Origin of the sequence: Pseudomonas sp. NFACC24-1, assembly GCF_900115235.1 — a bacterium.
GTDB lineage: Bacteria > Pseudomonadota > Gammaproteobacteria > Pseudomonadales > Pseudomonadaceae > Aquipseudomonas > Aquipseudomonas fluorescens_AA.
The window spans coordinates 114,905-172,315 of record NZ_FOVS01000008.1 but is presented as its reverse complement, the minus strand read 5'-3'; the positions used below and the strand labels follow the sequence as shown (position 1 = coordinate 172,315).

General features: G+C 61.6%; 53 protein-coding genes and 1 pseudogene (2 of these 54 only partly in view). 22 read left to right on the top strand and 32 right to left on the bottom strand.

The features are described 5' to 3' along the window. Positions 1-105, bottom strand: partial view of an alginate export family protein gene (locus tag BM317_RS10410; RefSeq protein WP_092474241.1) — the 5' end (the start) only. The gene continues 1,233 nt to the left of window position 1, outside the view; 105 of the gene's 1,338 nt are visible here — the first part of the coding sequence; the start codon lies at positions 103-105; its stop codon lies off the left edge, out of view. Between the two features lie 115 nt (positions 106-220). Continuing rightward, a complete protein-coding gene (locus BM317_RS10405) occupies positions 221-1,483 on the bottom strand; it encodes a serine hydrolase domain-containing protein (RefSeq protein WP_092474239.1) in 1,263 nt (420 codons plus the stop codon). Between the two features lie 316 nt (positions 1,484-1,799). On the opposite strand from BM317_RS10405, the gene BM317_RS10400 reads away from it, so the two are divergent. Then, entirely contained in the window at positions 1,800-2,903 is a 1,104-nt protein-coding gene (locus BM317_RS10400; protein ID WP_092165589.1) for a sigma-54 interaction domain-containing protein, read from the top strand. A 180-nt stretch (positions 2,904-3,083) separates the two neighbouring features. Here BM317_RS10400 and BM317_RS10395 read toward each other — a convergent pair whose 3' ends face one another. From BM317_RS10395 to msuE, 8 genes are all read right to left on the bottom strand, one after another. Next, positions 3,084-3,845, bottom strand: coding sequence for an ABC transporter ATP-binding protein (locus tag BM317_RS10395; RefSeq protein ID WP_092165588.1), 762 nt, complete (start codon positions 3,843-3,845; stop codon positions 3,084-3,086). A gap of 56 nt (positions 3,846-3,901) precedes the next feature. Beyond that, positions 3,902-5,227, bottom strand: a complete 1,326-nt coding sequence (locus tag BM317_RS10390; RefSeq protein ID WP_092165587.1) for an ABC transporter substrate-binding protein — start codon at positions 5,225-5,227, stop codon at positions 3,902-3,904. A gap of 72 nt (positions 5,228-5,299) precedes the next feature. Beyond that, positions 5,300-6,367, bottom strand: a complete 1,068-nt coding sequence (locus tag BM317_RS10385; protein ID WP_092474237.1) for a branched-chain amino acid ABC transporter permease — start codon at positions 6,365-6,367, stop codon at positions 5,300-5,302. 11 nt (positions 6,368-6,378) lie between these two features. Next, positions 6,379-7,260 (bottom strand): branched-chain amino acid ABC transporter permease, encoded by an 882-nt coding sequence (locus BM317_RS10380; RefSeq protein WP_092165585.1) that lies wholly within the window; start codon positions 7,258-7,260, stop codon positions 6,379-6,381. A 67-nt stretch (positions 7,261-7,327) separates the two neighbouring features. Then, entirely contained in the window at positions 7,328-8,110 is a 783-nt protein-coding gene (locus BM317_RS10375; RefSeq protein WP_092474235.1) for an ABC transporter ATP-binding protein, read from the bottom strand. Between the two features lie 13 nt (positions 8,111-8,123). Continuing rightward, entirely contained in the window at positions 8,124-9,284 is a 1,161-nt protein-coding gene (locus BM317_RS10370) for an AMP-binding protein (RefSeq protein WP_092474233.1), read from the bottom strand. Between the two features lie 14 nt (positions 9,285-9,298). After that, a complete protein-coding gene (gene sfnG, locus BM317_RS10365) occupies positions 9,299-10,396 on the bottom strand; it encodes a dimethylsulfone monooxygenase SfnG (protein ID WP_092474231.1) in 1,098 nt (365 codons plus the stop codon). Between the two features lie 39 nt (positions 10,397-10,435). Then, positions 10,436-10,999 (bottom strand): FMN reductase, encoded by a 564-nt coding sequence (gene msuE / locus BM317_RS10360; RefSeq protein ID WP_092474229.1) that lies wholly within the window; start codon positions 10,997-10,999, stop codon positions 10,436-10,438. Positions 11,000-11,376: 377 nt separating this feature from the next. On the opposite strand from msuE, the gene BM317_RS10355 reads away from it, so the two are divergent. Both BM317_RS10355 and BM317_RS10350 read left to right on the top strand, forming a co-directional pair. Then, entirely contained in the window at positions 11,377-12,621 is a 1,245-nt protein-coding gene (locus tag BM317_RS10355) for an acyl-CoA dehydrogenase family protein (RefSeq protein WP_092165578.1), read from the top strand. 293 nt (positions 12,622-12,914) lie between these two features. Beyond that, the gene (locus tag BM317_RS10350) at positions 12,915-13,640 is read left to right on the top strand and encodes a CPBP family intramembrane glutamic endopeptidase (protein WP_256574114.1); all 726 of its coding nucleotides are present in this window, start codon (positions 12,915-12,917) and stop codon (positions 13,638-13,640) included. Positions 13,641-13,673: 33 nt separating this feature from the next. Here BM317_RS10350 and BM317_RS10345 read toward each other — a convergent pair whose 3' ends face one another. Beyond that, complete coding sequence (locus tag BM317_RS10345; RefSeq protein WP_092165574.1) at positions 13,674-14,300, bottom strand: hypothetical protein; 627 nt, start codon at positions 14,298-14,300, stop codon at positions 13,674-13,676. A 113-nt stretch (positions 14,301-14,413) separates the two neighbouring features. Between BM317_RS10345 and BM317_RS10340 the strand changes: the two genes are divergently transcribed. After that, positions 14,414-14,791: a hypothetical protein gene (locus BM317_RS10340; RefSeq protein ID WP_092165572.1), complete on the top strand. Its 378-nt coding sequence runs from the start codon at positions 14,414-14,416 to the stop codon at positions 14,789-14,791. A gap of 154 nt (positions 14,792-14,945) precedes the next feature. On the opposite strand, the gene BM317_RS10335 is transcribed toward BM317_RS10340, so the two are convergent. The 4 genes from BM317_RS10335 to BM317_RS10315 form a co-directional block, all read right to left on the bottom strand. Further along, entirely contained in the window at positions 14,946-15,641 is a 696-nt protein-coding gene (locus BM317_RS10335) for a tRNA (adenine(22)-N(1))-methyltransferase (protein ID WP_092165570.1), read from the bottom strand. 15 nt (positions 15,642-15,656) lie between these two features. Then, complete coding sequence (locus tag BM317_RS10330) at positions 15,657-16,583, bottom strand: Gfo/Idh/MocA family protein (protein ID WP_092474225.1); 927 nt, start codon at positions 16,581-16,583, stop codon at positions 15,657-15,659. A 118-nt stretch (positions 16,584-16,701) separates the two neighbouring features. Beyond that, positions 16,702-17,496: a DeoR/GlpR family DNA-binding transcription regulator gene (locus BM317_RS10325; RefSeq protein ID WP_092165566.1), complete on the bottom strand. Its 795-nt coding sequence runs from the start codon at positions 17,494-17,496 to the stop codon at positions 16,702-16,704. 499 nt (positions 17,497-17,995) lie between these two features. Beyond that, positions 17,996-18,748: an SDR family oxidoreductase gene (locus tag BM317_RS10315; protein ID WP_092165564.1), complete on the bottom strand. Its 753-nt coding sequence runs from the start codon at positions 18,746-18,748 to the stop codon at positions 17,996-17,998. Positions 18,749-18,872: 124 nt separating this feature from the next. On the opposite strand from BM317_RS10315, the gene BM317_RS10310 reads away from it, so the two are divergent. After that, positions 18,873-19,781 (top strand): LysR family transcriptional regulator, encoded by a 909-nt coding sequence (locus BM317_RS10310; RefSeq protein ID WP_092165651.1) that lies wholly within the window; start codon positions 18,873-18,875, stop codon positions 19,779-19,781. Positions 19,782-19,962: 181 nt separating this feature from the next. Here BM317_RS10310 and BM317_RS10305 read toward each other — a convergent pair whose 3' ends face one another. Then, positions 19,963-20,304: a YajG family lipoprotein gene (locus tag BM317_RS10305; protein WP_092474221.1), complete on the bottom strand. Its 342-nt coding sequence runs from the start codon at positions 20,302-20,304 to the stop codon at positions 19,963-19,965. 153 nt (positions 20,305-20,457) lie between these two features. On the opposite strand from BM317_RS10305, the gene BM317_RS10300 reads away from it, so the two are divergent. Continuing rightward, positions 20,458-20,697 (top strand): hypothetical protein, encoded by a 240-nt coding sequence (locus tag BM317_RS10300; RefSeq protein WP_092165560.1) that lies wholly within the window; start codon positions 20,458-20,460, stop codon positions 20,695-20,697. 30 nt (positions 20,698-20,727) lie between these two features. Here the strand turns inward: BM317_RS10300 and BM317_RS10295 are convergent, their stop codons facing one another. The 4 genes from BM317_RS10295 to BM317_RS10280 all read right to left on the bottom strand — a co-directional run bounded on the left by BM317_RS10295 (position 20,728) and on the right by BM317_RS10280 (position 24,669). Further along, the gene (locus BM317_RS10295; protein ID WP_092474219.1) at positions 20,728-21,663 is read right to left on the bottom strand and encodes a hypothetical protein; all 936 of its coding nucleotides are present in this window, start codon (positions 21,661-21,663) and stop codon (positions 20,728-20,730) included. 115 nt (positions 21,664-21,778) lie between these two features. After that, complete coding sequence (locus BM317_RS10290; protein ID WP_092474217.1) at positions 21,779-22,273, bottom strand: DUF2269 family protein; 495 nt, start codon at positions 22,271-22,273, stop codon at positions 21,779-21,781. 2 nt (positions 22,274-22,275) lie between these two features. After that, entirely contained in the window at positions 22,276-23,403 is a 1,128-nt protein-coding gene (locus tag BM317_RS10285; protein WP_092165554.1) for a saccharopine dehydrogenase family protein, read from the bottom strand. A 78-nt stretch (positions 23,404-23,481) separates the two neighbouring features. Next, complete coding sequence (locus BM317_RS10280) at positions 23,482-24,669, bottom strand: XylR family transcriptional regulator (protein WP_092165552.1); 1,188 nt, start codon at positions 24,667-24,669, stop codon at positions 23,482-23,484. Between the two features lie 155 nt (positions 24,670-24,824). Between BM317_RS10280 and xylA the strand changes: the two genes are divergently transcribed. From xylA to BM317_RS10245, 7 genes are all read left to right on the top strand, one after another. Beyond that, a complete protein-coding gene (gene xylA, locus BM317_RS10275) occupies positions 24,825-26,141 on the top strand; it encodes a xylose isomerase (protein WP_092474215.1) in 1,317 nt (438 codons plus the stop codon). Positions 26,142-26,346: 205 nt separating this feature from the next. Then, complete coding sequence (gene xylF / locus BM317_RS10270) at positions 26,347-27,348, top strand: D-xylose ABC transporter substrate-binding protein (RefSeq protein ID WP_092165548.1); 1,002 nt, start codon at positions 26,347-26,349, stop codon at positions 27,346-27,348. 120 nt (positions 27,349-27,468) lie between these two features. Next, positions 27,469-29,025, top strand: a complete 1,557-nt coding sequence (xylG, locus tag BM317_RS10265) for a D-xylose ABC transporter ATP-binding protein (RefSeq protein WP_092474213.1) — start codon at positions 27,469-27,471, stop codon at positions 29,023-29,025. Beyond that, a complete protein-coding gene (locus BM317_RS10260) occupies positions 29,026-30,162 on the top strand; it encodes a sugar ABC transporter permease (RefSeq protein WP_092165544.1) in 1,137 nt (378 codons plus the stop codon). Positions 30,163-30,401: 239 nt separating this feature from the next. Beyond that, a complete protein-coding gene (locus tag BM317_RS10255; RefSeq protein ID WP_092474211.1) occupies positions 30,402-31,331 on the top strand; it encodes a hypothetical protein in 930 nt (309 codons plus the stop codon). Between the two features lie 106 nt (positions 31,332-31,437). Further along, positions 31,438-32,577: an epoxide hydrolase family protein gene (locus BM317_RS10250; RefSeq protein WP_092165540.1), complete on the top strand. Its 1,140-nt coding sequence runs from the start codon at positions 31,438-31,440 to the stop codon at positions 32,575-32,577. 693 nt (positions 32,578-33,270) lie between these two features. Then, positions 33,271-33,546, top strand: a complete 276-nt coding sequence (locus BM317_RS10245; RefSeq protein ID WP_092165539.1) for a fructose-bisphosphate aldolase — start codon at positions 33,271-33,273, stop codon at positions 33,544-33,546. Positions 33,547-33,659: 113 nt separating this feature from the next. Here BM317_RS10245 and BM317_RS10240 read toward each other — a convergent pair whose 3' ends face one another. Further along, complete coding sequence (locus BM317_RS10240; protein ID WP_092165538.1) at positions 33,660-35,216, bottom strand: carbohydrate porin; 1,557 nt, start codon at positions 35,214-35,216, stop codon at positions 33,660-33,662. A 170-nt stretch (positions 35,217-35,386) separates the two neighbouring features. Between BM317_RS10240 and BM317_RS10235 the strand changes: the two genes are divergently transcribed. The 6 genes from BM317_RS10235 to BM317_RS10210 all read left to right on the top strand — a co-directional run bounded on the left by BM317_RS10235 (position 35,387) and on the right by BM317_RS10210 (position 42,222). After that, entirely contained in the window at positions 35,387-36,661 is a 1,275-nt protein-coding gene (locus BM317_RS10235) for an ABC transporter substrate-binding protein (protein ID WP_092165537.1), read from the top strand. A 21-nt stretch (positions 36,662-36,682) separates the two neighbouring features. Then, complete coding sequence (locus BM317_RS10230; RefSeq protein WP_092474209.1) at positions 36,683-37,645, top strand: carbohydrate ABC transporter permease; 963 nt, start codon at positions 36,683-36,685, stop codon at positions 37,643-37,645. After that, positions 37,642-38,484, top strand: coding sequence for a carbohydrate ABC transporter permease (locus BM317_RS10225; RefSeq protein WP_092165535.1), 843 nt, complete (start codon positions 37,642-37,644; stop codon positions 38,482-38,484). Before BM317_RS10230 ends, BM317_RS10225 begins: the two co-directional genes overlap by 4 nt. 31 nt (positions 38,485-38,515) lie before the next feature. Then, positions 38,516-39,655, top strand: coding sequence for an ABC transporter ATP-binding protein (locus BM317_RS10220; RefSeq protein WP_092474207.1), 1,140 nt, complete (start codon positions 38,516-38,518; stop codon positions 39,653-39,655). Beyond that, positions 39,652-41,154, top strand: coding sequence for a glycoside hydrolase family 32 protein (locus BM317_RS10215; protein ID WP_170842264.1), 1,503 nt, complete (start codon positions 39,652-39,654; stop codon positions 41,152-41,154). The genes BM317_RS10220 and BM317_RS10215 overlap by 4 nt, the downstream gene beginning before the upstream one ends. 75 nt (positions 41,155-41,229) lie before the next feature. After that, positions 41,230-42,222, top strand: a complete 993-nt coding sequence (locus BM317_RS10210; RefSeq protein WP_092165532.1) for a LacI family DNA-binding transcriptional regulator — start codon at positions 41,230-41,232, stop codon at positions 42,220-42,222. Positions 42,223-42,238: 16 nt separating this feature from the next. Here BM317_RS10210 and BM317_RS10205 read toward each other — a convergent pair whose 3' ends face one another. Beyond that, positions 42,239-42,826 (bottom strand): TetR/AcrR family transcriptional regulator, encoded by a 588-nt coding sequence (locus BM317_RS10205; protein WP_092165649.1) that lies wholly within the window; start codon positions 42,824-42,826, stop codon positions 42,239-42,241. A gap of 154 nt (positions 42,827-42,980) precedes the next feature. On the opposite strand from BM317_RS10205, the pseudogene BM317_RS10200 reads away from it, so the two are divergent. Both BM317_RS10200 and BM317_RS10195 read left to right on the top strand, forming a co-directional pair. Further along, positions 42,981-43,779: pseudogene (locus tag BM317_RS10200) on the top strand (SDR family NAD(P)-dependent oxidoreductase). Between the two features lie 99 nt (positions 43,780-43,878). Next, positions 43,879-44,886 carry an NADP-dependent oxidoreductase gene (locus BM317_RS10195; RefSeq protein WP_092474205.1) on the top strand — a complete coding sequence of 336 codons (1,008 nt, stop codon included), beginning with the start codon at positions 43,879-43,881 and terminating at the stop codon, positions 44,884-44,886. Here the strand turns inward: BM317_RS10195 and BM317_RS10190 are convergent. The 7 genes from BM317_RS10190 to BM317_RS10160 all read right to left on the bottom strand — a co-directional run bounded on the left by BM317_RS10190 (position 44,858) and on the right by BM317_RS10160 (position 53,974). Beyond that, positions 44,858-46,957, bottom strand: a complete 2,100-nt coding sequence (locus tag BM317_RS10190; RefSeq protein WP_092474203.1) for a 3-hydroxyacyl-CoA dehydrogenase NAD-binding domain-containing protein — start codon at positions 46,955-46,957, stop codon at positions 44,858-44,860. The genes BM317_RS10195 and BM317_RS10190 overlap by 29 nt on opposite strands. A 27-nt stretch (positions 46,958-46,984) precedes the next feature. Continuing rightward, positions 46,985-48,190, bottom strand: coding sequence for an OprD family porin (locus BM317_RS10185; protein ID WP_256574112.1), 1,206 nt, complete (start codon positions 48,188-48,190; stop codon positions 46,985-46,987). Positions 48,191-48,317: 127 nt separating this feature from the next. Continuing rightward, positions 48,318-49,316 (bottom strand): ABC transporter substrate-binding protein, encoded by a 999-nt coding sequence (locus BM317_RS10180; RefSeq protein ID WP_092474199.1) that lies wholly within the window; start codon positions 49,314-49,316, stop codon positions 48,318-48,320. Between the two features lie 38 nt (positions 49,317-49,354). Further along, complete coding sequence (locus BM317_RS10175; protein WP_092165526.1) at positions 49,355-50,122, bottom strand: ABC transporter permease; 768 nt, start codon at positions 50,120-50,122, stop codon at positions 49,355-49,357. A 26-nt stretch (positions 50,123-50,148) separates the two neighbouring features. Then, positions 50,149-50,979 carry an ABC transporter ATP-binding protein gene (locus BM317_RS10170; RefSeq protein ID WP_092165525.1) on the bottom strand — a complete coding sequence of 277 codons (831 nt, stop codon included), beginning with the start codon at positions 50,977-50,979 and terminating at the stop codon, positions 50,149-50,151. Between the two features lie 103 nt (positions 50,980-51,082). Continuing rightward, on the bottom strand, positions 51,083-53,164 hold the full coding sequence (locus tag BM317_RS10165; protein WP_092474197.1) for an acetate--CoA ligase family protein: 2,082 nt from the start codon (positions 53,162-53,164) through the stop codon (positions 51,083-51,085). A 3-nt stretch (positions 53,165-53,167) separates the two neighbouring features. Then, entirely contained in the window at positions 53,168-53,974 is an 807-nt protein-coding gene (locus tag BM317_RS10160; protein WP_092165523.1) for an enoyl-CoA hydratase/isomerase family protein, read from the bottom strand. 82 nt (positions 53,975-54,056) lie between these two features. Between BM317_RS10160 and BM317_RS10155 the strand changes: the two genes are divergently transcribed. Further along, complete coding sequence (locus BM317_RS10155) at positions 54,057-54,893, top strand: IclR family transcriptional regulator (protein WP_092474195.1); 837 nt, start codon at positions 54,057-54,059, stop codon at positions 54,891-54,893. A gap of 16 nt (positions 54,894-54,909) precedes the next feature. Here the strand turns inward: BM317_RS10155 and BM317_RS10150 are convergent, their stop codons facing one another. The 3 genes from BM317_RS10150 to BM317_RS10140 all read right to left on the bottom strand — a co-directional run. Next, entirely contained in the window at positions 54,910-56,520 is a 1,611-nt protein-coding gene (locus BM317_RS10150) for a gamma-glutamyltransferase family protein (RefSeq protein ID WP_092474193.1), read from the bottom strand. A gap of 64 nt (positions 56,521-56,584) precedes the next feature. Next, on the bottom strand, positions 56,585-57,364 hold the full coding sequence (locus tag BM317_RS10145; RefSeq protein WP_024616526.1) for an amino acid ABC transporter ATP-binding protein: 780 nt from the start codon (positions 57,362-57,364) through the stop codon (positions 56,585-56,587). Between the two features lie 2 nt (positions 57,365-57,366). Beyond that, positions 57,367-57,411, bottom strand: partial view of an amino acid ABC transporter permease gene (locus BM317_RS10140; protein ID WP_060742708.1) — the end only. Its footprint extends 732 nt past the window's final position; 45 of the gene's 777 nt are visible here — the last part of the coding sequence; its start codon lies off the right edge, out of view — the gene reads right to left on this strand; the stop codon is at positions 57,367-57,369.

Sequence of the window (57,411 nt, the reverse complement as noted above, 5' to 3'; positions counted from 1 at the left end):
CTTGAGGTTGCCCTCCTCGAAGGTGTAGCCCGCCCAGGCAACCTGGGCGGTCAAGGGTAACCCGAGCACGAGGAACGTTCGGGACAAACGCATCATGGAAACCATATGGAGCTCCTGTTGATTATTGTTGTTACAGGGCAGTGAATGGCGGCGCAAACCCGCGCCAACACCTGGCTGGGCCGGGTGAGCGGAACGAAACTCTTGTGTTTATCGGATGAACTCAGGGCGTCAGTTGCGCCGCGATGGCACGCAGCATGCGCACGCTGTCGCCGTCGAAGAGGCTGACGGCGTCGCTCAGGGACGACTGCTTGACGATCACCACGCCGGACGGTTTGTCGATGAACAGGTATTGGCCATGGATGCCACCGGCCATGAGCGCCTGGCTGTGGTCGTTGAAGACATACCACTGGCTGCGGTAGGACGCGCCAGGGGTCCAGCTCGAAAAGTCGGCGCAGGCGGCATAGATGGTGGGGTCGGCGCCAGCGGCGATACCGGCGAGCGCCTCTGCCGAGAGCAGTTGTCGCCCCTGCTGGCGGCCATCGTTGGCCAGCAGGCGGCCGAAGCGCGCCATGTCACGCAAGGTCGCGCTGAACCCGGCACCGGCCACACTGCGGCCCCAGGGATCCGCCAGAAAGTAGCCGTCACGTTCACAGCCCAACTGGTTCCAGACCTCCTGCAGCAACTGATGACAGGCCTTGCCAGACGCCCGCTCCATGACCCACGCCAATGCCTCGGTGGTGGCCGTCACGTAATGGAAAAAACCGCCGTGATTGCCGCGCTTTCTCAAGGATGGCAAGTACTGGTACAGGGATTCGAACGTCGTGTACTGCGCTGGCGCCGGCTGGAAACCGCAGGCGTAGCCGTATTGGGAGCTCTCTGAATCCGGGTCCTCATAGACCTCGCTGTAATCGACGGCCACGGCCATGTCGAACAGCTGGCGCACGGTCGCATCGCCGAACGCGCTGCCCATCAGTTCCGGTACGTAATGGGCGGCCGTCAGCGTCGGGTCCAACAGGCCTTCGCAGACCAGTTGCTCGCCCAGGGCACCGATCAGCGACTTGGTCACCGAAAACATGATGTGTCGGTCCTGGGGGCACTGGCCATTGAAGTAGCGCTCGAACAGTACGGTGTCGCCCTTAAGGACCAGGAACCCATCGGTCTGGCTGGCGATCAAGTGGTCGATCACGCTGATGCTCAAGCCACACTCGCTGGCGAAGTGCAGCTCATCCAGCGGCTGGAGTGCCTGCTTGAACGCGCTGACAGGCCCGGTGCCGGCCCGCACATCGATGGAAGGACGCAAGCGCGCCAGGTTACGGAAACCCCATTGGCTGTAGGGCGGGCTCATCCAGTTGTGCCAGGTGACGCGGCGGTGGGGTTCGGCGGGAAAGCCTTGCATGAGCGAAGGCGCCAGGCGTGCGTCAGAAGGCGATTCGTGAGTCTCGACGTAGAGACTGGCCAGTGAAGGCACGGTGTTCTGATTCATTGGGTTGCCCCTGGGAAATGACTCTGCGTGAAAGCAGATGCAGGAGAATAATTACTCGATGTAATTTTTTAGTCAATAAAACTTTTTATCGACATTGCTTGCCAATCTGGATCCCTTGACCACCGTGCCTGCGGGAGCAAGCCTCGCTCTCACCCTCGGCCCAGTCCTAAGCAAATAACTTAAAGTTATTTATTATCATTTTTTTAGATCATTTAGATTAAGCCTTAAGCCCAAAGGCTTACCGCGGTGGTGCCATCAAGGAACGTTGGCACTCACCCACCTTCCGTCACGGCAATCTCATTAACGGGCCACCGTCATGCAGCTTCTAACGCTACCTCCCTCTCCCGGCCTGGCCACCTCGATTCGTGCCACGGCCCAGGTCTTCGAAGACCCCACCTCCCGCGCCTTGCTGGAACACCTGCAACAAGTAGCACCCAGTGATGCCAGCGTGTTGATCATCGGCCAGACCGGCACCGGCAAGGAACTGGTGGCGCGCCACGTGCACAACCTCAGCGCCCGTCGCCACAAGCCGTTCGTTGCGGTCAACTGCGGGGCGTTTTCCGAGACCCTGGTGGAGGCCGAGCTGTTCGGCCACGAAAAAGGCGCCTTTACCGGCGCGTTGACGGCCAAGGCCGGCTGGTTCGAGGAAGCCGATGGCGGCACCCTGTTCCTTGATGAAATCGGTGATTTGCCGCTGCCGATCCAGGTCAAGTTGCTCCGGGTATTGCAGGAGCGCGAAGTGGTTCGACTGGGTTCGCGCAAGAGCATCAAGATCGATGTGCGTGTATTGGCGGCCACCAACGTACAGCTGGAAAAAGCCATCAATGCCGGGCACTTTCGCGAAGACCTCTATTACCGCCTGAACGTGGTCAGCCTGGCGCTCAAGCCGCTGCGCGAACGTCCCGGCGACATCCTGCCGTTGATACGCCACTTCATTGCGCAGTACAGCCACAGGCTCGGGCACGGTGAGGTGACGCTGGATGCCCAGGCGCAACGCAAGTTGCTCGACTACTCCTGGCCGGGGAACATCCGCGAACTGGAAAACGTCATCCACCACACGCTGCTGATTTGCCGCAACAAAGTGATTGGCGTGCAAGACCTGCATCTGTCGAACTTTCGTATCGAGCGCCAGGACAACCCACCGCAAGCAACTCCTCAAAGTGCAGAGGCGCTCTTGCAGAAAGCCTTCGAGAAACTGCTCGAGCAGGAGCATGGCGATGTGTATGAAAAGGTCGAGGCCGAGTTGTTGCGCACCGCCTACCGATACGCCAATTGCAATCAGGTCCATACCGCCAGCCTGCTGGGCCTGAGTCGCAACGTCACCCGCACGTTGCTGATCAGGATCGGCGAACTGGTGGTCAACAAACGCCGCCCCGCGCTCAGTACGCGGGACGGCCAGGTCATCAACCTTTCAACCTGAGTTCGCCACAAAAGCCAGGTGCGTCCCTTTTTTGTGGCGAGGGGATTTATCCCCGCTGGGCTGCGCAGCAGCCCCAAGACCTGTCCCTGATGTATCAGGCCGACCGCGTTCAACCTGCTTGGGGTCGTTGCGCGCCCAACGGGGATAAATCCCCTCGCCACAGGGTCATGTCAGCGGTGCTCACAGCGCTGCTGTTCGCGCGCCCAGGTAGAAATCCTGGAGATCGCTGCGGGCCGCCAGTTGTTCGGCGCTGCCTTCGCTGACCACCCGACCGCTTTCCAACACGTAGCCATGGTGGGCGTAACGCAAGGCGACATTGATGTTCTGCTCGGCGATCAAGAAGCTCACACCCTCACGCTGATTGAGTTGCCGGACGATCTCGAAGATTTCCTCGACGATCTGCGGCGCCAGGCCCATCGACGGTTCGTCCAGCAAGACCAGTTGCGGCCTGGCCATCAGCGCGCGACCTATCGCGATCATCTGTTGCTCGCCGCCCGAGGTGTAGCCGGCCAGGCTTTTGCGCCGCAGTTTCAGCCGGGGGAAATGGCCGTAAACCGATTCCAGGTCAGCCAGCAACTGGCGCCGCGGCACTTGGCGCGCCAGGGCACCGGCCAGCAGGTTTTCCTCCACGGTCAACTGGGCGAAGCAATGCCGACCTTCCAGCACTTGCACCAGGCCACTCGCCGCCAAGGTGTGAGGCGCACTGCGGGTCACGTCGCGCCCCTGGTAGACAATCCGCCCCCGCACCACCTCGCCCCGTTCGGCACGCACCAGGTTGGAGGCCGCCTTCAGCGTGGTGCTTTTACCCGCGCCGTTGGCGCCCAGCAGCACCACGACCTGCCCTTTTCCCACCTCCAGCGACACGCTGCGCACCGCCAGGATGGTCTGCTCGTAGAGCACTTCAATATCGTCGATCTGCAGGATCGGCACGTTCGTCGCCATGCTGTTTCGCCTTTTCAGATAGCGACCGGACGCGTGCGCCCGGTTGCCGCGATGCCTCAGGATTCCTTGTTGCAATCACGCGGGGTAATGCCTTTTTCCCGGGCGTACTGGTGCGAAGACGCTTCGATGATCGGCCGCAACAGGGCGCGGTCGGCCTGCACCCAGTCACTGATCAGCTTCCACTGGGTACCGTCCCATTGCTGGAAACGCACCGCACCGCCGCCTTCATGGTCCGAGCATGACAACTGCAACGGCTGCACCAGGCCCAACGCCCCCAGTTCCTTGAGCCGGGCGTCGTCGAGCTTGAGGTTCTCGAAGCCCCAACGCACCTGCTCACCCGTCAGGGGTTGCTTGCCGAATTTCTGCTGGGCAATGCGCAGGGCTTCTACGTTGAGGATGCCGTTGACCACGCCGAGGTTGTAGTACACGGTGCCGAACCGCTTGAGATCGGCCAGGTCGCCATGGCCGGCGTCGACCACTTGCTGCTTGATGCCCTGCAACACCGGGAAATCAGTACCTGAAGGGTGCGTGGTGATGGCGATGAAGCCCTTGGCCGCGGCACCGGCCGGCGCGGCGTCATCTTCGGAGTTGCTCCAGATGTTGCCGATGATGTGGTCGGCCGGGAAACCGACTTTCTGCGCGGTTTTCAGCGCCACCGGGTTCATCACCCCCCAACCGCGCAGGATCACCCAATCGGGTTTTTCCCGGCGAATATTCAGCCACTGCGACTGCTGTTCGTTGCCGGGGTGCGGCACCTCCAGCAAGGTCAGCGCAAAACCGTATTTGTCGGCCAGGGTTTGCAGGACCTCATTGGTTTCCTTGCCATAGGGCGAGCCGTGGTACAGGGTAACGATCTTCAAGCCCTTGAGCTTGTCCAACCCGCCAGCGCGCTGGCCGATGTAATTGATGATCGCCGAGACCTCGGAATACGGGTTCAACTGCAACGGGAAAACGTAGGGGAACACGCTGCCATCGGTGGAATCCGTGCGCCCATGGTTGATGGTGATCAGCGGCAGTTTGTCGGCTGTCGAGCGCTCCAGCGTGGCGTAGGCGATGCCCACCGACAGCGGATTGGTGGCAGCCGCCGGAGCGCCGTTCAAGCCTTTCTTCAGGCGTTCGTAGCACTCCACGCCTTTCTCGACCACGTATTCGGTTTCGCACTCACTCCAGGTCAGCTTGACGCCGTTCACGCCGCCATTGGCGTTGACGTACTTGAGGTAGTCGATGAAGCCGCCGAAAAAACCGGTGCCGCCGGCGGCATAAGGGCCGACGCGATAGCTTTGCAGCGGGAAGTATTGCTCGTTGTCCGCCTGGACGGTGAACGCCGCGGCGGTGAGGCTCAGGGCCAGTGCCAGGCTGCTGGCGAATGATCGTTTGAACATCGGATTTTCCTTGTTATGAAGCCATGGATAAGCCAACAAAATGGAACTGCAAACCCGCGTTGTGCGGTTCGCTCAGTAGCGCAACGGCCACAGCCGTGCGCGCTGGCGAAATCTCTGCCAGAGGCGCGCAAGGCCCTCTGGCTCCTTGATCAGGAACAGGATGATCAGGGCGCCGAATATCATCTTCTGCAGGTTCTCCACCTGGCCGGCGTCCACCAGCCCGCCGGGCAGCAGCGACACCAGGTTCGAAAGCAACACCGGAAACAGCACGATGAAAGCCGCGCCGAGGAAGTTGCCCAGCAGGCTGCCGAGGCCGCCGATAATGATGATGAACAGGATCTGGAACGAGCGGTTCAGATCGAAGCCGTGGGGCTCCACGGTGCCCAGGTAAGCGAAGGCCCACAGGGCACCGGCCACGCCGAGGAAAAACCCACTGATGGCGAACGCCAGCAGCTTGGTCTTCGCCAGGGGAATACCGATGATCGCAGCGGCGGTGTCCATGTCGCGCACCGCCATCCAGTTGCGCCCCAACTCGCTGCGCACCAGGTTCTTGCCCAGCCAGAACAGCGCTACCACCACGCTCAGGGTCAACAGATAGCGGCCTGCCGGCGCGTCGAGGTTCACCCCGAAGACCTCCAGGCGCGGCGCACTGATCACGCCCGAGGCGCTGTTGTTGGAAAACCAGCTGAACCGGGTCAACGCCCAGGTCACGAAGAACTGCGCCGCCAGGGTCGAGACCAGCAGGTAGAAGCCCTTGATGCGCAGGCTCGGCAGGCCGAACAGCACCGCCACCAGCGCCGCCGTCAACCCGCCCAGGGCGATACTGACCAACAACGGCAAGCCGGCGACCCGTATTTCAAGGTTGTAGGTGGCGAAGGCTCCCACCGCCATGAACGCCGCCGAACCGAGGGACAGTTGCCCGGCATAACCGGTGAGCAAATTGAGCCCCAACCCGGCCAGGGACAGCACCAGGAACGGAATCAGGATCGCGCTGAACCAGTAGTCATTGCCCAGCCAGGGCACCACGACGAAGGCAAACAGCAGCAATGCGGCCAGCCCTTGACGGTCCTGGCGCAGGGCGAAGAACCGGCGGTCCTGGGCATAGCGGGTGTTGAACTGGCCTGTTTCTCGATAAAACATGATGCGCTCCCCTAAACCCGTTCGATGACCCGTTCGCCAAACAACCCCGCCGGACGCACCAGCAAAAACACCAGCGCCAGCACGTAGGGAAACCAGTTCTCGATGCCGCTGCCGATGAAGGGCCCGAGGTAAACCTCCGCCAGCTTCTCCGAGGCACCGATGATCAAGCCGCCGACAATCGCCCCGCTGATGGAGGTGAAGCCGCCGATGATCAGCACCGGCAAGGCCTTGAGCACCACCAGTGAGAGTGAGAACTGCACGCCCAGGCGAGCGCCCCAGAGCAGGCCGGCGACCAACCCGACAAACCCCGCCACTGCCCACACCACCACCCAGACCCGCTGCAAACGAATGCCCACGGCCAACGCCGCCAGCGGGTCATCGGCCACCGCCCGCAACGACAATCCGAGCCGGGTCTTGTTGAACAGCCAGGACAACAGCAGCACCAGGAACGCCGCGGTCAATGCGGCAAAAATGTCAAACTGCGACAACAGCATCCCGCCCAACTCCAGCGGCTCATCGCTGATACCCAGTTCCAGGCCATGCACCTGGGCGCCCCACAGTGCCTGGGCGAAGCCTTCGATGACGTAGGACAGCCCGAGGGTGGCCATGAACAGCGTGATCGGCGAACGGTTGACCAAGGGCCGTAGCACCACCCGCTCCACCGCCACCGCGATCAGCACCATGGCCGCCAGGCTGATGACGAACGCCAGCCAGAACGGCACACCGCGCTCCAGCAGGCTGACGAAGGTCAGCGCCGAGAACAGCACCATCGCGCCCTGGGCAAAATTGAACACCCCGGAGGCCTTGTAGATCAGCACGAAACCGATGGCCACCAAGGCGTACATCACCCCGGCCAACAACCCGCCAATCAATACTTCAAAGAAAAATTCCATCGCTGCTCCTATTCTGCGGACGCAACTTGCCTGCCCTCCCTGGTGGGAAGGTGGCGAATATCCGGTATCAGTGGCGAGTGCCCAGGTAGGCCGAAATGACCTCGGGGTTCTGCCGTACGTCTTCAGGCGAGCCGTCGCCGATCTTGCGACCGTAATCGAGCACCACCACGTGGTCGCTGATGTCCATGACCACGCCGATATCGTGCTCGATCAACACCACCGTCGTGCCCAGCTCACGGTTGATGTCGACGATAAAGCGGCTCATCTGCTGCTTCTCGTCGGCGTTCATCCCGGCCATGGGCTCGTCCAGCAGCAACAGCCGAGGCTCCGCCGCCAGCGCGCGGGCCAGCTCCACCCGTTTCTGCAAGCCATAGGGCAGCGTGCCCACCAGGACGTCGCGCCAAGGCTGCAAATGCAGGAACGCGATGACACGCTCGGCCGCTTCGCGCTGGCGGTCATCCTCGGCCCGGGCGCGACCGATGCGCAGTGCCTGTTCGATCCAGGTGCTGCGGCGCTTGAGGTTGCGTCCGGTGAGCACGTTGTCGAGCACGCTCATGCCTTTGAACAACGCGATGTTCTGGAACGTCCGGGCAATGCCGCGGACCGCCACGTCGTGGGGGCGCATCCGGCGCCGCTCCTGTCGATCAAAACGGATGTGCCCGTCCTGGGCCTGGTACACGCCGCTGATGACGTTCAGCAGCGAACTCTTGCCGGCGCCGTTGGGGCCGATCAAGGCGCAGATCTCACCGGCGACGACGCGAAAGCTGATGTCCGTGACGGCTTTGACGCCTTTGAATGACAGCGAAATATGCTCCAGCTCCAGCAAATGCGTGATGCCCGTCTGGGTCATGGGGCGTCTCCTCTCAGGCCAGTTGCGACTGGAGGCCCGTCCAGTCATCGGTGGTGTGCGGCACCAGGTTCGGCGGCGCTTGCCAGTGGGCCCCGTCGTCCCATTGGCGAACCGCGATACCCAATGCCTGGAAAAATGCCTGGGTTTCGGGCGGCAAGGCATCGCCCACCAGCAGCGGCGCGCGGGTCCGGGAAAACCCCAGCACGTCGCGCAACGGCCGGCGCACCAGCCAGTCCCCCAGATACCGTTGCAACAGCCCCGGCTGCGCTGCCAACGCCCAGTCCACCAGCCAGCGCGACCCACTGCCCGGCTCCGGCAAACGTTCCAGCGCATAGCGGTGCAAACGCTGGTAGGTTTCCCGCGTCCCGGCTACCAGCGTCGGGCCCAGCTCGCGACGGTCGCGATCACGGGTCGCCAGGTTCTCAGGGAAGTTCAGGCGAAAACCGGCCATCAACCAGGGCGCCAGCAGATAGCGAGCTTGCCCGCCCGAGGCGAACGCCCGTGCGGCCAATGCCTCTTCCTGCCGGCCCAGCCCTTCGCGCGCCAACAACCGCTGCCCCTCCTGCAACAGTTCGGCGTGGCTGACGCGTTGTTCCTCCATCGCCCGTCCACTTCCGCGATAAAAGACAAAGGCCGTTTGCAGTGCTTGCCCTTGCGGGGCCAGGTCAACGATTGGCCGCTCGGCAGCCAACGCGGCGTAATCCAGCGCTTGCGCAAATAGCAACGAATCCGACAGGCCACGCTTGTCGAGGTAGACCCACACCCCCACGGCAACCTGCGCCGCACGCAGACGCAGCATTTCTTCCACGCCTTCGACCAGGACGAAATCCGGCTGCAGCGTGGCGAGCCGTTGCACCTGTTCGGCCGCCGTCTCCAGCGGATCGAACAGACTCGCCACGCCGCCCAGCCATTGCGCGGCCAATACGGCAAGCAGTGCCTGCGGCCTGGGTCGACTGATGATCGTCAGGGTCGCGCCCGCCGCAAAACCGCGGGCTTGCAGGGCACAGGCGAAACGGCTCACCTCGTCGGCCACGTGCGCCCAGGTCCGCGCCTGCCAGACACCCAGGTGCTTGTGGCGCAGCGCGACGTCCGAGCCATGCTCCAGCGCCTGGCGCTGCAACCACTGGGGCAAGCTGGCCGGGACCGGCTCAAGGGTGTCGGTGAACGTGCCCATGCTGCCTCCCGCGCCTAAGCGACCGCCGCCGTTTTGGCTGCCGCTTTGCGTTGCTCAAGCTCACGCACCAGCGGCAGGACCTTACGGCCGAAATACTCGACTTCTTCCTGGAAGTGCAGGAAACCGGCGAGCACCAGATCCACGCCTACCGCCTTGAGCGCGACGATGCGTTCGGCGATCTGCTGCGGCGTGCCGATCAAGTTGGTCTTGAAGCCATCGTTGTATTGCACCAGGTCCTCGAAGCTGGACTTGGCCCAGTTGCCCTCGCCTTCCGGGCTGGACTTGCCGGCCTGCTTCGCCGCATCGCCGAAGGCATTGACGGCCTCGGGATCGGCCTGGTCGATGATCTGGGCGAGGACCGCACGCGCCTCTTCTTCCGTGTCGCGGGCAATGACAAAGGCGTTAACGCCGACCTTGACCTTGTGGTTGTTGGCCGCGGCTTTCGCCTGGAGGTCATCGATCTGCGCCTTGACGCCTTCCACGGTATTGCCGTTGGTGAAGTACCAGTCCGATACCCGGGAGGCCATGTCCCGAGCCGCACGTGAGCTGCCGCCCTGGAAGATCTCCGGGTGCTGCTGCAGTGGTTTGGGCTTGAGGGTGTAGTCGTGGAAGCGGTAGAAATCACCGCGCAAGGTGAAGTTGTCGGTGGTCCAGATGCCCTTGAGCGCAGTGATGAATTCTTCGGAACGGCGATAGCGCTCATCGTGCTCCAGCCACGGCTCGCCAATGGCCGTGAACTCGCCCTTGAACCAGCCCGACACGATGTTGATCGCCACACGGCCGCCGGTCAGGTGGTCGATGGTTGCGATCTGCTTGGCCAACACCGACGGCGTCCACGGCCCCGGCAACACTGCGGCGATGACTTTCAGGCGCGTGGTAGCGGCCAGCAAGGCATGACTGAACGCGACGGACTCGTGCTGGTATTCAGCCCCATAGCCGGCGGTAAAGCGCACTTGGGACAGGGCGTAGTCGAAGCCGGCCGCTTCGGCGATCTGGGCCAGCTTGCGGTTGTAGTCGATGCCCCAGTCGGTGCGTTGTTCGATTTTGCTGACCACCAGACCGCCACTGACGTTGGGCACCCAGTAGGCAAATTTGATCGTGTCCTGGCTCATTGCATGTACTCCACGGCTCGTTTTGAAAGGAAAAATGGATCAGGCAGCACTGGCGCCACGCCGGGCGCCCGGGACCAGGCTCAGCAACGCCGACTCGACGGCGCGCTCGATACGCTCCAGCACCTGTGCACTGGAGATCCGGTATTGGCTGAAATCGGTTTCGCTGGCATAGACCCCCACTGGCAGGCTGAGGGCCTGGAAGAAGCCGAACAGGGGCCGCAACTGGTGATCGATCATCAAGGCATGGCGATCCGAGCCACCTGTCGCGGCCAACAGCACCGGTACGTTCTTGAGGGCTTCGTGATGAACGAAATCGAACAGGTGCTTGAACAGGCCGGTGTACGAGGCTCGGTACACCGGGCTGGCGGCGATCAACAGATCGGCCGATTCAATGGCGTGCAGATCCTCCTGCACGGCAGCCGGCAACGCCTCGCGACGCAACACCCCGGCGAACTGTGGACCGACCTTGGCCAATTCGATCAAGCGCACCTTGATCGGCAGTTGCTGCCCGAGCCGATCCACCAACGCCTGGAGCAGTGCCAGGGTGCGTGACGGGTGCTGCACGCTGCCTGACACCGCCACCACTTTGAATTGCTTGCTCATCGCTTACCCCATGCCTGGAGACGCCACCTCAGCGTCTGCACAAGGTGTAGAGCAGCAACCGTGCCAGTTGAATATTTCCTTATTAATCAAATAATTAAATGACACTCCCAATCACTGCACTGTCGCCCGACGGACAAGCTGTTGGTCCGCTGTTGCCTGGCCAACACCCGGCCTGTCGATGTCCGTCGCGACAACTGTTGCCCGGCACACAGTTGCGCAACAGATTGTCCGTGGCCAGCACAGCCCTTGCGCCGATGAACGCCGTATGGGCCCCGCATTTACGGGCGTTGGACCTCGGGCATGGACTGTGCAATGGCCTTTGGCACCGGCAGATTTTTCCCCTGCCCGCCGACTCGCCATCAAGAAGGAAGATCAACATGACCGCACAGCAACACCACCTGCCGCCGATCCTTTCCACGGGCACCGACTATGAGCCCCTGGCCGAACGCTTCCGGCCGATCTTTGCGCGCATCCAGGCTGGCGCCCTGGAGCGTGAGCAGACACGCAGCCTGCCCTTTGAACAGGTGAAATGGCTGAAGGAAGCCGGCTTTGGCGCCGTCCGCGTACCGGTCGAATATGGCGGCGCCGGGGCTTCGTTGCCGCAGCTCTTGCAATTACTGATCGAACTGGCTGAAGCCGATTCCAACCTGCCCCAGGCCTTGCGCGGGCACTTCGCATTCGTCGAGGACCGCCTCAACGCCCACGCCAGTAGCCCACAGGACACCTGGTTCAAGCGCTTTGTCGAGGGTGAGTTGGTGGGCAATGCCTGGACGGAAGTCGGCGCGGTGAAAATCGGCGAAGTCGTCACCCGGGTTTCCCACCAGGGTGATCAGTGGGTCGTCAACGGCACCAAGTACTACAGCACCGGCAGCATCTTCGCCGACTGGATCGACGTGTATGCCCAGCGCGACGACAACGGCGCCGACGTGATTGCCGCCGTCCGTGTGCACCAGCCGGGCGTCAAGCAAAGCGATGACTGGGACGGCTTCGGCCAACGCACCACCGGCAGCGGGACGTCGGTGTTCGAGAATGCGTTGGTCGAGGCGGAAAATCTCATCGATTTCTCTACCCGCTTCAAATACCAGACCGCGTTTTATCAACTGGTGCTGCTGGCCGTGCTGACCGGCACCGGCCGCGCGGCGGTTCATGACATCACCGAGCAAGTGCGCAAACGCACGCGGGTCTTCAGCACCGGCAATGCCAGCGAAGTGAGCCAGGACGTGCAAGTGCAACAGGTGGTCGGCAGGGCATCGGCCCAGGTCTACGCCGCCGAAGCCACCACCCTGCGCGCCGCGAGCGCCTCCCAGCGCGCTTACGAAAGCCGCTTCAGCCAGGACGCCGAAACCGAGCACACCGCCAACATCGCCGCCGAACTGGAGTCGGCCCAGGCCCAGGTGGTGATTTCCGACCTGGTGTTGCGCGCCACCAGCGACCTGTTCAATGCCCTCGGTGCTTCGGCCACCAGCACCAGCAAGGCCCTCGACCGTCACTGGCGCAATGGCCGCACTGCTGCCTCGCATAATCCGTTGATCTATAAGGAGCGCATCATCGGTGATTGGGAAATCAACGGCACGGAACCGCCGTATGTCTGGCAGATTGGCGGGGGCTCGAAGCAGCTTTGAGCAGGCTTGCTCGCGATAGCGGCGGTTCAGCTACATGGATATTGGGCTGGCTGGCCTCATCGCGAGCAAGCCCGCTCCCACAGGGGGTCTGGGTTGACCATAGGCTTCGTGCCCACTGGAGATCGCCTGCTCGCGATGGCGGCGGCGCAGTTGCATGGATGCCTGTTCCTTACGCCACACGTTCGACGTAGTGAGATGCCAATTGCCTACCTCCGCACAAAGCCAAGAGGAACTCATCCCAGACGATCAAAACACTGGCATCATGCCTTTTTCCTTGCACTCATGGAGTGACTGTGACGAATCTAAGTGCCGCTCCTGAGTTTGCAACCGCCGCCACTTTATCGCCCTACCGCTTCTTTCCCCGACTCGGGATGTTGATGCTGGCCACTCTGGTCGCCTTCTTGGCCGCGATACCCGAGGTTCTTTTCGTACCCGCGGACATGCAGACCTATCTGATGTTCACGACCACCTCGGGGCTCACCGCACTCGTTCTCCTCGGCCTCTTCGCCCTGCAATACCGTGCCGATTCACGCCCGCAGTGGCGCGGTCATGCCATTGGCAAACCCCTGCGGTGGGGAGCGATCGGCATTATCGGGACCTACCTGCTTTTCGGGGTTGCCGTCTTCGTGCTCGGGTTACCCCGTGAGGTGTTCATGGCCGAGCTTCTGGACGGGCTCCACCGTTGGCAGGCCGCGATCAAGATTGCCTCGCTGATCGTGCTGCCGCCCATCGCCGAAGAGCTGTTCTTCCGCCATTACATGTTCCGGCTGTTTCCCTACGAGAACAGCCGTGCCTGGACATGGATCGCGATCATCGTGACGTCGGCCGTCTTCGCCGGCATGCACATCCAATACGGGAACTGGATGACGATCGTGCTGATCTTCGCCTGTGGAGGCGTGTTCGCCATCGCCAGGGTGGTCAGCGGCGGCCTGCTGGTGCCAGTGCTCCTGCATTCGCTGACCGAGATTGTCGCACTGAGCGCTGACCAGTCTTTCTCGCTGATGGGGCTTTACGGTTGAGCCAGCGGTGCCAGGCAGCGGCCCTCCACGGCTTCACGGCGCCTGAACCTCGACGGGTGGCAGAAGGAACTCGCCCATCTGCGGGTAGTGCATGGTCAGGACTGCCCACCTCAGCCCCTCCACACCTGGCACGGTGCCTGATGCCTTGGACGAATGCTCGACGTAGCCGGCATATTCCTCGACATACTCGAGATGCTTTTCCCAGCGCGCCTGATCAAAGTTCACGCCAAAGATGATGACACTGCCCGTTGCCACCTTTTCCGCCTGGGCTTTCAAGCGGGTCATGTACCAATAGTCCTTGGCCGCGCTTTCAAACATCTTGCCCTGGTTGGCATTGAAGAAAGGTGTCTTGAGTTCAATGAAGTGAAAGCGCTTTTCATCCTGGTCGCGAATCCACAAATCGCATTGCTTGGAAGCAATGTCCATCAGCGACCAACGCTGATCGAGCTTCACTTTGTACTCGACGCCAACATCCGCCAGTTCGCGGTCGGGGCCACGAAGCCCACGGGCCTGGATCAGCCAGAAATAAAACTCGAACTTCAACCAGCCCTCGAAACCGTTGGCCAGGGCACTGATGGATGACGGCAGGTATTTGCGGTCCTCTTCCCACGATTGCATGAATGCACAGAATGCTGAAGCGACGTTTTGGATGCCGGGCATGGGTTACTTCCTTGTATTGGCCAAAAGACTGTAGGCATAGTGCCACCACTCTGCTGACGGCTACAATGCCAAGCTATGATTGGCAAACGTCAGCACCCCAAACAAGGTCAGCAATGAACACTCACACCGCATGCCTCGGACTGCTTGCCTTGACGCTCCCCTTCCTGTGCGAGCCCGTCCAGGCCTCGACGTGGCAGATCTGCCAGATGGAGCTGCGTATCGTCGAGGTCCTGAAACAACCCTACCCGCAACTTCAGGCGCAGATCGTGAAAGCCAGGCCGAAATCCACCTCGGTGGAGTGCCCCGCGCAAGGCTCGCTGTTGACCTTCACCCCGGAAACCCCGGACTACCAAGCCACGCTCCCCCGCCGACAATGGCCCGGCAAAGGGCAGTCGGTACGGGTGGACTACCGCTACCTGGATGGCATCTGTAAAGGCGACGGTAATTCGCATCCGTGCCGTATCAAGCACTACCCCATGATGGGTCGATAGTCGGGCAGCCGGAGAAGGCGGCAGTTCTCGAATCAGTGAAGTCACTGATGACCTCATCGCGAGCAAGCTCGCTCCCGCAAAAGGGACTTGCGCAACTCCCTGTGGGAGCGAGCTTGCTCGCGATGACGTCCCACACATCCAACCTCAATGCAACTCAAGCCAACAGCGCACTGATCCACCGGACCTGCCGGGCAATGTCTTGCCGCTTCTCTTCGGGCACGGCTTGCCGCGCCTTGGCGAAGCTGGCGAGGGTCTTTTGTTTCTGGCGCAACAAGCGTTGCCACTTGGCCAGGAAGGTCGGCGTTCGCGCGTGCATCTGCAGCGGGCCGAAGTACAGCTCCTCGGCGGTGTACGTCACGGGCCCGGCGCGCTCGGCGACGATGATCTCGTAGTAGAAGCGGTTTTCCCGCAGCACTTCCTCGCAAAGGATGCGGTAGCCGTTTTCCATCAGCCATTGGCGCAGCGGTTGTTCGCCGCCGTTGGGTTGCAGAATCAGCCGCTCGCGCCCGCTCAGCCGTGCTTTACCGCTGTCGAGGATGTCGCGGATCGTCTCGCCGCCCATGCCGCAGAGGCTGATCGCGGTGATCCCGTCTTCCGGCTCGATTGCCGCCAAGCCATTGGCCAGGCGCACACTGATGCGCTGCTCCAGGCCATTCTCGCCCACGGTGCGTTCGGCGGCGCGCAAGGGTGTCAACGCCACCTCGCCGGCCACCGCCGTCGCAATGACGCCACGACGCAACAAGGCCACCGGCAGGTAAGCGTGATCCGAGCCGATATCGGCCAGGTGCGCCCCTGCCGGCATATGCGCCGCCACGCGCTCCAGGCGCATGGACAATGTCTGTTCGTTCAACTGCAGTTCCCTGGTTTAATCGTAGAACGGCTCGACCGCCGTCCGACTGCCGACAAAGAAGCTATCCGCGACCAACCGCAGTGGCTGCAGGTCCATGTCGCTGGCCTTGTCGTTGATCAATTGCTGAAAATGTCGATACACCGCGGCGTACTCGCCCTCCTCGGACACGGCCTGGCGCACGCCGTCGATGCTCAACAGCGCGCCGCCGTTGTCCAGGCGCAGGACGCCTTCGGCGCAGCGAATCTCGATGCTCCAGAGCTCGTCATGGCCATGGTCGAAATCGAATTCCGCCCGGATATCGAGATGGCGCGCGTCGGCCATCTTGATGCTGGCGGCAATCGGCGACTGGCAGTTGTCCGGCACACGCAACTCGGCGGACTCCACGAACAACGGCAGCGCCAACAGATGAGTCGCAATCGACAACGCGTTGATGCCGGGATCGAAGACCCCCAGGCCACCGGGTTGCCAGATCCACGCCTGGCCGGGGTGCCACTTGCGCACGTCTTCTTTCCAATCGATCTGCACGCTGTGCAAGGTGCGACTGGCCAGCCAGTCACGGGCGACCGCGATACCCGGGGCGTAACGGGAATGCCAGGCGAACAGGCCGCTGACGCCTTGCTCGCGAACCTGCTCCACCAAGGCCATGGCTTCACCCAACGTGGCGCACGGCGGCTTTTCCACCAGAACGTGTTTACCGGCCGCCAGCGCCTGTTGCACCAGGGCGAATCGGCCTTGCGGCGGTGTGCAAAACGCAATCGCATCGACGTGCGGGCCGTTTTCGAGCAGCTCGCCCAGGGATCGGAAGTTCTCCACCCCGGCGCAGGGCTGCCCTTGCGTGGCGACCGCCACCAGTTGGAACGCGGGGTTGGCGAGGATGGCTGGAACGTGTTGATCCTGGGCAATCTTGCCGTAGCCCACCAGACCGAGACGAATCGGTTGCATCGATGACTCCTGATTTTTTGTACTTGTGATCGGCCAGCAAACTAGACGCAAATCGCCTGGCGGACAATGGGGGCTGCGCAGTATCTACCCAATTGCCCAGCCCTGCGCCGCAAAGGCATCAGCTACGCCGCTGCTCACGGACACTCGTCACGACGTTGGTCACCCGCCCGTAAAAGGGCTCCAGCCGCTCACGTGGCGCATCGTGCTCCACCACCAGGGCGGCAACCTCCTCACAAGAGACCACCTGATAATGAGCAACGCTGGACAGCTTTTCGTTGGTCACCGCGGTAATCACTTGCCCACTCGCCGCCACCACTGCGCGCTTGAACTCTGCGTCCTCCAGGCCGAATGCCGTGACCCCATTGTCTGGATCGATGGCGCAGGCGCCCAGAAAACACACGTCATAACTGAACTGGCGCAATTGCTCCACCGCCGTCAGCCCGATCACACCACCGGCGATGGGGTTCAAGCGCCCCCCCAGGAGGATGACTTCGGCACGGGGCAGTTTCATCAACTGCACCGCAATCAATGGCGAATTGGTGGAGAGGGTCAACTGAAGGCTTGGATCGATGGCGCCAGCAATCGCCAGGTTGGTCGAACCAGCATCGATGAACACGTGCTGGCCCGCGCGCAGCAAGGCAGCGGCCGCTTGGCCGAGGCTGCCCTTGCGTGCCGGGTCTTTACGCACGCGTACATCCAGCGACCCTTCGGCAGCCGGCACAAGTATTGCACCGCCATAAACACGCTTGCATAACCCCGCCGCTGCCAATACCCCCAGGTCACGCCGGATCGAGTGTTCGGACACATTGAATTCGCTGGCCAGGTCCGCCGCGATCACCCGGCCATACCGGGCGAGACGCTGGCTGATCAATTGCTGGCGTTCACCGGGGAACGCTTCGTGGGGAGAAGTCATGAGATACAACCTGCATAAACGAGCACTAATGATCATCAACGAGCAGATAGTGCCGGTTATGCAGCGAAGCGTCAAACCCGCTCATTCAGCGGGCGCCTGCACGATAAACGGTCAAGCGTTCCCTGGAACATTCGTGCCCATGCCCACAGGCAGGAAGGATCGGATTTCTTCGATCTCCTCGGCACTGAGGCGCAGCTGCGCGCCGGCAATCAGCCCGTCGACCTGCCTGGGGCACGGGGCCCCGACGATGGCCGGAAAAATAAAGCGTGTGTCCTGCGATGGGGGGACACCAGTCTTCCAGCACTGTCACCAAGGTGCCCGCGCGCAGAGCATCTATCACAGGTTGATCAAGCGGAAACAGCGGCAGAAGCTTCCCACGTACCGCTGTTTGCACAGTCTGGATTGGACTCGTTCGTCGCCAAGTGCTGAGGCGGGCGTTCAGTACCTGATTAACTCAGCCCAGGCGATGTTGCATTCGCGCAATTGCTGAGCTGCGCGCTTAGCCATTCAGCAGGCGGCCGCCGTCAAGGACGATTTCAGAGCCAACCGTCCAGCGCGACTCGTCGGATGCCAGGTACAGCACTGCTTTGGCCACCTCATCGGAGGTACCGAAGCGCCCAAGCGGAATGGTTGCCGCGATCTCTTTGTTAAGCTGCTCGCGATAAGCTTCTGGAATGCCGAGTTTGTCGTAAAGCGGAGTCTCGACGGGGCCAGGGCTCACTGCGTTGACACGGATGCCACGGCCCAGCAATTCGGTCGAGAGCGTCTTCGACATGTTCAGCAATGCGGCCTTCGTTGCGGCATACACGGACGAGCGATCTGCCCCTGCATGCGCGCTTACGGAAGTAGTCAGCACTACGGAAGCAGGATTTGCGAAGACCGGCAACAGCGCCTGCATCAGGAAGTACGGCCCTTTGACGTTGATGTCGAAAGAGCGGTCGAACATGTCTTCCGTCCATTCCTCAATGGGCAGCCAGACGGATACGCCGGCATTGAGGAAGGCAACGTCGAGTTGGCCGTAGTGTTCCTTGATGGCTTGTGCCAGCTCCTTTTGTGCTGAAACGCTGGCCGAATCGGCGCGCAGCACCGGCACTTCCGGGCCCAATTCAGCCTGGGCCTTTGCAATCGAATCGGGGTTGACACCCGTAACGATCACGCGAGCACCCTCCGCCAGGAACTGCTTTGCCGTTTCCAGCCCGATGCCACTGGTGCCGCCAGTGATGAGCGTACGTTTACCTTGCAAGCGCGACATTTGAATTCTCCGGTGAATGACCACTGCGGTCGATATGGAGAAATATGCGCTCATGCTCCGTATCGGAGAAGACTGCCTATTCGTATATGATTCATGCAAATCAGGCATGAATCGAGGTGGAGAAGTGGACCGATTTCTTTTGATGACATGCTTCGCGCGTGCTGTAGAAACGGGGAGCTTTTCGGCGGCAGCGCGCGATCTAGGGCTGGGGCAACCCAATGTAAGCCGCTATGTAGCGGCTCTGGAGGATCATTTGCAGACGCGCTTGCTCCACCGATCTACGCGCAAGCTATCCTTGACGCCGGAAGGCGAACGCTACTATGCGGACATCCGGCGCATCCTGGATGCGGTGGATGAATCCGAATCGTCATTCAGGAACAACGTCGAGCCATCGGGACTCTTGCGCGTAGCCTGTCCGACAGCTCTCGCACACGCGTTTGTGCTGCCGCATGTGCCGGCCTTCTTGGAGCGCTACCCTCAATTGAACCTGGATCTCCAACTCAACGATCGATACGTAGACCTCGTCAATGAAGGCACCGAACTCGCCATTCGCATAGGACAGCTGGAGGACAGCACCTTGCGCGCCCGGCGTCTTGGATGGTACGACCGGGTCTTCGTCGCCAGCAAGGACTACTTGGCTAAACGCGGAGTTCCGCAGACCCCGGATGATCTACGCGACCACGATTGCATCATCTACACCTTACTGTCGTCCGGGGCGACCTGGCGATTCCGGGACGCGGACATTCCGATTGCCGGCAGGCTCAGGGTCAACTCGCCCGACGCTGTCAGTGCGGCGGTCGTGGCAGGCCTGGGTGTGGCGCATGGACCTGCGTGGCTGTTTGAGGATGGGCTGAACAGCGGGAGATTACAGTTCATTCTCACCGACCATGCAGCTCCTCCTGTCCCCGTGCAGATGGTTTATGTCGCCAATAGACTGCTCCCCACGCGGGCTATCGTGTTCATGGATTTCATGGCTGACGTGTTTTCAAAGATTCCAGCCTTGAACGGCAGCACCCCTTTGCCGACGCTATAAGACAAGACGACAAAACGTGCCCCCTCACGCTCTTGCCTAAGGCTACGCTGACCGGGCCGAAATACCGGGCTGGAGTCATCGTCAAACAAAAAAAGCCCCGCGACCGAGGACGGTGCGGGGCAAGGGAATTGGTTGGTTGCGGCCAACCAAAGGAGCACGGTGAAAAGCGTTTACGGGCCGGTCAGATGCATTCCTGTGCGGCGCGCTCGAAACTCGAAGGCAGGAGGTTGGAGGCCAGCAAGTGCCGCTCGTAGATGAATACCTTGCCACCGTTGCCGGCCTTGTAGGCTTCCAGCACATTGTCCGCCGAGACTTTGCTCGGCACCACGATGCGGTAGCTGCGCTGGGTCTGCGAGACCAGCGGGTTCAAGGCATTGCCCTGCAATTTCGGTACGACGCATTCGGCGTATTGGGCCGGCGTCTTGCTGGTCTGCAAGGTCAGGGTCGGATCGTTCGGTGCCGAGGCACAACCGGCCAGCAACAATGGGGAAAACGCCAGGGGAAGCAAAAATAAACGGCGCATGGGTCATGGGTCCTGAAAATAAAAATACGGGGCTGCGTGTTCGATGGCGCTGATTTTCCAATGATTGCCGGCAAAGCAGAACTTGCATTTGGTAATGGTCACTATTACTCCTAGCAATAGTTGCAAGCCGAGAAAGATTGATGAGGCCTATCCATGAGAACGTTTGACCTGATTCGCGACGCGGTATTGCCCGACTTCCGTGAGCGGGTGGCTGACTATCTGATCCAGTACGAAAGCGTGCTGTTGGGCAACACGGAACCCGACCCGGAGCTCAAGCGGGCCACGGCCAATCAACTGCGCGGTTATCTGCGCGGATTGAATACCACTCGGGTATTGGGCATGGCGGATTGGGAGGAGCTGGATCGGCGGGTGGTGGACACCTGGCTTCAGTGACCGGCCGGACATTCCGGGAATGTGTTCGATTCAGGGTGTCGAGGGCGATTGCTCCCGCCGGGCTGGGCTGCGATCGCTCGCCGGCTGCGGCCCGACACTGGCTTGCGCCCTGTCCACCAGCCGTTGCACCCAGGCGGCGTCCTGGTCATTGACCACCCCATAGCGGTTCGGCGGTAAAAACTTCCAGTGATGGGCGGCCTCCTCCAAACGCTTGAGTTCATCGGCAGACATCCAGTACGGCGTATCCACCAATGGCATCGGCGCACCGTCGAAACGCAGGCCCAACTGCAGGTTCGTGCCGGGGGCGAAAGCAATCGCCAGTTGCTGCTGGGGTTGCAGCAGCTTGTCCGGCGCCGGCATTTGCCCTACTCGCCCGTAGCTGAAGTCACCTGAAAACTGCTCCTTGAGCACCAGCCAGTACCCCGCCGCGGTCTTGCCCAGAATCCATTGCGACACACCGCTGTCTTGCACGCATTTCAGCTTGCCATCGGTCCATTGCATGAGGGTGTTGCAGTCCGGATCATAGTCGTTGGACCACAGGCTGATGCCGCGGATGAGGGTGTGGTGTTCGAGTTCGACCAGCCCTTGATCGGGCATCGACTGCCAATACCGCTTGGTCGGGTCGCGCTTATCGTGTAAGTAGTTATGCAGGCCCCAGGCAGCCATGAACAGCAAAGTGACGAGCACAAGCCAGCCAAGGGAATCCCCCACGATCCGGTCAAGGTCGACGCCTGGGGCGGATAACCCCTGATAAACCAACAGCCCCAGCAAAAACGCGATGCCCGGCAACACCGGGCCCAGGCACAACGGCGGCACCAGCACCATGATCCAGCTGAAGCGATGCATGGTCGCACGCTCACGCGCCCAGGCCTGCTCCTGAGCAAGCATCGGCGCCCGCTCCCGAGGGCCGATGTCAGGATCGGGCGTCTGGAAACGCATGTACAGGGTGTAGGTGTCATCGCTCATGGATCGGATCATGCCCTTGAAGTCATCGTGTTAGACACACATTCATCCCCATCGCCCAAACTCGCCCCCTTGCTCAGCCAGGCGAGACAATGGTCACGGTGCAACGGATCGATATTTAGACCAGGAGTCGCTCGACCCACTGCTGTGGCGTCATCTTCGTCACCATGATCAGCACAATGACAAACATCCCCAAAAAGCCCAGAACCCCCATCCAGAACCACTTTCGATACACGGTTGAGTATCGATCTTCGAGCGTGCGTCCATCCCTCGCCGCGCTCGACGCCATCACGTGCAAGCGCTTCTGGAACACCAGCACAGGCAGCCACAACGCCCCCACGCACAGGAAAATGATCAACGACGTCATGATCCATTCCGTGGTCAGAGGAAATCCGGCCAGTCTCGTTAGCAGGTAACCCGTCACTATCTGAATGAAACCCGCCGGCGTGGTAATCCAGGTATCGAACCGGACGACCGTCCTGGCCACATGGGCAATGACCTGCGGATTGGCGGTGCGGCTGGCGGCGATCAGGTAGAGGTAGGATCCCATGCCGAAGCCGAACAGGAAAATGGCAGCGATCACATGGATGTACTTCAAGCACAGATAGAGCATGGTCAACCCTGCCCGTCAGAGAAATGCACGGACAGGCTGAGGTTTTGCGGATCGTTGATGGCGGCCATGTATTCGTCGACGGTGATTTCACCCACACAGGCCCGAGCGCCGGGTTCGGGCAGATACCCTTGGGCAACTTTTGCCGCCAAGGCAACGGCTGCACAGCTGGGAATTTCCGGCCCTTTGTCGTTCATGGCGGTGAGCTGCACGTTCAACGACAGCGGCTCGCCATCGGCACCGATGCCATGGACATCGATGTACATTGCGCTTTTGCCATCGCCAAATCGTTCGAACCAGAGCCCCCACCGATGAAGCCTGGCCGCCCAAGGGAGATGGTCGTGCACCAGCCCCATCCTCATTGCCTGGGCCAGCATGTAGTTGGCAATACCGCCGAGCTTCAGGCCTGCGCCGGCCTTGAAGCTCAGGTTCTGGGCACCATAGCGGCTGGCGAAGATATCCATGTCCGGCACGTCGACATTGGCCAGTACCCGGGTGCCCATGTAGCGCATTCTGCGAAGCGTCAGGTCCTGCCATCCCAGAACCTCATGCACCCGGCCATTCCTGAGTTGCCTGATCGGCTTACCCGCATAGGCGAGAACGCCTTCGACGGTGGACAACCCCGGCATTTTGGCCGAAGAGGAAATACCATGCTCGATCGTGTCGATGCGTTTAAAGCGATGCCGCTGCTGATCGATGAGGGCGGCCGAGAGCGTCGGCACTGAGCTGCAACCACTGAGGATCGCCACGCCTGCCTGTTTTGCCCGGGTGTCGAGTGCGCCAATGCCGGTGACGAAGGCTCTGCTATCCGACAAGTCGCAGTAATTCACGCCGGCGTCGATGCAGCTCTCGGCGACGGCATAGGATTGCCCTTGAAAGGGGCCGCCGGTATGGATGACCCATTGGATGTTCATCAAGCCAAGGACAGATTTGAAGCCTGGGCCCATGGCGTCGCCGCACCAACTTTCACATACCGTGCCCGATCGGGCGTTCAACTCATCGACTTTGCGCTGCAGTTTTTGGGCGTCGCGCCCCGAAATCACCAGCTGTACGCCTGGCATCACCACCAGGTGCCTGGAAACGATACTGCCGAAATTTCCATACCCACCGACCACCATGACCCTGAGCGTCATTCCATCCGTCCCTAAATATTCGATGAAGCCCGCAACCTTGCCACAAGGACGACGCGGTGGTGTACCCCTTGTGGCAGGTCATTGGGTTGCCGCACTTGCCCCCTGCTGATACTCCCGGGGCGTGCAGCCGAATTCGCGGCGAAACACCGTGTGCAGGTATTGCGCCGATTTGAAGCCGCAATTCTGGGCGATGTCGGCAATCGGCGCGTCGGTATTTTCCAGCCCGTTGGCTGCGGCGGTCAGTTTGAAGCGCAGGATTTCATCGTGGACGCTGCAGCCCCGCTCCTTGCGAAAATGCGCTTCCAGCGATGAGCGCGATATGCCTACATAAGCCGCCACCTGGGCCGTCTTGATGCCCTGGCAGGCGTATTGGCGGATGAAGAGCAGTGCCTGCATGACATAAGGGTTTCCCAACGGTTGATGCAGGCTCGACACCTGCACATTGATCGCCTCAGGTGGGATCAGAGTCTGCGTACCCGTGGACGGCATGCCGTGCAGCATTTGGTGGAGCAGGCGTGCGGCGGTCCGGCCCATGGTCTCGGTGCCCTGGATCACCGAGCTCAACGGCACCCGCGTCAGGCTGCGGGTCAGCGGGTCGTTGTCGATACCGATCAACGCCACTTGCTCCGGCACGGCGATCCCGGCGGTCAGGCAGGCTTGCAGCAGTTGCCGGGCGCGGGCGTCGCTGACGGCGATGATGCCGATGGGCTTGGGCAGGCTTTGCAGCCAGGCGATCTGCTGTTCGACGGCGCTGTCCCAGAGCGGTGCGCTGGTACCCATGCCGCGATAGACCTCGGCCGGCAGGCCGTCGCGCTGCACCAGCCGACGAAAGGCCTTCTCCCGTTCCTGGGCCCAGCGATTAGCTTGTGCTTCAGGCAGGCTGAAACAGGCGAAGCGGGTCAGCCCGGCCTCGATCAAGTGTTCGTAGGCCAACCTCATCAACGCGTCATTGTCGGTGGCGACATAGGGGATGCCCTTCGGGTAGGCGCGTTCATCCTGATAGGAACCGCCCACCGCCACCACCGGTAGCTTGATCCCGGCCAGCGCCTCGCCGATCAGCGGGTCGTCGAAGTCGGCAATGATCCCGTCGCCCTGCCAGCGCTCGATGCCTTTCAAGCGGCAGAGAAAATCCTCCTCGAGAAACAAGTCCCAGGACGCACGCGTGCTGCTCAAGTAGTTGCCGATACCGCTGATGATGCCGCGGTCGTAGATCTTGCTGCCGTTGAACAACAGCGCGATGCGGTGAACGGGCGGGACGGTTTTCATTGGTTTAACCCTGTGCCGGTGGACACAGACTAGGCGCGCGGCCGGTGAATCTCAATACTCAAAATCGAACTGCCCGTTGGTGATTTTCATAATCAGCAGCCACGGGGCCGGCGTTAGTATCGAGACACCGCCAAGAATAAAAAGGAAACCCGCACATGCCGTACTTCCCCGGTGTCGACAAGATTCGCTACGAGGGCCCCGCCAGCGATTCGCCGCTTGCCTTCCGTCACTACGACGCCAACAAACTGGTGCTCGGCAAACCCATGCGCGAACACCTGCGCATGGCGGTCTGCTACTGGCACACCTTCGTCTGGCCGGGGTCGGATGTGTTCGGTGCCGGCACGTTCAAGCGCCCATGGCAACATGCCGGGGATCCGATGGAAGTGGCCATCGGCAAGGCCGAAGCGGCCTTCGAGTTCTTCTCCAAGCTGGGCATCGACTACTACTGCTTCCACGACACCGATGTCGCCCCGGAGGGTAGCTCGCTCAAGGAGTACCGCAACCACTTCGCCCAGATGATCGACCACCTGGAACGCCATCAGGAGCAGACCGGGATCAAGCTGCTGTGGGGCACCGCCAACTGCTTCAGCAACCCGCGCTTTGCCGCAGGCGCGGCCAGCAACCCCGATCCGGAAGTGTTCGCCTGCGCCGCCGCCCAAGTGTTCAGCGCCATGAACGCCACCCAACGCCTCAAAGGCGCCAACTACGTACTGTGGGGCGGTCGCGAAGGCTACGAAACCCTGCTCAATACCGATTTGAAACACGAGCGCGAGCAACTGGGCCGGTTCATGCGCATGGTGGTCGAGCACAAGCACAAGATCGGCTTCAAAGGCGACCTGCTGATCGAACCCAAGCCCCAGGAGCCGACCAAGCACCAGTACGATTACGACAGCGCCACGGTGTTCGGCTTCCTGCAGCAGTTCGGCCTGGAAAACGAGATCAAGGTCAACATCGAAGCCAACCACGCCACCCTCGCCGGGCACAGCTTCCACCACGAGATCGCCACAGCCGTCTCCCTGGGGATCTTCGGCAGCATCGACGCCAACCGCGGCGACCCGCAAAACGGCTGGGACACCGACCAGTTCCCCAACAGCGTCGAAGAAATGACCCTGGCCACCTACGAAATCCTCAAGGCTGGCGGGTTCGGCAATGGCGGGTTCAACTTCGATTCCAAGGTCCGGCGCCAGAGCCTGGACGAGATCGACCTGTTCCACGGCCATGTCGCCGCCATGGACGTCCTCGCCCTCGCCCTGGAGCGCGCGGCAGCCATGGTCCAGAACGATCAGTTGCAACAGTTCAAGGACCAGCGCTACGCAGGCTGGCAGCAACCGTTTGGCAAGGCGGTGCTGGCCGGCGACTTCAGCCTTGAATCACTGGCCGAGCACGCCTTTGCCAACGAGCTCAATCCCCAGGCTGTCAGCGGTCGCCAGGAAATGCTCGAGAACGTGGTCAATCGGTTTATCTACCCCTGACAAATGTGGCGAGGGGATTTATCCCCGCTGGGCTGCGAAGCAGCCCCCCGGAAGAACAAACTGATTTGTCTGCCCCACCAAAGAGGCCGTTACATTCTCGCGACAAATCTGTGCCCACGGCGCCTCGCAACGCTCTACAGTTCTACCCGGTATCACGCTCATCGTCAGGCAGTGTCTTTCAAACAACAATAAAAGGACGCACTACATGAAAACATTCAAACGTACCCTGCTCGCCGGCGCCCTCGCCCTGCTCTCGCTTCCGGTCATGGCCGATGCGGCCCATCCGAAAATCGGTTTCTCCATCGATGACCTGCGCCTGGAACGCTGGTCGCGGGACCGTGACTACTTCGTCGCAGCGGCGGAAAAACTCGACGCCAAGGTCTTCGTCCAGTCTGCCGATGCCAACGAGCAGAAGCAGATCTCGCAGATCGAAAACCTGATCTCCCGTGGCGTCGATGTGATCGTCATCGTGCCGTTCAACGCCACCGTGCTGACCAACGCCGTCGCCGAAGCCAAGAAGGCCGGGATTAAGGTCGTGTCCTACGATCGATTGATCCTCAATGCCGATATCGACGCCTACATTTCATTCGATAACGAAAAAGTCGGCGAGATGCAGGCCAGTGGCGTGCTCAAAGCCGCGCCCAAGGGCAATTACTTCCTGCTCGGCGGCGCGCCCACGGACAACAACGCCAAGGTCTTGCGCGAAGGCCAGATGAAGGTGCTGCAACCGGCCATCGACAAGGGTGACATCAAGATTGTCGGCCAGCAGTGGGTGAAGGAATGGAACCCCACCGAAGCCTTGAGCATCGTGGAAAACGCCCTGACCCGGAACAACAACAAGATCGATGGCATCGTCGCCTCCAACGACGCCACCGCCGGCGGCGCCATCCAGGCCCTGGCCGCGCAGAAAATGGCCGGCAAGGTGCCGATCTCGGGCCAGGACGCCGACCTCGCGGCGGTCAAGCGCGTGATCGATGGCACCCAGACCATGACCGTCTACAAGCCACTGAAACTGATCGCTTCCGAAGCCGCCAAGCTTTCGGTGCAACTGGCGCGTAACGAGAAACCGGCCTTCAGCTCGCAATACGACAATGGCAGCAAGAAAGTCGACACCATCCTGCTCACCCCCACGCCGTTGACCAAGGACAACATCGACCTGCTGGAAAAAGACGGGTTCTATACCAAGGCGCAGATCGCCGGGCAGTGACCTGGGTGCACGTCCTGGGTTAAGCAAAGTCCCGTGGGAGCGAGCTTGCTCGCTCCCACAGGGGCTGATTGACTTCAGGGTTCCTGCCTCTGTGTGAGCCCTTTTTCACGAGCCTTCGCCATGTCCGATTACCTGCTGCAAATGAACGGCATCGTCAAAACCTTTGGCGGTGTCAAAGCCCTGAACGGCATCGACATCAAGGTCAGGCCCGGGGAGTGCGTCGGCCTGTGCGGTGAAAACGGCGCGGGCAAATCCACGTTGATGAAAGTGTTGTCGGCGGTCTACCCCTACGGCACCTGGGAAGGCGAGATCATTTGGGCCGGCCAGCCGCTCAAGGCGCAGTCCATCAGCGAAACCGAAGCAGCCGGGATCGTCATCATTCACCAGGAACTGACCCTCGTCCCCGACCTGTCGGTGGCGGAAAACATCTTCATGGGCCACGAGCTGACGCTGCCCGGCGGACGCATGAACTACCCGGCGATGATCCACCGTGCCGAAGCCCTGATGCGTGAACTCAAAGTCCCGGACATGAACGTGTCGCTGCCGGTTTCCCAGTACGGCGGTGGCTACCAGCAATTGGTGGAGATCGCCAAGGCACTGAACAAGCAGGCACGGCTGCTGATCCTCGATGAGCCCTCCTCGGCCCTGACCCGCTCGGAAATCGAGGTGCTGCTGGACATCATCCGCGACCTCAAGGCCAAGGGCGTTGCCTGCGTGTACATCTCCCACAAACTCGATGAAGTGGCCGCCGTGTGCGACACCATTTCGGTGATCCGCGACGGCAAACACATCGCCACCACCGCCATGACCGACATGGACATCCCGAAGATCATCACCCAGATGGTCGGACGGGAAATGAGCAACCTCTACCCCACCGAACCCCATGACATCGGCGAGGTGATTTTCGAGGCGCGCCACGTCACCTGCTACGACGTCGACAACCCCAAGCGCAAACGGGTCGACGATATTTCCTTCGTCCTCAAGCGCGGGGAAATCCTTGGCATCGCCGGACTGGTCGGCGCCGGTCGTACGGAACTGGTCTCGGCGCTGTTCGGCGCCTACCCCGGTCGCTACGAGGGCGAAGTCTGGCTCAACGGCCAGCAAATCGACACGCGCACGCCCCTCAAGTCGATCCGCGCCGGCCTGTGCATGGTCCCCGAAGACCGCAAGCGCCAAGGCATCATCCCGGACCTGGGGGTGGGCCAGAACATCACCCTGGCGGTGCTGGACAACTACTCGAAACTGACCCGCATCGACGCCGAAGCCGAACTGGGCAGTATCGACAAGGAAATCGCGCGCATGCACCTCAAGACCGCGAGCCCGTTCCTGCCGATCACCAGCCTCTCCGGCGGCAACCAGCAAAAAGCCGTGCTGGCGAAGATGCTGCTGACCAAACCCCGCGTGCTGATCCTCGACGAACCGACCCGCGGCGTGGATGTCGGTGCCAAGTATGAGATCTACAAATTGATGGGCGCGCTGGCGGCCGAGGGCGTGTCGATCATCATGGTTTCGTCGGAGCTGGCCGAAGTGCTGGGAGTCTCTGACCGCGTCCTGGTAATCGGCGACGGCCAGTTGCGCGGCGACTTCATCAACCACGAACTTACCCAGGAACAAGTGCTCGTCGCCGCACTCAGCCATCCCGACGGCCATAACAATAATGATCGGAAGTCCGCGTAGATGAATCAGGTCAAACAGCTGTTTTCCCGCTACAAAATGCTCGCCCTGGTGATCGCCGTGGCGATCATCTGGCTGTTCTTCAGTTGGCAGACCGACGGCGGGTTCGTGACCCCGCGCAACCTCTCTAACCTACTGCGGCAGATGTCCATCACCGGGATTCTTGCCTGCGGCATGGTGCTGGTGATCATCAGCGGCGAGATCGACCTGTCGGTGGGCTCGCTACTTGGACTGCTGGGGGGCCTGGCGGCGATCCTCGATGTGGTTTATCACATCCCGCTGCTGGCGAACTTGAGCCTAGTGGCCTTGTGCGGTTTGGTGATTGGCTTGGGCAACGGCTACATGACCGCCTACCTGCGCATTCCGTCGTTCATTGTCGGACTGGGTGGCATGCTCGCGTTTCGCGGCATCCTGCTGGGAGTGACCGGCGGCACCACCATCGCCCCGGTGTCACCGGAACTGGTCTACGTCGGCCAAGGTTATTTGCCGCACACGGTCGGGACCGGGCTTGGCATCCTGCTGTTCGCCCTGACCCTGTTCCTGACCTGGAAACAGCGGCGCAACCGCGCCCTCCATGGCTTGGCGGCTCACTCCCTGGTGCGTGACGTATTGCGCGTGGTGGTGATCGGCGCGGTGCTGGCCGGGTTCGTCTATACCCTCAACAGCTACGACGGCATCCCGGTACCGGTGCTGCTCCTGCTGATCCTGCTGGGGGTGTTCAGCTACGTCACCAGCCAGACCGTGTTCGGCCGGCGGGTCTATTCGGTGGGCAGCAACATGGAAGCCACGCGCCTGTCCGGCATCAACGTGCAAGCGGTGAAGCTGTGGATCTTCGGCATCATGGGCGTGATGTGCGCCCTCGCCGGCGTGGTCAACACCGCACGCCTGGCCGCCGGCTCACCCTCGGCCGGCAACATGGGCGAACTCGACGCCATCGCCGCCTGCTTCATCGGCGGCACCTCCATGCGCGGCGGTTCCGGCACCGTCTACGGCGCCCTCCTCGGCGCGCTGGTGATCACCAGCCTGGACAACGGCATGTCGATGCTCGATGTCGACAGTTATTGGCAGATGATCGTCAAAGGCAGCATTCTGGTGCTGGCGGTGTGGGTGGATGTGAGTACACGGACGGGGCGGCGTTGATCTGAACACGCAACTGTAATTTGAGACACTTTGCTGTTGGGCAGTCTAGTTGTCCAACGCAATCCAAAGCATAGGAAACCAAATCTACCTCTCTTTCCGCTGAGCAAACAGGAACTCGTACCCCACGCCCGAAAATAATGGCGCTATGCCTTTCCCTGTGCATTCATGGAGTGACTTTGATGCATCCATGTACCGCGCCGGCAGTGACTCAACACTCCTATTTACGAAAAGGAATTTCAATGAGACGTGGAAAGCCTATCGGCAACAGGGCTGTAATATTCTGGATGCTCGCGACGTTTTCTGTGGTAGGTGATGCCCAAGCCGGCATCTTCAAGTGGATCAAGAACGAGGCGGTCCCCACTATTCAAGGGAAGCGCCCCATCGTTTTGAAGGAATACATCAAAATTTCCTCCGGGGCAGACCAAATCAAACTCGGTGACGACAGCTTGATGATTAAGATGGGAGGTATCACGGTCAAAACTGGACAGCTACGTCTACGCTTGGCTCAAGGTGTTTGTGTCTGGGCTACCGGGGACGTCGTTACATGTGCTCCAGACTTTATCGAGAGACAAATCAAAGTCCTGGCTGACGCTGCTTATGCGGGGACGAAGCCGCCTGCTGTAGAAGCCAACTCAGGGAAACCGAAGCAAAAGGCCAACGCCGTAACTCCGTCAGGTTCTGGGCTGAGCTTTTCAGATTTGGACGGCAGGACCGTTCAATGGGAGCCACAGGACAATTCGGTAGGCTTCGACTTTAGTAATCCAGGTACCGCCTCATCTAATCCACCAAAGCCATCCTTGTTTTTCCATGATCTATATACGCGCCGGGCGAAGGACGCTTCCGGCAAGCCCGAACTCCAGATATTGGGTCGCGCCGATTTGGCCTTCATGGAGGGCAGAGTGGGAGGTATCGCGTGTTATTTCGCTACGGATAAGAGCACCTATATCCTCGACAGCCAAAACAAATACAACGACCCGAATGGCTATGTGACCATCGGCAGCAAAACGGTTCCTGCCAAGCAAATAGAGAACGTACAAATTCAATTGGTAATCCCTTGGGCTGATTTGGAAGTCCCAAATACGGTTGCCCCCAATGCAACGATGTTTACCCAATGCTTCCTGACCCTGGACGGCGAGCAGATGCTCCAGACCGATTGGATTCCGTTCTAAAAGCATTCTGTCTCTGCCTACGTTGCTCAAGGCCGAGCAAACTGACCGATGCAACCCGGCCCCAGCCCCATAGAATGTCGTGAACCCGGCAGTTTGAGACGTAGTCATGCTCATCAAACCCTTCTCCATCGACATCCCCGAACACGCCCTTGAAGACCTGCGGCACCGCCTGAAGCACACCCGGTTACCGGAACCGCTGGCCGGGCAAGGTTGGCGCGAAGGCATGGACATGGAGGTGCTTCGGGAACTGCTTGCCTATTGGTCGGACACGTTCGATTGGCGCGCTCAGGAAGCAGCGTTGAATCGCTTGCCGCAATTTGTTGCCGACATCGGTGGGCAAAGGGTGCACTTCATTCATCAACGGGGTGTCGGGCCGAGTCCGAGACCGTTGATCCTTACCCATGGCTGGCCCGGCTCGTTCATCGAAATGCAGCGCATCATCCCGCTGCTGACGGACCCGGCCAGCCATGGGGGTGATCCTGCGGACGCCTTCGATGTGATGGTGCCGTCGCTGCCCGGCTACACCTTTTCCACACCATTCCAGCAATCCGGCATGGGGCCCTATGAAGTGGCGGGCTTGTGGAGTGAGTTGATGAGCGGGCTGGGTTATGAACGGTTCGGCGTCCAGGGCGGGGACATTGGCGCGGGTGTGTCGACGTGGTTGGGCGTGCGTTTTCCCGAGCGGGTGACGGGCATTCACCTCAACTATATTCCGGGTTCCTATCGCCCTCCCCTTGGCGAAAACGAGCCAGCGCCGACCGAGGCAGAAACGGCCTTCCTGCAACGCGCGGCGGCATTTGCCGATGCCGAAGGCGCCTATGGGCACATTCAGCGAACCAAACCGCAGAGCTTGGCGGTGGGCCTGAATGACTCCCCGGCGGGGCTATTGGCGTGGATGGGGGAAAAGATCCTGTCCTGGTGTGATGACAGCCCCGCCATCGATCGTGAATGGTTACTGACCAATGTGACGCTGTACTGGCTGACGCACTGTATCGGCTCGTCGTTTCGTCAGTATGTGGAAGGCAGCAAGCGGCCATTGCTGTTCAACAGCGGCGAACGTTTGAAGCCACCAGTTGGAGTCGCGCTGTTTCCCAAGGAACTGCCCATGCCACCACGGAGCTGGGTGGAACGTTGCTGCGAGGTGAAACGCTGGACCGTGATGCCTCGGGGTGGTCACTTTGCTGCGTTGGAACAGCCGGAGTTGTTGGCGGAGGATATCAGGGCGTTTTTCCGCGGCTGTCGTTAGAGGGCTCCTGTGCCTCCATGTGGCGAGGGGATTTATCCCCGCTGGGCTGCGAAGCAGCCCCAAAACCAGGCACCGCGCTGCAACAGGTGAACCGCGTTGGCCGGTTTACGACTGCTGCGCAGCCGAGCGGGGATAAATCCCCTCGCCACAGGGAACCATGTCACCTGTCCAAATAGGAATGTGAGTTAGCCTCTAGATATGCGCAGTGACGGTGATTGGCCGTCCTAAAATCTCGTAGGAATTTACACCCTGTGGCGAGGGAGCTTGCTCCCGCTGGGCTGCGAAGCGACCCCAACCGGCCGCCGCGTTTCGCCAGACAGACCGCCGGCGCCGGGTTTACGGCGGCTGCGCCACCGAACGGGAGCAAGCTCCCTCGTCACGGGGGTGCGGGGGCGTCCTACAGGTCGGTTGTGGGTACAGGGATCGACTTCTATAGTTGGGTTCGTCGCTGGCTTTGGTCAGTGGCTGGGTTTCGCAGCCCGACAGATACGGTAGCAACCAAGCATCATAAAAGTGACAATGAGCGCCTTTGGCGTTCGACGTCATTGTATGGTGGCTGTGTGTGGGAGATCTTCGGGTCTGCCGGGTTCCTTCGTATCCTCGGTCTGCGAACCCACGCGCAGCTACCACCCATTCGTTTCGCAGCGGATCGAAGTAGCTTTTTCTTGATACGAAGAATGAGTAACTTTTGCCATGAATCAACGCGATCAACGTTTCACACCTCTCACCCAAACCGCCACCACCCACCCCGTCCTGCTGATCGACACCCACGCCCCACTGCCCGAACGCCATGCCTGTGCCAGCGAACGCCTGCACGCGACGCTCGATTACCTGACGCTTGTGGCCTGCACCAGCCTGAGCGACTCGGCAACGAGCGACATCAACACCATCACCAATGTCGCTCGGATCCTGGTGCAGGATGTGGCAGATGTGTTCGGCGTGATCGAGCAGCGCGGGCTCGAAGGCTGAGCCATTGTGGGAGCGAGCCTGCTCGCGATGGCAGCGGCACATCCAACACCTGTCCAGGCTGATCCACCGCTATCGCGAGCAAGCCCGCTCCCACAGGTCTCGACTGGCTGGTGTCAGAACCAGGTTTCCATCTGGAGGCCGTACTGCCAGGTGCCACCGGCGTTAAAGTCCGTCTTGCCGAAGGCGTCTGTGGAGCTGTACCTGTCCAGGTCCGACGACCAGTTCATGACACTGGCGAACAGACGCAGTTCAGGGCGCGTAAGCAGATCGCCCAAGTCGGGTTTGAAGGTCGGGGCCACCGTGAACTTCCAGAAGTTACCGTCAACCGCATTGCGTTGCAGGTAGCCCTTGGGGTCGAGCTGCATGGTTTGCCAACTCATCTCGTAGGCCATCTCGAAATTGCTGTTGATTTCGTTGGCCAAGCGCACGTTCAGGGTCATCCAACGGTAGTCGTCGCCCTTGACGTAGCGATCCTTGCTTCGCTCGGCCAGCAGGCTCGGGCCAATGCGCCAGTCGGAGGCCAGGGGCGTTTCGCCGTACAGCGCCACACGCAGGGCCTGGGCATCGTCGATCAATTCGCCATCGGCGCCGACGTTCTTGACTTCAGCCCCCAACCCCTGCCCATAGAGCAGCGCTGTCTTGAAGAAGCCTTCGCGACCGAAGAAGGTTTTCTGGTGATTGGCGACCATGCTGTGCAAACCGGAATCGGCCGGCGCCAGTCCCGCTTCATTGGTGCGAGTGCCGAAGTCGTTTTTCTTCGAGCCTATGGCGTTGAACATCCACTGCCACTGCCCGCCGTCGAAAAACTGGTTGGACGTCAGGATATAGCTTTCCACATCGGCATTGACCCCGCCCTCACTGAAATCCCCGTAGTTACGCCCGATCAACGAGTAGTTCGAGCGCCAGTCCTTGGTCATCTGCACGTCGTAGATGCCACCCCCGGTGCCGGCCAGATAGACCACGTCGGAGTCCAGCCAGTGGATGTCGAAATTGTCCCTGTCGAAGCGCTTGCCAGCCCACAAGGTGGAATGTTCGAACATCGAGTTGCCCTTGAATGCCGCGAGGTGATCGAGCTCGGTGAACACCTGGCGCACGTTCAGATTGCTTTCCTCGGCAGTCCAGTCGTTGGAGCTTTCTACGCCATCGGCGATGGACACCGTGAATTTGGAGCGGGTGCCGTTCTGCGCGTACAGCTCTTTCGACAGGTCGATGCGCATGTAGGTGTCGTCCTCGTTACCGAGTCGCCCCACGGCACCGCCGACAGAACCGGCCGGGGTGGTGTACGGACCGCCACGCCCGCCACCCAACCCATCGTTGATCAGCAACCCGGAGCGGGCGTAGCCCTTGAAGCTGAAGCCGTCAGTGAGGTGCGCGCTACCGCCCTGCTTTTCCGTGCTTTGCTGGCGGGCTTCGAGTTTTGCCAGGCGGGCATCGAGCGTGGGTGTCGCAACGGCGGGCACGGTCGGTTGCGCGGCGGGGGTGGCGAGTTTGATTTGCTGCAGTTCCCTGGCGAGTGCCTGGGTTTGTTGTTCGGCGGCGGCTGCACGCTTTTCCGCTGCGCTGGCACGGGCTTCGAACGCCGCCATACGCTCTTCCAGAGTCGCGGCCTGAGAGTTGGCCGCCGAGGCGCCGAGCACGCTTGCGAGTAGCCAGCTTGATGCTTTCTGCATGTGGATTTTCCCTGTTTTGTTTTTATTGTTCTGTTGCCGCGACCAGCCTTTTCCGCCCAGGTTCTGAATTGTCAAAGCAGAGGAAAAAAAGGATGCCTCATCGCAAATACGCTGCTACATTTGGCGATGTTAACGTTAACTTTTCTAAAAACAAAAATAAAGAGGGCTTTATGAAACAGCTCAAATCGCTCCTTCCAGCGGCGCTGCTCGGCCTTTGCGTCGGGTTTCCAGCCCTGTCGACTGCCGCCAACCTGACGATTTCCTGTGGTGCCGTGGGTGCCGAATTGCAACTGTGCAAAGAGGCCGTCGAAGCGTGGTCGAAGCAGACCGGCAACAGTGTCGAAGTGGTTTCCACACCTAACTCGGCGACCGAGCGGTTGTCGTTCTACCAACAGATCCTCAGTGCGCAATCCAGCGACATCGACATCATCCAGATCGACATGGTGTGGCCGGGAATGTTGGCCAAACACTTGCTGGACTTGCGCCAGGTGCTTGCGGCCGACGCCACCCAGGGGTATTTCCAGGCCCAGGTGGATAACGCCACGGTGAACGGGCGCCTGGTGACCATGCCGTGGTTCACCGATTCGGGGTTGCTGTATTACCGCAAGGACTTGCTCGAGAAATACAACAAGCCCGTGCCCCAGACCTGGGAAGAAATGACGGCCACCGCCAGGACTGTCCAGCAGGCGGAGCGCGCTGCCGGGAACGCCAATGCCTGGGGTTATATATTCCAAGGACGCGCCTACGAAGGCCTGACGTGCAATGCCCTGGAGTGGATCAGCAGCCAACCGCAAGGCGGGCTGGTCAACGCCCAAGGCGACATCGTGGTCAACAGCCAGGCCTCAAGGGCCGCATTGACCCTGGCCAAAAGCTGGGTAGGAGACATCGCCCCCCGTGGCGTGCTCAATTACACCGAGGAAGAAGGACGCGGCGTCTTCCAGTCGGGCAATGCGCTGTTCATGCGTAACTGGCCCTATGTCTGGGCCCTGGTGCAAAGCCAGGACAGCGCCGTCAAAGACAAGGTCGGCGTCGCACCCCTGCCCCGCGGCGGCGCGATGGGCACTCATGCGTCCACCCTCGGCGGCTGGGGCTTGGCGGTGTCGCGTTACAGCGCCAACCCCAAGCTTGCCGCGGAGCTGGTGAGCTACCTGAGCAGCGCCCAACAACAGAAACATCGTGCCCTGGTCGGCGCCTACAACCCGGTGATCGAGTCGCTCTACCAGGATCCCGAGTTGCTCGCGGCCATGCCTTACTACAGCCAACTGCACAGCATTCTCAACGATGGGGTCATGCGTCCCGCCTCGATCACCGCCGACCGCTATCCACGGGTCTCCAATGCCTTCTTCGATCAAGTGCACGGCGTGCTGGCGGGCGAGCGACCGGTGGATCAGGCCCTGGCCGAGCTGGAAAGCGAACTCACGCGGATCAAACGCCGGAACTGGTAAGCCACAAGGAAGGAAATCACCATGTCTGTCTCCACCACACTCGTCCCCGACGACGAGTACCTGTCCGCCCGGGAAACGCCGGTACAACGCCGTCGCGTTCGCGCCGCCTGGCTGTTCCTGACCCCGATGCTGCTGTGCCTGGCGCTGGTGGCGGCCTGGCCGCTGTTGCGTACATTCTGGTTCAGCCTGACCGACGCCAGCCTCGCCGATACGGGGGATGCAACCTTTGTCGGCTTGAGCAATTATCTGTTCCACAGCAGTGCCGGTTGGTCAGGCCTGCTCGTCGATCCACAGTGGTGGAATGCGGTGCGCAACACCTTGCATTTCACCGTGGTGTCGGTGGGGCTGGAAATCGTCCTGGGGCTGCTGGTGGCGTTGCTGCTCAACGTCCGGTTCAGCGGACGCGCCCTGGTGCGGGCGCTGATCCTGATTCCCTGGGCGATCCCGACCATCGTCTCCGCAAAGATCTGGTCATGGATGCTCAACGACCAGTTCGGCATCATCAATCACCTGATGCTCGGCCTCGGCCTGATCGACGCGCCCCTGGCCTGGACCGCCGACGCGGACCTGTCGATGTGGGCGGTGATCATCGTCGACGTCTGGAAGACCGTGCCTTTCGTCACCCTGCTGATGCTGGCAGCCTTGCAGATGCTGCCCAGCGATTGCTACGAAGCCGCCAGGGTCGATGGCATTCACCCAGTGAACGTGTTCTGGCGGGTCACGCTGCCGCTGCTGATGCCGGCCTTGCTGGTGGCGGCGATCTTCCGGATCCTCGACTCCCTGCGGGTCTTCGACGTCATCTATGTGTTGACCTCGAACTCGTCGAGCACCATGAGCATGTCGGTCTATGCACGCCAGCACTTGGTGGAATTCCAGGACGTCGGTTATGGCAGCGCCGCCTCGACCTTGCTGTTCCTGGTCGTCGCGGTGATCGCCATGGTTTATCTGTACCTCGGACGCCGTCAGTTGGAGGTCCGCTCATGAGCCCGCGCCTACTGAAAAAAGCCCTGTTGCGCCTCGGGTTCTGGTGCCTGATCGCAATCTTGCTGGTGTATGCGGTCTTCCCTTTCTACTACGCCATCGTAACGTCGCTGAAACCGTCCAGCGCCTTGTTCCAGGTGAGCTACTGGATCGACCACCCCGATTTCTCCAACTATGCCGCCGTGCTCAACCAGGCCTCGTTCCTGCGGGCTATCGGCAACTCGCTGGTGGTTGCGCTGTGCGTGGTCGCGCTGGCGCTGTTCCTCAGCCTGACCGCCGCCTATGCCTTGGGCCGGGTGAAATTTCGCGGACGCGGTCCGGTGTTGATGATGGTCCTGGGCGTCTCGATGTTTCCCCAAGTCGCGGTGCTGTCGGGGCTGTTCGAAGTGATCCGTGCCCTGGGCCTGTACAACACCTCCTGGGCGTTGATCCTGAGCTACACGATTTTCACCCTGCCCTTCACCGTCTGGGTGCTGACCACCTTCATGGGGCAACTGCCTCATGAGCTGGAAGAGGCCGCCATCATGGACGGTGCGTCACCTTGGGTCACGCTGACCCGCGTGCTGTTGCCGCTGCTCTGGCCGGCACTGGTCACCACCGGCCTTCTGGCCTTTATCGCCGCATGGAACGAGTTCCTCTTCGCCCTGACCTTCACCCTGACCGACTCGCAACGCACGGTCCCAGTCGCCATCGCGCTGATTTCCGGCGGCAGTCCCCATGAGCTGCCTTGGGGCCTGTTGATGGCGGCGTCGGTGCTGGTCACGGTGCCCTTGGTGATTCTGGTGCTGATCTTCCAGCGCCGCATTGTTTCCGGCCTCACTGCCGGTGCGTTAAAGGGTTGAGGCCCAACACAGACAAAAAAGGAACAGCATCGTGATCAAGTTGAAGCTGGACAACGTGAACAAACAATTGGGCGGCGCACGCATTCTTCGCGACGTCAGCCTGGAAATCTCGGCAGGCGAATTCGTGGTCTTCGTCGGCCCTTCGGGCTGTGGAAAGTCGACCCTGCTGCGGCTGATCGCCGGGCTGGATTCGATCTGTGGCGGCGACCTGCTGATCGACGGACGCCGGGTCAACGACCTGGAGCCGCGCGAGCGTGGCGTCGGCATGGTGTTCCAGTCCTATGCGCTGTACCCGCACATGAGCGTCTACGACAACATCAGCTTTGGCCTCAAGCTGGCCAAGACCGAAAAGACCAGCCTGCGCGAGCGGGTGCTGAAAACCGCGCAGATCCTGCAATTGGACAAACTGCTGCAACGCAAGCCACGGGAACTGTCGGGCGGCCAACGCCAGCGCGTGGCCATGGGCCGGGCCATGGCGCGGGAGCCGGACATTCTGTTGTTCGACGAGCCACTGTCCAACCTCGACGCGTCCCTGCGCGTGCAGATGCGCAACGAAATCGCCCGGCTGCATGGGCGCTTGGGCTCGACCATGATCTACGTGACCCACGACCAGGTTGAAGCGATGACTCTGGCCGACAAGATTGTCGTGCTCAACGGCGGCCGCATCGAGCAGGTCGGCTCGCCACGGGAACTCTATGAGCGTCCGGCCAGCCGCTTTGTCGCCGGTTTCCTGGGCTCACCCAGGATGAATTTCCTTGCCGCGTTCCTGCATGCGCCAGGCGAAACCAGCCAGGTTGAAAGCCTGGTGTTGGGCATCTCGTCCTTGCCCTTCGACAGCTCGGGCCTGGCCGCGAATGCGCAACTGAGCCTGGGGATTCGTCCGGAACATATTGCCCTCAAGGCGGCCCAGGGAACGGCCGGCATCGTGGTGAGCGGGGTCGAATACCTGGGAAGTGAAACCTATGTGCACCTCGACACCGGCCAGGACGACCCCATGGTCTGTCGTTGTGAGGTCAACGCCGGATGGCGAGTGGGTGATCGGGTCGAACTGCAACTGGATATCAACCATCTGCATGTGTTCGACACACACGGCACGGCGTTGAAACGCCACGCCATCGACCGCCTGCCCGATGACGTCGCCCTGCGCCCGGCCCATGCGGGCGCCCTATGACTTTATCCTTGAATAGCCTGAGCAATCCGATGCCCGCCTCTCTCGAACATGCGCAGCAGGCCCTGCGTGATGGCCTGTCTCGCCTGATCCACGACTATCGACCCGACTATCATCTGGCCCCGCCAACGGGCTGGATGAACGACCCTAACGGGGTGGTGTTTTTTCAGGGCGAGTACCACGTGTTCTACCAACACCACCCCTTCGACGCCAAATGGGGGCCGATGTACTGGGGCCACGCCAAGAGCGCCGACCTGGTTCATTGGCAACATCTGCCCATTGCCCTGGCACCGGGTGACGACTTCGACCGCGACGGCTGTTTTTCCGGTAGCGCGGTGGTGTGTGGCGACACCCTGGCGCTGATCTACACCGGACACACCTGGCTGGGAGAGGTGGGTGACGAACGCCTGATCCGCCAGGTCCAGTGCCTGGCCACCAGTGTCGACGGCGTCCACTTCGTCAAGCATGGCGCCGTTATCGAGGACGCGCCGCAAGCGGCGATCATGCACTTTCGCGACCCCAAGGTCTGGCAGGAGGATGGTTATTGGTACCTGATTGCCGGGGCGCGCCTGGGCGACACGCCGCTGCTGCCGCTGTACCGCTCCACGGACCTGCGCGCCTGGGAATTTCTCGATTACGTGTCCAGGGGCACTGACGGCGACGGCTACATGTGGGAATGCCCGGACCTGTTTCGCCTCGACGGGCGCGACGTACTGCTGTACTCCCCCCAAGGCATGCCAGCGGCGGGTTACGAACGGCTGAACAAGTATCAGACCGGTTATCGCATTGGCCACCTCGACAGCCAATGGCACTTCAGCGGCGGGCCGTTCATCGAGCTGGATAACGGCCACGATTTCTATGCCGCGCAAACCTTGGTGGCCGCTGATGGCCGGCGCTTGGTGTGGGCCTGGCTGGACATGTGGGAAAGCCCGATGCCGAGCCAGGCCCATCACTGGTGCGGCATGCTCGGTTTGCCACGGGAGCTGGAACTGCAGGGCGATCGCCTCGGCGTGTTTCCGGCGCGGGAACTGGTTGCGCTGCGCCAGGCGCCGTTGCCGAGCAGTGCGCCGTGGGGCGAGTCGGGCAGCCGTTGGGTGCCGCAAGTGAGTGGCGACCGACTGGAGCTCCATGTGCATCTGGACCTGCTCGATTGCACCGAAGGTCAGTTGGGCATCGCCTTGCGCTGCAGTGCCGATGAGCAGGAACAGACCCTGCTGTACTACGACGCGTCACTGCGACGCCTGGTGCTCGATCGCAGCCGCTCGGGTGCGCAAGTGAGCGGCCAGCGCAGCGTGCCGATAGAACAGGCGCAAACGCAACTGTATCTGCGGGTGTTTCTCGATCGTTCATCCATCGAGGTGTTTGAACAAAGCGGCCGCTTCAGCCTCAGCAGTCGCCTCTATCCGCGGCCCGACAGCCTCGGGGTGAAGCTGTTGGCGAGCGGGACTGGCGGGCGCGTCGCCATTTCCAACGCCTGGCCCCTGGCCTCGGGTTGGCTGTGAGTCGCGTCATTCGAGTCGCGAGAAGCCCGGGCGCTGTGTCATGATTCTGCGTCAACCTGACTGGCCGCACTTCGCATGACTTCCGTGAAAGACGTTGCACAGCTGGCCGGCGTATCCCTGATGACGGTTTCGCGCGCGCTCAACACGCCGGAAAAACTGAGCCCCGAAACCCTTCAGCGGGTACGCCGCGCCATCGATGAACTGCAATTCGTACCGAGCCTGTCGGCGCGCAGGATGCGCGGCGACAACTTGCAGGCGCGCACCATCGGTGTGTTCGCACTGGACACCGCGACCACGCCGTTCGCCGTCGAGTTGCTGCTGTCCATCGAACAGACCGCGCAACAGGCTGGCTGGAACGTCTTCATCCTCAACCTGCTGAGCAACCCGCCCACCGACCAGGACATCGACCTGATGCTCTCGCATCGCCCCGACGGGTTGATCTTCAGTGCCATGGGGTTGCGCCAGGTGAGCATTCCCGAGCGACTCAAGAGCAAGCCGCTGGTACTCGCCAATTGCCTGGCCGATGACAGCCAACTGGTCAGCTACGTGCCGGATGATGAAGCCGGGCAGTACCGCGCCGTGCATCATGCCTTGAGCCAAGGCTATCGGCGCCCGCTGTGTATCAACTTGCCCAGGAAGAGTGTTGCCTGGAATCTGCGCCAACAAGGGCTGCAACGCGCCTGCCAGGCATTCGGGCTGGCGCCTGAAGCACTCCTGCAATACGACCTTTCCGATCACGATGCCTACGGTGAAACCGCCGCCATTCTCGACCGGCATATCGTCGACGGCCGTCCGCAATTCGACATCCTGGTCTGCGGCAACGACCGCATCGCCTTCTGCGCCTATCAACTGCTGTTGGGCCGCGGCTTGAAAATCCCTGATGATGTCGCTGTGCTGGGCTATGACAACATGATCGGCATCGCCGAACTGTTCATGCCGCCGCTGACCACGGTCCAACTGCCCTACTACGAGATCGGTCGCCAGGCGGCCCGGCACCTGATCGAGACCCTCGAACTGACGGGCGCCCAGCCGGTGGATTGCCCACTGGTGGTCCGGGCGTCACTGTAAGGCCAAGCGGTATCCGTCAGGGCTGCTGTGCCGGCGATGGCGGCAGTGATGCGATGATCCGGGCGCGGCAGACCTCGAGGATTTCATCAGCCAGGGCGGAATCGTCCGGGCAGGCCCGCGACAACATGACCGCGCCGACGACATGGGCCAACATGTCGAGCATTTTCGCCCTGACCTCTGCCTGCGGCGCGTCTTGCCCGATCTCGTACCGGCTCGCGAGCGCCGCCAGCATATTTTCGATGCCGCTGGAAAAAGTTGCCTTCAGCTCGGGCGATTGACGGGCAGCGTCCCCACACAGTGCCGCCATGGTGCAACCACCGCCCGGGGCGTCACGGTGATCCCGGGACACGTAGAGATTGACGAACCCAGGCACATCGAGACCCGCGTTGTTGGTCAGCGATTGCGCAAGGCTGCGTGCGGCCGCTTCGGCCATCAGGTCAGCCTTGGAGCCGAAATGCTTGTAGAAACCGCCGTGGGTGAACCCGGCGGCCGCCATCAGATCCGCCACACCCACGCCGTCAAAGCCTCGCTCACGAAACAAGACAGACGCGGTTTCGACGATGTGCTCCCGGTTTGCCTGGGCCTGGGCCTTGGTCACCCGCATTTTCCGCTCCTCGTGCTGCTCGAAAATCACCCTCACATCATACATAGATGTCGAGCATAATCAAATTCGTTGACAGTTTAGATTTCGATCATCATCCTAATTAAAAGCCGCGCTCATCAGGCGACGGTTCATACCCTTGAAGAAGAGAAACTCCATGGACACTCGCACAACCGTTCTCATCACTGGCGCTTCCACCGGCATCGGCGCAGTCTATGCCCAGCGCTTTGCGCAACGCGGCCACAATCTCGTCCTGGTGGCCCGCGACGGCCCGCGACGGCGCGCGCCTGCAAGCCCTGGCCGCCAAGCTGCGCAGCGAACACACTGTTGCCATCGACATTCTCCAGGCCGACCTGACCCAGATCAGCGACCTGACGAACGTCGAAGCCCGCCTGCGGGACGACGCCAGCATCGGTATCCTGGTCAACAACGCCGGCGCCGCCCAGTCCGGCACTTTCATCGAGCAGTCGACCGACAGCGTCGCGAACCTCGTGTCGCTCAACACCACCGCGCTGGTCCGATTGGCCAGCGCCATCGCCCCACGCCTGGTCAAGGCGGGTGACGGTGCGATCATCAACATCGGCTCCGTGGTGGGCCTGGCACCGGAATTCGGCATGTCGGTCTACGGCGCGACCAAGGCGTTCGTGCTGTTTCTCTCCCAGGGTCTCAGCCTGGAACTGTCGCCCAAAGGCGTCTACGTGCAAGCCGTCCTGCCGGCCGCGACCCGTACCGAGATCTGGGAGCGCGCGGGCATCGATATCAACACCTTGAGTGAAGTCATGGAAGTCGGTGAGCTGGTCGACGCCGCGCTGGTCGGTTTTGACCGTCGCGAGCCGGTGACCATCCCGCCGCTGCAGGAAGAGGCACGCTGGGATGCCTTGCAGGCAGCACGCCAAGGCCTGCTCGGGCAAATCAAGCAGTCCCAGGTTGCCGGGCGCTATCAAGACCCGGCGTAATCATCGTCCAGCGGGCGCCAGCGCGAAGGGCAGCGCTGGCATTTCCGGATGCCTGGCCGGGCGATCAGTCCGCGGCATCCCTTATGAGAGCAAAGCACCATGAAGGCATTTTTAATCGACCGCTACGCCAAGCACAGTGGCCGTATTGGCGACATCCCGGCCCCAGAAGTGGCTGACCACGACGTTCTGGTCCGCGTGCATGCCGCCGGCGTCAACGTCCTGGACTCAAAGATCCGCAAAGGCGAATTCAAGCTGATCCTGCCCTACTCGTTTCCCTTGGTATTGGGGCATGACGTGGCCGGGGTCGTGATGCGGGTGGGATCCCGTGTCGAGCATTTCAAACCGGGGGACGAAGTCTATGCCCGCGTTCCGGATGGGCACATCGGCACCTTCGCCGAGCAGATTGCAGTGAACGAAAATGCCCTGGCCCTGAAACCCACAAACGTCAGCCTGGAAGAAGCCGCCGCCCTGCCCTTGGTCGCCCTGACGGCCTGGCAGGTACTGGTTGAAACCGCCCAGTTGAAGAAAGGCCAAAAGGTGTTCATCCAGGCCGGTTCAGGTGGCGTCGGCCCCCTCGCCATCCAGCTGGCCAAACACCTCGGCGCCTTCGTTGCGACCACCACCAGCACCGCCAATGTGCCCTGGGTCAAGGCACTGGGGGCGGACGTTGTCATCGATTACAAACAGCAGGATTTCTCAAGCGTGCTGCAGGACTATGACGTCGTGTTGAACAGCTTGGGCGCCGATGAACTGGAGAAGTCGCTGAAGATCCTCAAACCCGGTGGCCAACTCATTTCCATCTCGGGACCACCCACCCCACAGTTCGCCCAGGGATTTTCCTGGCCGCTGCGGCTGATCATGGGCCTGCTGAGCAGTGGCATACGCCGCAAGGCCCGCCGAAAGGGGGTGAGCTACACCTTCGTGTTCATGCGCGCCAATGGTCCTCAACTGCGTGAGATCACCACGCTCGTCGAGTCCGGCAGCATCAAGCCGGTGCTTGACCGATCCTTCACTTTCGACGCGACGGCCGATGCCCTGGGTTATGTCGAGCAAGGACGCTCCAAGGGCAAGGTCGTCATCAAGATCCACTCAGGGGTGGCTGAATGAACGAGTCCCCCTGCGCAGCCATTGACTGAAGCAATGTAGACACCCGCAGGCCTCGCTCAGGCCATAAAGCCGCCCACCGGGCTAGCACCTCGACGATCCCGGGCAAGCCAACCCGGTCGGCGTAGTAAAGAAGCCCACCCCGGTAACGGGGAAAGCCGTAGCCGTGAATCCAGACAAGATCGATGTCGTTGGGGCTGTCGACGATGCCTTGCTCCAGCAGGTGCGCGGCCTCATTGATCATGGCGAACAGGCATCTATCGAGGATTTCCCCGTCGTCAATTGCACGCGGCTCGATGCCACGGCTTTGTCGATGAGCCACGAGCATCCTGGCCACATACAGGTCCGGCAGGCCCCGGCGTTGGCCTTCCTCGTATCGATAGAAACCCGCCGCCGTTTTCTGCCCGAGGCGCCCCGCCTCATGCAACTGCTCGATCCAATTGCACTGGCGCTCCACAGCGCTCAATTGATCGGCCCTGCCCCGCCGGTTCCGCCAGGCGATATCCACGCCTGCCAAGTCACGCAGTTCGAAGGGCCCCATCGGGAAGCCGAACTGCCGGATGACCCGGTCCACGTCCTCCGGCGCGGCCCCTTCCTCCAGCAGGAAACTCGCCTCGCGCTCACGAACGGCCAGCAAACGGTTCCCGACAAAACCATAGCAATTGCCCACGGCAACAGCGGTCTTGCCCAGCCGCCCCCCCAATTGCAGCACCGTTGCCAGGGCATCAGGCCGGACTTGGGCCCCCCTGACCACCTCAAGCAGCTTCATGACATGCGCCGGGCTGAAGAAATGCATGCCGATCACATCGCCCGGGCGAGTGGTCACGGCAGCGATGGCATCGATGTCGAGGTACGAGGTATTCGTCGCGAGGATCGCATCCGGCTTGGCGAAGCGGTCCAGCTCCCTGAACACACCCTGCTTGACCGCGAGGTCTTCGAACACCGCCTCGATGACCAGGTCTGCGCTGGCAACACCTTCAATGCTCGAATCGAACTCGATCAGCGTGGCACGCCGGGCGGCTTCGTCGGCATCGAGTCGGCCTTTTTCCACCGCGCTGGTGAAGTATCGATCGATGGTCGAGCGGCCACGCTCCAAAGCCTCGGGTTGCGTATCGATCAGGCGTGTGGCGATTCCGGCATTGGCCAGGCACAGCGCAATGCCGCTGCCCATGGTGCCCGCGCCGATCACCGCGACGATGTCGACGGCCCGTGTGGGGGCTTGCCTGGCCAATGCGCGACACCTGGAGGCCAGGTCCCGTTCGGCAAAGAATACGTGCCGCAGTGCCCTGGCCTGCTCGCTATGGCGGCGGGCGATAAACCGCTCTCGCTCGCTGGCCATTCCCTCGGCGAAGGGCAGTTGCCAAGCGTCTTGCAGCGCTTGCAGGGCAATGGCGGGGGCCTCCTGGCCCGGCGCCTTGCGAAGGATTGCCTGGGCCTGCGCGTGGAAAACCTGGAGTTGGAATTCAGGCACCGAGCGGTCGCAAACCCGAGGGATCGGTTTGTCCGTGACCTGCCTGGCGAAATCGGTGGCATACGCCAGCACCGAGGCGTCGCTCAATCTATCCAGCAAGCCGATCGACAGCGCCTCTGCCGTACCGATACGCTCGCCCCCCAGGACCATTGCCAGGGCCTTCTCTGCGCCGCACAAACGGGGCAAACGTTGCGTGCCCCCTGCTCCGGGTATCAGGCCCAGGCTGACTTCCGGCAAGGCGAACAGCGTATCCGGTGCGGCCACACGATAGTGGCAGGCCAGGGCCAGTTCGAGCCCACCACCGAACGCCGAGCCATGCAGCGCCGCAACGACGGGCTTGGACGCCTGTTCAATCGCGGCCAGCACGTCAGGGAGATGAGGCACCTGCGGGGGCAGGTCAAACGCCTTGAGATCGGCGCCAGCGACGAACGTCCGCCCCAGACAAGCGATGACGATCGCCTGGATGGCGCTATCGGCGCACGCTTCCTGCAGCCTTTCGAGCAACTGCTCCCGAACTGCCAGCGACAAGGCATTGACCGGTGGATTGTCGATGATGATCTGGCCGACATGACCATCCCGTTGAAGTACTACACAAGCGTCCATCGATTGTCTCCCGTTGAATGGCATGGACTACAGAAGCGACAGCGGGTAACTGACGATCACACGAACATCGTCAGCGTCCCGGGCAAAGTCCGCTCGGTACGTGGCGCTGCTAACCCGCATGCTCATTCCCTTCATCGAACCGTTCTGCACCACGTATTGCAGTTCGACATCGAACTCGCGCTCACCGTCGGAATCCGCGCCCGGCACGTCGGCCCGGCTACCGCGCACATAGCGCGTCATGAAGTTCAAGCCCGGTACGCCGACCGTGCCGAGGTCGAAGTCATAGCGTGCCTGCCAAGAACGCTCGTCCTTCTCGGCAAAGTCGCCCACCTGGACGAAATTCACGAGGTAAGGGTCGGTGCCGGCCACGTAGGGAAACGCCGAGTCCCCGGACATCGTCTGGTAGCCCACCCCCAACGAATGGCCTTTTAGCTTGTACGTCCCCAGGGCGCTGAATACGCGGTTGTCGATACGGCCGCCTCGCGCCTGGCCGTCGCTGTCACTGTCACTGTCGAAGAAGCGCACATCGCTGGTGAAGCTGCCCCAGTCGCCTTTGCGGCGGTCGGTCAGGCCCAGGAATCGCTGCGTGTAGACGTCCTCCAGGACGGCGTACTGGGCAATCAGATCGGTCGTCTCACTCGCATGGAAGGTCCCGCCGAGGAGATTGAAATCACCGCCGTCGAGGGGGCCGCTGAAGCGGCGGTTCTTGTTGTTCAGCTCAAGACCGGTCGAGCCCGACTGGTCCCTGTACACCGTGCCCTGGATCCGCGCCGCGGTGAGTTCAAGGCGCTTCCATTCGTTGACCTGCACCTGGGCCCCCTCGAAGGTCTGCGGCAGCAGACGACCGTTGTTGGCGACCAGGGTTGGCCATTTCGGCAGCAAGGTCCCGACCCGCAACTGGCTGTTCGAGACTTTGACTTTGAGGGTGCCGCCCGCCTTGGAATAATTGTCCGGGACATCCCCATCGTCCTGGACCGGCAGCAGTCCCGTGCCGGAACGCCCGGGCCCGGAATCGAGCTTGATGCCCAGCATGCCGATCGTATCGACACCGAAGCCGACGACGCCAGGGGTGAAGCCGGACTCATAACGCAGGATAAAACCCTGGGCCCACTCCTGGCGTTTGGACTGGCCCGCGCCCTCGCGAAAATCCCGGCTCATGTAGAAATTGCGCATTTCCACGGAGGCCTTGCTGTCTTCGAAGAACCCTTCGGCGCCTGCCACAGGCAGATACACGGCAAAGCTCATCCCTGCCGCGCAGAGCGGCATTGTTCTTATTGATTTCATGACTGCTTACCGAGAAGAAGCCGAGCGCTGCCAATGTGCTCCTTGAAGCGCCGGCCGGGTGGAATTCAAGCGCGCTTCAGCGCAACTGGGTCAGGTAGTCCTGGGCCTTGCCCGGGATCTTTTCGTTCTGGATCGCGCCCAGGAACTTGATCGCGCGCTCCACGTCGGCATCCGTCAGGTACGGAGTCTGCGGGAACGACTTGCGATTGCTTTCCCAGGCGGCGGCATAGACCTTGTCATTCACACCGTCGAAACGACTGCGCACCGCTTTCATGGCTTGCTGCGGCTGTTCGTTGATGAGCTTCGTCGCATCGCCCAGGGCGGCGAGGAAAGCCTTTACGATGGCCGGATTGTCCTCGGCCCATTGCCGGCGAGCACTGAGGGCAATCGAAGGATACCCATCCAGCTCGGCGACCATGCCTTCGGACATGTCCAGCAAGGTGAAGCCTTTTTGCTCGATGACCGCACTGTCCGACGCCGGCGATGACAAGGCGAAGCCATCGATCTTGCCTTGGGCGAACGCCGCCAGCATTGCGGCACCGTTATTGAGGTAAAGCAGAGTGAAGTCTTTTTCCGACTGCAGGTGAGCCTCCTGGCCGAGGAAGCGCACCAGGAAATCAGCGCTGCCACCGGCCCCGCTGACCGCCAGGCGCAGGCCTTTGAACGCGGCCAGGCGTTGCTCGACGGTGGAGTTGGCATCCAGGCCGAGCCGATCGGCCACGTCCTGGCGAATGACGACGTTACTGGCGTACTGGCCGACCATGCGCCCCAAGAGCGTAATGTCGGCCCCCTTGATTTTGGCGTTGATCGCATTCTGGATGGCGCATGAGCAGAACTCGACCGAACGGCTGGCAAGGCCCGAAGTCGCCGCGCCACCACCCTTGAACTTGACCAACTCGACATCCAGGCCGTGTTTTTCGAACAGGCCGCCGTCGAGTGCGACGAACAGCGGCATGTGCACGAAACCTTCCGTCCCCAAGGCGACTTTTACACGCTCGGCAGCTTGCGTCTGGAACGCGACAGCACCGAGTACAACGCTGAGTCCCAAAGCAGATATCCAACCTTTGATAGACATGATGCGACCCTCTGTTTTTGTTGTTGTGATGGCGTTGTTCAGACCGATATTTCCCGCTCGTCCTGTTCCTTCTTCCACGGCATCAGGTACGTCTCCAACGCGCGAACGGCGGCCTGGAGCAGCAACGCCAAGGCGATGATGGCGATCAGCGCGGCGAATACCCCGGCGGTGTCCAACTGCCCTGCCGCGTCCTGCAGCAGGTAGCCCAGTCCGCGGTTCGCGGCCATGATTTCACCGACGATGGCGCCGATCAGGGCATAGGGCACCGACAGCTTGAGACCGGTGAACACCCACTGGATGGCCGACGGCAGTACGACCTTGGTGATCAGGTGGTGCTCTTTGGCGCCCATCAGACGCAGGATTTCCAATTGTTCACGTTCCACGGCACGGACGCCGCTGTAGGTGTTGAGGAACACCAGAAAGAACACGATGGTGGCGGTCAGGATGATTTTCATCTCGATGCCGATTCCGAACCACATGATGAACAGCGGTGCGAGGGCGACTTTCGGCAGGCTGTAGATGGAGGTCAGGATGGGGTCCAGCAGCTTGGCGAGCAGCGCATTGCGTCCCAGGATCAAGCCCACGGTGATGCCTGCCAGGGCACCGAAGAAAAAGCCCACCAAGGTTTCCACGACAGTGATCCAACCGTGGGCGAACAGCCGACCGCTGGCGACCAGATCAATGAAGCGTCGGCCGATTTCCAACGGCGAGCTGACGAAAAACGGGTCCACCAACGGACCGGAGGCGAACTGCCAGGACAAGAAGATCCCAGCGAAGATAGCGAGACGACCAAGAAAGATATTCATGTGCAGGGTTCTCCAGGGCTGGGCCTTCAGGCATCGTGATCCGGCGTGATGATTTCCCAGAGGTCGCCACACAGTTGGTGGTAACGCGGGTTCTTGCGCAGCTGGATGATGTTGCGGTCGTCACCCAAGGGGATGGGTACATCGCGGACGATGGTCCCTGGCCGGCCGGAGAACACCAGGCAGCGGTCGCCCAGGGCCACGGCTTCGTCCAGGTCATGGGTGACGAACAACACGGTTTTCTTGAGCTGGCGACTGAGCTTGAACAACTCGGTCTGCATGCGAATCCGCAGCTGCGCATCCAGCGCGGCAAACGGCTCGTCCATCAGCAGCGTCTCCGGGTCATAGGCCAACAAGCGAGCAAGGGCGGCGCGCTTGCGCATGCCGCCGGAGAGCTGGCTGGGGTAGGCCTTCTCATGTCCATCGAGGCCGACGAGGGTCAACAACTCGCGGATCCGCGCTTCACGCTTGGCCTTGGGTACGCCTTGGATTTCCAGTGGCACAGCAATGTTGCCGGCCACGTCCCGCCACGGCAGGAGATGATCGCTCTGGGTCATGTAGCCGGTGCGGCCGTTGATGCCTTGCACGGCCTCGCCGCGGTACAGCACCTCGCCGGTGGTGGGACAAAACAGACCAGCGACCATGTTGAGCAAGGTCGACTTGCCACAGCCGGAGGGGCCGATGATCGTCACCAACTGGCCTTGCTGGATGTCGACGTTGATGCTGTGGGACGCCTGCTTGGCGACGCCTTTCACCGTGAATGACTTGGACACGTCACGGAAGGAAACCACCGTCGGAGCGGTCACCGTGGCGCTGCTCGGGGAACCGCGCGACTGGATAGCAATATGGGGGCTGTTCATAGAGACCTACTTGTTTTTATGAGTCTGAAATGAGCGTTCTTTGATTATGCGAGCGTGAATTCCAGGGTAAAGGCAGCTGTTCCACAGAGTGGAACGGCTCCCGTCAGGCCATGATCGTCAAGCCGTCCAAGGCCATGACCCCGCTTCCAGCAGGACGTACCAGCAGCGGATTGATCTCGGCCTCAACCAAGCGTTCACCCAACTGCATGGCCATGTCCGAGAACGCGACGATGCAATGGGCGGCGGCGTCGAGGTCGGCCTTGGGCATCCCGCGATAGCCGTCCAGCAACGGGTAGGTGCGCAATGCGCGCAGCATCTGCCGGGCTTGTTCAAGGTTTACCGGAAGCAAATGCAAGGTGGTGTCCTGGAACAATTCCGCTGTAACCCCGCCCATTCCAAGCAGGAGCGCCGGGCCCAGTTGCGGGTCCCGGTGGAAGCCAAGAATGAGCTCCTGCCCTCCCGTCACCATTTCCTGGACGAGAAAGGTGGGCGGTTCGAAACCCACATGACTGCTGACCTCGTCACGCATGCGATCCAGCCGCGCGCTGATATTCCCGGCGTCCAAATGCAAGGCCACGCCGCCCACTTCACTCTTGTGGGGGATCTGCTCGGAAAGGACCTTGAGGGCAACGTGACCGCCCAGCTCCTGAGCAGCCTGAGCGGCTTGATACCCATCGCGAACCACCCGTTCCCGCGTCACCGGGATGCCGAAACTGGCGTACAAGCGCTTGCTGCGTTCTTCATCGAGCGGACCACTTGGCAGGTCATGGACAACCTCAGGCCGGGCCTGCGCAGTGCCAGGCTCATGGGATTGCTCGCAACAGGTGGCCTGTGCTGCCAACGCCTTCAGTGCGCTGGCACAACTTTCCGGCGAACTGAACGCCACGCCCCCGGAGCCATTGATGCGCCGGGCGGCTGCCGGGGCATGGGGGCTGATGTAGGCCAGCACCGGTTTATCGGAGTTGGCCAGGCTGTCGCGGATGGCATCGGCCATCAGGTGTGGCTGGGCAACACCGGAGGAGCCCACGACGCTGATCACCGCATCGAAATCCGGACTGTCCAACAGGATGCCAATGGCCGCCCGCATCAACTCCGGTTGCAGCCCCGCCAAGGTCAAGTCGATCGGGTTACGGTCCAGTACCGCCTGGTCGCCCACATCCAGGTCACGCAGTTTCGCCGCGGTCTGCACGCCCGGCGTGGGCGTTTCGAAGCCGCTGACGCCAAGGCTGTCAGCGATCAAAGTGCCCGCACCGCCGGTGGAGGTCAGAATCGCGACCCGTTGACCGCGCATGACCCTGCCACTGGCCAAGGCAAAGGGAATATCCAGGAGGTCGGCGAATGTCTCGGCGCGAATCACCCCAAGCTGGCGGAAGTAGGCGCCGTACAGCGCATCGGAGCCCGCCATGGCCCCCGTGTGAGAGGCCGCAGCATGGGCCCCTGCCTGTGAGCGCCCGACTTTGTAAACCACGACAGGCTTGCCGGCACCCCGAGCCTTGCGCACCGCACGGGAGAATTTTTCACTATCGCGCAAGCCCTCCAGGTACAGGGCAATGACCGAGGTCGCGGGGTCGTCGGCCAGGTAGTCGACGAAGTCGGCCACGTCCAGGTCGACCTCGTTGCTGGTAGAAATCAGCTTGGAAAAACCGATGCCGGCAGCAACGCCGCGGGACAGCAGCGCGCCAAGAATACCGCCACTTTGCGACACGACGGCAACCCGGCCGGCCAGCAGCTCGTCCATGTCCAGCGCACCACTGGCCGACAGCGTGATCCGTTCGGTCAAGTTGACAAGGCCGATGGTGTTGGGGCCCAGGATCCGCATTGATCCACGAACCGCTTTCAGTTCTTCCTGGCGCGCGGCGCCTTCAGAACCGGTTTCACCGTAGCCTCCGGCCAATACGATCGCCGCAGGGCAACCGAGGGCCGCCAGTTGCGCGACGGCCTGGTTGGCACGCGCCGCCCCCAGCAGAATGATCGCCACGTCCGGCACTTCCGGCAACTCGGCGATGCTGGGATAGCAACGCAGGCCGTCGATGTCGTCGTAACGTGGATTGACCGGATACAAGCGCCCCTGGAAACCGTGCTTGCGCAGGAACGCGATGGGTCGACCCGAGGTTTTGCGGGCGTCGCCCGAGGCGCCGATGACGGCGACGCTGGCGGGACTGAGAAGGCGAGCGATCTTGTTCATGGTTCAGCTCCGCTCGGCCTTGCGTGCAAGAAAGGCGGCAACCGATTCCTGATGCTCGCTGGAGGTGTAGCAGATGCCCTGGGCCTGGCTACCCATGGCGAAGATCTGGCTCTGGGTGAGCTCGAAGGTGTTGTTCAGGATCGACTTGCTCAACGCCAGGGCGGTGGCGGATCCACCCGCGAGTTGCAACGCCCAATCGTGGGCCGACGAGAGCAGATGATCGTGCTCGACGACGCGATCGATCATGCCGATCCGAAGGGCTTCCACCGGCGCGACTGTGCGTCCGCTGAAGATCAGTTCCTTGGCCTTGGACAGGCCGACACGACGGGGCAGGAAATACAGGCCGCCACCATCGGGAATCAGGCCCCGCGCGATATAGCTCATCGCGAAGTTGGCGTGCTCGGAGGCGATGATGAAATCGCAGCTCAACGCCATGTCGCAACCCAGGCCCGTCGCGGCGCCATTCACCGCGGCGATGGTCGGCTTGGGCAGGTTGTGCAGCAGCGACACGGCATGATGCACCCGTTGCTGGCGCTTCCAGCCATTGAACGCCACGGAGCCGGCGGGAGCGCTCATGCGTGCCTGCATGCCCTTGATGTCGCCACCGGCGCAGAAGCCTTTGCCGGTGCCGGTCACGACCAGCGCCTTGATTGCGTTGTCCGAGGCAATCCGCTCCAGGTGTTCGATCAGCAACGCACGCATTTCATCGCTGATTGCGTTACGCGCTTCAGGTCGATTGAGGGTCAGGGTCGCGATGCCATCCACGACAGACAAATCGATCGGGCCAGACAATTGCTGAGGGATCGTCATACGGTGCCTCTCTTATTATTCAGTTGATTGACCGCCAGGCGATGAGCCAAGCTTGGATTCAATCTGAGGGAGAGCGAACCTGATGACAACGCGACCGTTCCACCTGTTGGAACAGGGTGATACCGGCCTTGCTTCGGCAAACGTGCCAGGACAAGGCAAGGCGCCGCTCAACCGATCCCTTGAGCGCGGCCTCGATTTGCTCAGGGCATTCCGGCCGGGCACCGAATCGCTTACCAATGGCGACCTGAGCGAGATGACGGGCTTGTCGAAATCCACCGTGAGCCGGTTGAGCCAAACCCTCGTCCACGCAGGCTTCCTGGATTACGACCCGACCGCGGGCACTTACCGATTGGCGCCTTCCCTGCTTGGGCTGGCGCATTCGATGTACCACGCCAGCACGCTGTTGCAGATCGCCACGCCGCTGATGCTGCAAGTGGCTCGCGAACATCAGGTCAACGTCAGCCTCGCCGCCGCCGATGGCGACGAAATGATCTATTTGGAATCGATTCGCTTCGGCAAGCGCAAGTCGCCGCGCAATGTACTCGCCGGCCAGCGCCTGCCCATGGACGTGACGTCCCTGGGCCGGGCTTACTTGTCGGGGCTTGAAGAAGGACAACGCAGGCCATTGCTGGAGCTGTTCAGGTCACGCCGATGCGAGTCCCGCGCCAGCCAACTGATACAGGACATCGACGATGCGCTGAGGCACGTCTGGGCGACCGGGTACTGCGTGGCCTCATGGCAGCCGGAGGTCATGGCGATCGCCACCCCGCTCGGGCACCCGGCCTATCGAACCCATGCGCTGAACATCAGCCTGGCGACCGTTGAGACAGCGCAGCAAGTGCAAGAACGTTATGCCGCGGTACTGCTGGACCTGGCACAGGCGATCAGGCAGGCACTGGCAGACGCCCGTACCGACTGATCGTCATTGACGGCCCTTACCAAACGGCAATATGCGAATCCGCCCGGGGTTCGGTCCCGCCGCACAGCACACCACTGACCGGGTCGCGCAGGATGATCTGGCCACGCCCATAGTCGGTCAGGTCGCTGGCGATCTGTACCTCATGCCCCCGTCGCGCCAGGGCATTGGCCAGGTCCCGTGAAGCCCCCTGTTCGATCCCGACCTTCATGTCTCCCAGCCATTGCCAACGCGGTGCGTCCAAGGCCGCTTGCGGGTTGAGGCCGAAATCCACCAGGTTCATGACCATCTGCACATGCCCCTGGGGCTGCATGTAGCCGCCCATCACGCCGAAGGGGCCGAGGGCCTCGCCATTACGGGTAAGGAACCCGGGAATGATGGTGTGGAAAGTTTTCTTGCCCGGGGCCAGGCAGTTGGCGTGGCTCGGATCGAGGCTGAACTCCTGCCCGCGATTCTGCAGGGCGATTCCGCTGTCGGGCAGCACCACGCCGGAGCCGAACCCGTGGTAGTTGCTCTGGATGAACGAGACCATGTTGCCCTCCCCATCCGCGGTGGCCAGGTACACCGTGCCGCTGGCGTGGGGGTCGCCGGGCTTGGGCGGTTGGGCCTGTTCGCCGATCTGCCCGCGCCGACGGGCGCTGTAGTCATCGCTGAGCAGGTCAGCCACCGCCACGCGCATGTGCAGGGGGTCGGTGATGTAGTGCAGGCCGTCGCTGTAGGCCAACTTCATCGCTTCCAGTTGACGATGCCAGGTCTGTTGGCTGTCACGCTGATCGAAGTCGAAACCTTCCAGAATCTTCAGCGCCATCAAGGCCACCAGGCCCTGCCCGCTCGGCGGGATTTCCCAGACATCCACGCCTCGGTAATTGACGTGGATCGGGTCGACCCACTGGGCGCGATAATCCCTGAGGTCCGAGGCGCGCAGGTAGCCGCCGCTGGCCCGGGAGTGGGCGTCCAGGCGCTCGGCCAACGCACCACGATAGAGGCTTTCGCAGCCGGTGTCGGCCAATTCCTGGAGCGTGCGCGCCTGGGCCGGGTTGCGAAAAATCTCCCCGGCCCGAGGCGCCCGGCCCTCGATCAGGAAAGTCTCGAACCAGGCTTCCAGGACGGCATCGCGATGGGGCGTGAACTCGTTCAGCGCGATCTGCCATTGATGGGCAACCACCGGCGACAGCGCAAAGCCGTCCCGGGCCAGGCTGATGGCCGGTTGCAGCAGCTCGACAAAGGGCAGCTTGCCAAAGCGCTGCGACAACTGCGCCCAAGCCGATGGGCAGCCCGGGACAGTCACCGGTGTCCAGCCGTAGATCGGCATCTGCTCATGACCGGCGGCCTTGACCGCCTCGATGCTCAAGGCCGCCGGCGCATGCCCGTTGCCGTTGAGGCCGTGTAGCTGGCCCTTGCACCAGACCAGGGCGAAGGCATCACCGCCGATGCCGCAGCCAGTGGGCTCCACTACCGTCAGCGCCGCTGCCGTGGCGATGGCGGCGTCGATGGCATTGCCGCCTTTTTGCATGATCTCGATGCCCGCCTGGGCCGCCAGGGGCTGAGACGCGGCGACCATGCCCCGACGGGCGAAAACGCTCTGGCGTTGGGATGGATAAGGGTATTCGTGGGCAGAAAATGTCAGCATGGTGAAAGCTCTTCAATACGGGAATTGATTGATCGGACTCAGGGGGTAGACAACCTTGCAGCGGTCATAGCACCCGGCTGAGGAAAGCCCGGGTCCGCGGGTGAATGGGGTGACAGAAGATCTGCTCCGGCGGCCCTTGCTCGATAAGCTCGCCCTGGTCCAGGACCACCACACGATCGGCCACTTCCCGGGCGAAGCCCATCTCGTGGGTTACCACGACCATAGTCATGCCCTCCTCGGCCAACTCCTTCATCACTTGCAGCACCTCGCCGACGGTCTCCGGGTCGAGGGCGCTGGTGGGCTCGTCGAACAGCATGGCCTGGGGTTTCATGGCCAGGGCCCGGGCAATCGCCACCCGCTGTTGCTGGCCGCCGGAGAGCATCGAGGGGTAGTGATCGGCCTTGTCCGCCAGGCCGACCCGCTCCAGCAACCCGCGGGCCTGCTCCAACGCCGCGGCGCGCGGCACACCGAGCACCTGGATGGGCGCTTCGATGATGTTCTCCAGGGCGGTCATGTGGGGGAACAGGTTGAAGCGTTGGAACACCATGCCGATGTCCCGCCGCTGCCGGGCGATGTTACGCTCCGACTCACGCACCAGGCTGCCGTCGGCGCGCTCGCGATACCCCATGGCCCGGCCATTGACGCGGATGCGTCCGCCCTGGATGTCTTCCAACAGATTGATGCAACGAATGAAAGTGGTCTTGCCGGAGCCCGACGCACCGATCAGCACCACCACTTCGCCACGCCGCACTTGCAGGGAAATGCCCTTGAGAATCTGCAGCTCGCCGAAGGACTTGTGAACGTCCAGCGCCTCGATGATCAGCTCTTCGCTTTTATGCGCCATGGTTAACGTGCCCTCAGCAGATTCAAGGTGCTGCGACCGAACATCCG

Coding starts and splice junctions, on each gene's coding strand:
- BM317_RS10405 (WP_092474239.1), bottom strand. CDS start 1,483: ATGAATCAGAACACCGTGCCTTCACTGGCCAGTCTCTACGTCGAGACT.
- BM317_RS10400 (WP_092165589.1), top strand. CDS start 1,800: ATGCAGCTTCTAACGCTACCTCCCTCTCCCGGCCTGGCCACCTCGATT.
- BM317_RS10395 (WP_092165588.1), bottom strand. CDS start 3,845: ATGGCGACGAACGTGCCGATCCTGCAGATCGACGATATTGAAGTGCTC.
- BM317_RS10390 (WP_092165587.1), bottom strand. CDS start 5,227: ATGTTCAAACGATCATTCGCCAGCAGCCTGGCACTGGCCCTGAGCCTC.
- BM317_RS10385 (WP_092474237.1), bottom strand. CDS start 6,367: ATGTTTTATCGAGAAACAGGCCAGTTCAACACCCGCTATGCCCAGGAC.
- BM317_RS10380 (WP_092165585.1), bottom strand. CDS start 7,260: ATGGAATTTTTCTTTGAAGTATTGATTGGCGGGTTGTTGGCCGGGGTG.
- BM317_RS10375 (WP_092474235.1), bottom strand. CDS start 8,110: ATGACCCAGACGGGCATCACGCATTTGCTGGAGCTGGAGCATATTTCG.
- BM317_RS10370 (WP_092474233.1), bottom strand. CDS start 9,284: ATGGGCACGTTCACCGACACCCTTGAGCCGGTCCCGGCCAGCTTGCCC.
- sfnG (WP_092474231.1), bottom strand. CDS start 10,396: ATGAGCCAGGACACGATCAAATTTGCCTACTGGGTGCCCAACGTCAGT.
- msuE (WP_092474229.1), bottom strand. CDS start 10,999: ATGAGCAAGCAATTCAAAGTGGTGGCGGTGTCAGGCAGCGTGCAGCAC.
- BM317_RS10355 (WP_092165578.1), top strand. CDS start 11,377: ATGACCGCACAGCAACACCACCTGCCGCCGATCCTTTCCACGGGCACC.
- BM317_RS10345 (WP_092165574.1), bottom strand. CDS start 14,300: ATGCCCGGCATCCAAAACGTCGCTTCAGCATTCTGTGCATTCATGCAA.
- BM317_RS10340 (WP_092165572.1), top strand. CDS start 14,414: ATGAACACTCACACCGCATGCCTCGGACTGCTTGCCTTGACGCTCCCC.
- BM317_RS10330 (WP_092474225.1), bottom strand. CDS start 16,583: ATGCAACCGATTCGTCTCGGTCTGGTGGGCTACGGCAAGATTGCCCAG.
- BM317_RS10325 (WP_092165566.1), bottom strand. CDS start 17,496: ATGACTTCTCCCCACGAAGCGTTCCCCGGTGAACGCCAGCAATTGATC.
- BM317_RS10315 (WP_092165564.1), bottom strand. CDS start 18,748: ATGTCGCGCTTGCAAGGTAAACGTACGCTCATCACTGGCGGCACCAGT.
- BM317_RS10305 (WP_092474221.1), bottom strand. CDS start 20,304: ATGCGCCGTTTATTTTTGCTTCCCCTGGCGTTTTCCCCATTGTTGCTG.
- BM317_RS10300 (WP_092165560.1), top strand. CDS start 20,458: ATGAGAACGTTTGACCTGATTCGCGACGCGGTATTGCCCGACTTCCGT.
- BM317_RS10295 (WP_092474219.1), bottom strand. CDS start 21,663: ATGAGCGATGACACCTACACCCTGTACATGCGTTTCCAGACGCCCGAT.
- BM317_RS10290 (WP_092474217.1), bottom strand. CDS start 22,273: ATGCTCTATCTGTGCTTGAAGTACATCCATGTGATCGCTGCCATTTTC.
- BM317_RS10285 (WP_092165554.1), bottom strand. CDS start 23,403: ATGACGCTCAGGGTCATGGTGGTCGGTGGGTATGGAAATTTCGGCAGT.
- BM317_RS10280 (WP_092165552.1), bottom strand. CDS start 24,669: ATGAAAACCGTCCCGCCCGTTCACCGCATCGCGCTGTTGTTCAACGGC.
- xylA (WP_092474215.1), top strand. CDS start 24,825: ATGCCGTACTTCCCCGGTGTCGACAAGATTCGCTACGAGGGCCCCGCC.
- xylF (WP_092165548.1), top strand. CDS start 26,347: ATGAAAACATTCAAACGTACCCTGCTCGCCGGCGCCCTCGCCCTGCTC.
- xylG (WP_092474213.1), top strand. CDS start 27,469: ATGTCCGATTACCTGCTGCAAATGAACGGCATCGTCAAAACCTTTGGC.
- BM317_RS10260 (WP_092165544.1), top strand. CDS start 29,026: ATGAATCAGGTCAAACAGCTGTTTTCCCGCTACAAAATGCTCGCCCTG.
- BM317_RS10255 (WP_092474211.1), top strand. CDS start 30,402: ATGAGACGTGGAAAGCCTATCGGCAACAGGGCTGTAATATTCTGGATG.
- BM317_RS10250 (WP_092165540.1), top strand. CDS start 31,438: ATGCTCATCAAACCCTTCTCCATCGACATCCCCGAACACGCCCTTGAA.
- BM317_RS10245 (WP_092165539.1), top strand. CDS start 33,271: ATGAATCAACGCGATCAACGTTTCACACCTCTCACCCAAACCGCCACC.
- BM317_RS10240 (WP_092165538.1), bottom strand. CDS start 35,216: ATGCAGAAAGCATCAAGCTGGCTACTCGCAAGCGTGCTCGGCGCCTCG.
- BM317_RS10235 (WP_092165537.1), top strand. CDS start 35,387: ATGAAACAGCTCAAATCGCTCCTTCCAGCGGCGCTGCTCGGCCTTTGC.
- BM317_RS10230 (WP_092474209.1), top strand. CDS start 36,683: ATGTCTGTCTCCACCACACTCGTCCCCGACGACGAGTACCTGTCCGCC.
- BM317_RS10225 (WP_092165535.1), top strand. CDS start 37,642: ATGAGCCCGCGCCTACTGAAAAAAGCCCTGTTGCGCCTCGGGTTCTGG.
- BM317_RS10215 (WP_170842264.1), top strand. CDS start 39,652: ATGACTTTATCCTTGAATAGCCTGAGCAATCCGATGCCCGCCTCTCTC.
- BM317_RS10210 (WP_092165532.1), top strand. CDS start 41,230: ATGACTTCCGTGAAAGACGTTGCACAGCTGGCCGGCGTATCCCTGATG.
- BM317_RS10205 (WP_092165649.1), bottom strand. CDS start 42,826: ATGCGGGTGACCAAGGCCCAGGCCCAGGCAAACCGGGAGCACATCGTC.
- BM317_RS10195 (WP_092474205.1), top strand. CDS start 43,879: ATGAAGGCATTTTTAATCGACCGCTACGCCAAGCACAGTGGCCGTATT.
- BM317_RS10190 (WP_092474203.1), bottom strand. CDS start 46,957: ATGGACGCTTGTGTAGTACTTCAACGGGATGGTCATGTCGGCCAGATC.
- BM317_RS10180 (WP_092474199.1), bottom strand. CDS start 49,316: ATGTCTATCAAAGGTTGGATATCTGCTTTGGGACTCAGCGTTGTACTC.
- BM317_RS10175 (WP_092165526.1), bottom strand. CDS start 50,122: ATGAATATCTTTCTTGGTCGTCTCGCTATCTTCGCTGGGATCTTCTTG.
- BM317_RS10170 (WP_092165525.1), bottom strand. CDS start 50,979: ATGAACAGCCCCCATATTGCTATCCAGTCGCGCGGTTCCCCGAGCAGC.
- BM317_RS10165 (WP_092474197.1), bottom strand. CDS start 53,164: ATGAACAAGATCGCTCGCCTTCTCAGTCCCGCCAGCGTCGCCGTCATC.
- BM317_RS10160 (WP_092165523.1), bottom strand. CDS start 53,974: ATGACGATCCCTCAGCAATTGTCTGGCCCGATCGATTTGTCTGTCGTG.
- BM317_RS10155 (WP_092474195.1), top strand. CDS start 54,057: ATGACAACGCGACCGTTCCACCTGTTGGAACAGGGTGATACCGGCCTT.
- BM317_RS10150 (WP_092474193.1), bottom strand. CDS start 56,520: ATGCTGACATTTTCTGCCCACGAATACCCTTATCCATCCCAACGCCAG.
- BM317_RS10145 (WP_024616526.1), bottom strand. CDS start 57,364: ATGGCGCATAAAAGCGAAGAGCTGATCATCGAGGCGCTGGACGTTCAC.